Genomic DNA, 57671 nt, shown 5'->3' with positions numbered 1-57671 from the left:
CCATACGGTGCACAGGCACTGTTAGTGGCAGAAGTAGCCGGCATATCACCGGTCAGCATCATCCCATATGCCTTCTATCCTGTCCTGATTGCCGTTTGTGGGTTGATTGCGATTCAATTCGCCCTTCCGAAATTCACTAGGAGATCCGTTGCTGATGGAGATCCGGTCCGTTCTTCTTAATCTTGTTGGAAAAGAGACAAACCGGTCTGGGTTTGTCTCTTTTTGTGTCCGGATTTATCAAAGACCATTTAAAAAGCAGACCCCGCTTTCAGGAATCTGCTCTCTTCTTATAACAAATCATTCACATGATACAGTTTGCCACTTTCAATATCGGTTTTGGTTATGAGGGTCACAAGTGCATCAGCAACCGTGTCCGTGCTGCGCAGCATACCCTCTTCTTTGTAGCGCTGGAACGACTCAACCTCGGCAAAGGCTTCTTTGGATGACGATCGGATTTCCCCCTGCATATCCGTATCCATCACTCCCGGACTGAAAGCGATGATCTGATGACGGCTATGGGTATTAGAGAGCTCAAGGCTCACCGTTTCAGTCAGCATATTGACTCCCGCCTTAGTCGCGCAATACGTACTCCAGCCATAAACAGGACGGCTTCCTGCTCCTGAACTGATGTTGACCATGATCATCTTCGATTCAGAGCCTTTGGCTGCTTTGAGCAATTCATTGGTGGCGATCATAGGTGATAATAGATTAACGTGCACACTTGTTTCCAATGCTTCGTTTTCCACTTCACCCGACGTATTGATCGGTGTCACCACTCCGGCATTTTGGACGACAAATATCGTCTCAGCTTCAGATCCAAATACCTTTGTCCCCACTTCGCGAAAAACCGCTTCTGTTTGTCCTGATTGAGATAGATCACAGGGAAAGAATTCATACGACACTTCTTTTTCCCTTGCAAGCTTTTGTAAGCTGTCATTATCCGAACGGGAAATATTGAGAATGCCGATGCCTTTTTCAATAAAGAGCCTGGCGACGGACTCTCCTAATCCCCTTGTTGCTCCTGTCACGATTGCGTAATCCATTTCGAATCATCTCCTTCTTACCTACTGATTATAAAGGAGAGTTTCCTTTCCTCAAAAAATTAAGCCTCGATTAACAGATTATTTACACATTTTCATTATTAAATGTCCATAAAAAAAGCACACCATCAAGGCATGCTCTCATCAATCAGATGATATTCCGGTATGAGATCGGACAAGGGCACGATTGACGCCTTTTTCTCATAAAGAGGAAGAAATTCTTTTAACATGGTGGCCACCTTCATCCCTGTAACCCCTACATGTCCGATCGCGATGGTTGCATCATCACGATCCAATGCCTTTGAAAGGAGTATTGCCTGCTTCCCGATGTGCTGAATGGTGTAGATGTCATCAAAGAATAATTCGTTTTCAAGGTATGGGACGCCCAGTTCCTTAGCAAGCTTCGGAATGACACTCTTTCCTGTTGTTTTACTATCCAGATAAAATAAACCCCTTTCCTTGCATATGCCGAGAACAATCCTCATCACCCGCTCATCGGCGGTAGCCTTCGAACCCATATGATGATTGACTCCCACTGCATAAGGAACCTCCTCCAGGGCCTGCTCCACTCTCTTTCTGATTTCTTCATCGGATAGTGAGGTCGTGATTGCCCCCGGCCCGAGCCAGCTCGCTTTCCCAGACATCGGTTCCATAGGAAGGTGGACAATGACCTCATGTCCATTTTTATGGGCTTTTTCCGCATCTGCCTTGGTCGTTGGGAGAAATGGCATGACCGCAATTGTCAAAGTGACGGGAAGACTCATAATTTCCTCTGTCCCTTCCATGTCATTTCCTAAATCATCAATCACAATCGCGAGTTCGTTCTGGTGGGCCGAAAGGGGAAGGATGTTTCTTGCTGAAACGGGCATTTGTATAGAAAAAGTCATAAGTAAACAGATAACAAGGGTTCTCATATAGCATCACTCCTTTTTCTTTATGATGTCCATTTTAAGGAGGATATACGAATGAGGTCCGTCCCTCAAAAATCAGCAAAAAAGAAAGCCGGGAAGCGTAAATACGCTTCCCGGCTTGGAATTCAGGAGGGACGGACCTATTGATCCCAGGCTTTGGTGGGGCGGTCTCCCGGGTAGCCGTGAGTTTGGCGATAGGTTTTTCTTTGTGTTGTGAAGTCCCACCAGTTCTTGGTGCTTTCAGGGTGATTAGCGTGGTGGACGACACACCTGAGTGAGTCTTCTACGCACGGGTCCATCCAAACACCGTACTTCTTTTCTAAGTCGATGATAAGGTCTTCTCCCTTCTCTCCCTTTATTTCTTCAAGGGAATAAAATCCAAGATCCTCTACAACATTGTGAGCCATATTAGGTCCAATAGAAGGGATCTGTTGGAAAATGGACATGCCGACTAAGTAACGGGATCTTTCCATCGTAATTTTAAGTGTCTCCCGGAGAATTCCAGGAGATAATTCATGTAGATCCCCAAGTCGTATCTTGGCTCTGCGGAGGGCAGCCCTCTCCTGATCAGTCAATGGAAGTTTCGGACTTTTTCTGTTCACCTTTTTCTCCTCCTTATCCTTTAAAGGTTTGCTGGCGGACAAGTTGGAAGTCTTCCACCGCTGGACGGTTGGTTTTCTTTTTAACTGTTTTTTGTTTCGTCTTGATCGGTTTGTTGTTCACCAGCACTCCGACTTTCGTTTGCTGGATTTCCTTCACTCCCTGAACAATCAGCTGCATGGCGATGATTGCAATCATAAAGGCAACGAGTGGAGCAATGACAATCCAGTACTTGCCAGTCATAAGTGAATTCTTCGTGGAACTGATCAGGCCCGACCATTCAAATGTTCCTGATTTCGGAGGATCCGGGACCAGACCGCCTGTTATGATCGTCCCTCCCAGGAAAAGATGAAATAATCCAAGATGGACGAGGATGAGAAGCGTCTGGATGAATTGCTGCCCCCATATGATGAACATCCGCGGTGCCAGGTGAGGGAATAGATGCGTCCAGAGCAAATGCTTGTTGCTCCCCCCGAGGAGCTTTGCTGACAGGACAAAATCCTGCTTCCCTATTAGTTTCAGTTCATTTCCAATTAACACAGTGGTCAACGGCAGTACAAGGATTGTTAAGACAACGGCTTCGAACACCAGCCTCTCAAAAATCGAGTGATCCCACCCTAACACAGGCAGCCCCCAAAGGACCGGTCTTAATAAGAGATAAGCGATAAGACTTAAAGGGAGAAAATGAATGGAATCCACCACCCGGTCAAGCCAGTTCTTCCTGCTTTCTTTTAAGTGAAAATGATAGGCAATACCAAGATAGAAGCCACCGATCACCCGCAGTGAAGCGACAATCAAAGCAAACAACAGGGTATACTTTGCCCCTACAATAAGCTGATCGAGAATACTGTAACCGAAGAAATCGGATCCGAGGATCATGTCCCCAAATGGTTTATGAGGAGGGGCACTGATGATCCGCCCCTCTTCATTTTTCATAAATTGAATTTGTTTGATTGGCTCTTCTTTCAACGCCGAATATAGGAAACTGACGGCAATCAAGCCAAATATTACACTGAATCCGGCAGCGAACTTGCCATTATGCATATGCTGCCACCACAGCCTGCGGATGGTTGAAAGAAAGCCCCATATCTTCCATTCAGTCCACTTTGTTTTATCCCGTTTATATTTCGTATGATCTTGGCTGCTCTCGTGATTGATCCACAGATAGACACCTTGATACACGACGAAAAAAGGTGTGTAGATCATAATCAATGAGATGGCAATTACCATCGGCCTGAAATCTTGAATGATATAATAAGTAATTCCCCTCATATTGAAAATGGTTTCAATGATGAATAAACTGGACAGCATCCCCCATATGATCAGCTTTCCATGATAGAAAAGACTTGGTGAAATATTTTTCAAAACATGTGAAAAGAGGATCCGTCCCCTCGACATCCCCTTACTCTGGGCAAATTCGATGTGAGGCTTCAGCAACTCTTCTTCCATAATGAAGATGAGGATACGGAAGAAGGAGATCATCGGAATGATGGACAGCGTAATTATCGGGGCAAGATAGATCTTCTCCTCCCCGAACTCCGTGAAATTCATCAGTTCCACTCCGAAATATTTAAATACATAAACAATCATAAGTTGAAGCATGAATGCGAACATTAAATCAGGCACCGTCTCCAAGAGATTTAGTGCTTTCTTAAGAGCCCGCGTGATCGGTCTCGGTAAAAACACAGTCAAGACGGTAAGAATAAAGGCAATAGCAAGCCCTATGCCCAAGGCTCCCCCGATAATTTGCAGAGAATACAGGTATGGTCCCCAAAGCATATCGAGGAAATCGACGGTAATCCCCTTATAGGAATAACTCCAATTGGCCCCATCCATAAAAACAAAGATGAACTTGATAAACTCCTCCAAGTAGCCTACAACATTATATAACCCTCTCTCCCTGAATACTTCGGGAGCAATACTCACGGCTAAAATCCCCATTAGACCGAGAATATAGTAAAAGATGAACCTGATCGGAAACTTGAGATATTTCATGAATAGAATCCCCTTTATTCTCTTTTTCCTCAGTTTAATAGAAATGTTAAATTTTTTCAATTTTATTTCAAGTCTGACAATTCGGTAACAAAAAGAGTGACTCCTCTAAGTCAGAGTCACTCTCCCGGTCTAAGCCAATAACCGGCTCGGCTTTCCTAAATAAAAGCCCTGTCCAATCGTTATCCCGATTTCCCTTGCCACCTGCATATCCTGTTTTGTTTCGATTCCCTCTAAGACAATCAATGTATCATTTCCGTAGAATTGGCTGAAAAAAGAGAGGAACCGCTGTTTCTTTTCATCCTGTGCCAGGTTCATGGCGAAATAGCGGTCAAGCTTGATGATTTCCGGTTCATATTCAATGGATTTCTTAATGGAGGATGTCCCCTGCCCGAAATCATCTATCGCATACCAGACGCCATATTGCTTCAGTTCCTTTAAAGACTCTTTTAACAACGGATTCTGCCAAAGCTCTTCTGCACTGGATTCATTAATTTCAAGCACGAGCCGTCCTTTAATATCAGGGTGGCGATCCATAAGATCGGAAAAATAGGTGTGAAAGCTCGGGTGCAAGATCGTGGTGATATAAATATTGAGAAATAACTTACAGTCCTCAATCCCGTTTCCCGAAAAATGTTCAAGGGCTTTTGAAATGGACAGAGTATCCAGTTTGTACAAGATATTGGCCTTCATGGCCGATTGAAATACACTTTCGGGATTTTCATTATACTTATTTCGCAAAAGACCCTCATAAGCATAGAGGGTTCGATGTTCACCCATATCATATAATGGTTGAAAATCATGGTAGATAAAGTCGTCTTGGAAAATAGTAAAGATGTTCATAGGACCCCTATACTCTCTCTTTAGTTTTGGTCTTGCCTACAAAAAAACCACACAAAAACGCATTATCCGCGTTCGCATGTGGTCGGTTGCGCTACTGGCTCCCCTAAATGTAAGCGCCCATCTATCATTTAGGTTCAAAGCCCCCAGTCGAATGGTCAGCTTATAAAGATATTTGTCTTATAAGAAAAATATACCACATAACTAGTACTTATGGGGTGTATTTTCTAGAAATTATTAGAAAATTCATAAAGAAAGACCTATCTTGATACAAATGGATTACCACTAATCCAGAACCGCCATGGATAATCCCTGGCTTCCCCCGTGTTATCAATCCCTATTCTTTTCCCTGCCGAGATGTTTTCAGGTTGATACCCCTCTGTAATCATGAGCGGCGGTTGTAAATAGCTCCCCCCATAATCCTCCATGGTAATGCCTAGTGCCTTCGTCAACTTTCCCGGCCCATTGGTCCAATTCTTCTTCACATGACCGGGTCGTCTCGCTTCCATAAGCTCTTGTCCATGGAGTGGCTCGACGGCTCTGATGAGGATCGCTTCAGGCTTTTCCCGTTCTCCGCTCACTACGTTGACCAGGCAGTGAGTATGCATGACGTATGTATAAATTCGGCCAGCTTCATGGAACATCACTTCCGTCCGCTTTGTACGCCTGTTTCCGTAACTGTGGGCGGCCCTGTCGATCGGCCCCATGTATGCTTCTGTTTCCACAATATAACCTGAAGCGATTCCTTCCTCCGTTTCTTTCACTAACACACACCCCAACAGTGATTTGGCAAGCTCCAGTGTCGGCTGCTCGTAAAAGGTTGGGGGCATAGGTGTATCTTTCATGATTTCACTTCCTTATCTACATTGTCTAATCTATTTGTACCCTACCACTGCCTATTTAAATCAAGAATCCACGATCGATGTCTAATGTGATGGTCATGGATTCCCCGCTTCGGTATTCTTGATTCCGATTACCCTACGCCTCTGGTCCCATTCAAAAATAATCCTATAGCTCATTGTGGTAGTCTCTCCACTGCTTTAAAATAAATGTATCAATTGGAAAAACAAACCAAAGTGAGGGATTGGAATGAAAAACGCATTTGCCATCATTATTGCATTGCTTGCATTGGGGACGCTCTATGTCATCCTAAATGACAATACATCATTGTTTGCAAAAGAAAGTCAGTCAGGGGATCGGATTGAAGTGACGAATGAAATCAAACATATCGACCTGGACCTGGAAAACAGCGACACAAAAGTCATACCGACTGACAAGAATGAAGTACAGGTCGATATAGAGGGAAAAGGGACGATGACCTTAACCGGGAATGGAGATACGATTGACGTTGTGGTCAAGCATAAATGGTATGAATGGATCGGATTCAATCGCAAATCAAACGTAACGGTTTATATTCCGAAAGGGTATAGGAACAGCGTGGAAATCGATATCGGCTCCGGCAATTTCGTGATGGCTGGAGAATCTGATTCAAAGAAATGGAAACTTGATGAATTGTCGATTGACATGGGATCGGGGAATATGGAGCTTGAAAACGTCGAGACAAAACTGTTCGAACATGATGGATCTTCAGGGGATTTGGTCGTAAACGGCCTCACAACAGAGGATGGAAAAGTGGGAATCAGTTCGGGGGATGTAGAGTTATCGAACTTTGAAGGTCCCCTTGTAGGCGACTTATCCTCAGGTGAATTAACGGTCACCATGGACTCCTTAAAGGGAGACATGACATTCGATGTCAGCTCAGGTGGAGTGAAGCTTGATCTGCCGGAGAAAGCAAGCTTTAAACTGAAGGGGCAGGCAAGCAGCGGGGATATTTCCTGCAATCTTCCATTAAAGAATCAAAAAATAGAAAATGGGGATATTACCGGGGTCGCAGGCTCAGGGCAATATACCATTGATGTTTCAGTATCCAGTGGAAATGTAGATATATATTAATGAAGAGTGCCGGGAACCCCCGGCACTCTTTTAATTATTTATGATGGAATGGGCATTTTCCTTCAATCGGTTCTACATCGTCTCCAATAAAGTACTGCTTCCACTCACGATGCTCCGGGTCCCCGTAATGACTGATATTCGGATGCGTTGGTAAGCCGTCCCATTTTTCGACCCGCTCTCTTACTTTTTCACGGGACATGATACCACCCTTGGAGGTACCCTCCAATCCTTCAAAAATCCTTCTTGGCTGAAATCCGAGTACTAAGCTATTCCCAAGGTCCCTCGTCTTTCGCTGCTTGTAGGCAGGGGCATTCCCAAACACGAAGAAAGGTTCCCCTGCAAAGGAAAAGGCCCACAGATGATGATCCGGATCCTCTGGATAATCCTCTGGCCAATCCTCCTTATCCTCACGATGAAGAAACTGCAGGATTCTCCAGAAATAATCCCTGTAATGAGGGATGGACCTCTCCTCCCTTTCAGGTTCCACAAATAAAAAGAAGCCGTGACGGATCAGGCGTTCACCTTCGGGTACGTCAAACAAGTCGATGAACTCTTGAATCGTTTGGGGGAGATGCTCCCAATTGTCATGACTGATATAGGAATACCGAAGCTCACCCTTCTTCTCACCGGTCATACCGAAGTAGCAAGGGAAAGTGCGGTCAGTAACAACCTCATGAAAATTCTTATATTCTTCTAAAACCCATTGAGGAACAATCTCGGGGTTTGTCATATCTTCTTTTGTCAGCAATAAACTGTTCGTTGTCAATTCTTCCACCTCAAATTTATGTCGATGGTATGCTCTTCCCGAATTGTGACAAGTTAAAACAATTACTGACAAAATAAGCACCACATTGCCATCATTAAAAAAGGTAAAGCGGAATCCGCTTTACCTTTTCTTTAACTCCGCCCCTAATTCCACTCCAAGTGCCACGATCGATTGATTGATCCTCCACACATAATAGAAATGGTGAATAAGATCCACCTGGGACTTATGCCAGCTTGGAGCCTGGGTTTCAATTCTTTCCCGCTCGTGGCTTAAATCCCACATAACGGGAGCACTTCCCTTTTCTTTTAACAATTGCCGGAGCGTCTCGATGTTTTGAGAGATTTTTTCTTCCGTATCTGAAAACGCACTATTGAGTTCCTCTGAAACCGTTGCCGGCACCTTTCGATGGGAGGAAGCAAGCAGGTGCTTTGCGTAATAATTAATGGCCGTTACCACCGTGATCCAGCGCCCGACTCCCGACCTCGTCAAAGATCCGGGTCTTTGCAGAAGGGATTGTGCCTCATCCTTGATCGTTTGGAGCTTCTGATCGAGATCAAATGCCTGATCTGTCAACGCTTTATCTTCCGGGACCGTAAAGGTTTTAATATAGGAAGAAACATATCCTTGAAGATCTCCGAAGAAATCATCAAAGCTATCGGCGACTTTGTCTTTTGTTTTTTTTGGAAATACAAACGCTGAGACAATCAGGGCAATCACAGCTCCTGCAATCGTATCGATGACACGTGCCCCCATGAGCTGAATGCTGATTCCACCGAGGAGGAGGTCATACATAAAGGCGATGAGCATCGTAATGAACAGGCTCATCAATGTATATGAAACAGGGAAAAGATAAAAGGCGAGGAACAAGACCGCAAACAGGAGAACAACCTCAAGCTGTGAATTTCCGGATACAAGGTTTGCGGCTCCGAATCCGATGATGGCCCCGATCACCGTTCCGATCGACCGTTGGAAAGCCTTCATATACGTTCTGCCTACCGTTTCAGTACCAATTTGAACTATAAAGGTCGTGAGCAGAACCCAGTATGGCTGTGCAGGTGCGATCAGCACCCCCACGATAATCGCAAGGGTTCCCGCTACCAGGGCTTGTATCGCTTTACGCGTAGACGGTTTTAAACTCTTGTCCTCTTCAGATTCATCTTCTTTGTCTTCTTCCTCCGGTTCAGCATCGCTCTCTACTGTCGTCTCCTTATACTCTGGCACATTCAGTGATTCCTGAATCGTAATGGCCGCTTCTAAGACATGGTTCGCAATGGACTCGATCCGTCTCAGGAGATATACCCAGCCTTCAGGTTTTTCTTCTTGATTCAGAACCTCTGACAGTACAAGACGCAAGGCCTGGATAGCTTTTTCCGCCTCTTCAAGGGAACGGGGATCATAATCCTGGGCCAGCACCTCGGCGTCACGGAGAGAACGAAGAACCCATACGAGCAGGCGCCTGAGTTCCATGACCTCCAAAGCTTCCAGATCCTTCAGCTTTTTCAAGGAATCAGTGAGAGTCTGAATGAGCATTTCAGTATCAAAGACATATAAGCGAAGTTGTGACGCTTCGATACCGGGCCACAGCTTCTTTAAATCATTCTCATTAATATCACCCGCTACGCTTCTCGCATACTCATTCAGCCTTCTCACATTCCGGTCCAATTGCTTTCTCCGCTTACTGCTCGTATTCGGGTCCTCTATCATCTTCATTAAGATGGTAAACGTCAAGTTGGACTGAATATGAAACGAACGCATACTCCTTCTTAACATATGGGCAGAATCTTTAAAAATGATGAAGTTATAAAGAAACGCGTATACCACCCCGATGACAATCCCGAGATAAAACCATTCCAGATGGGCCACATCCAGCTGCAAGATCGATGATATATAGATCGACATAAATCCTGTCATCCCCATAGAAAAATAGCGGATGGCAAAGCGGGAAAAGTAAAATGCACTATAAATGACACCTACTAATAAAGCATTCACAACGAGACTATATTGGGCAAAGGCAGATCCTAAACTAATTCCGGCTGCCACAGCAACACCAATTAACAGAGTCGTCACCTTTTTCTTCCCCGTCGTGTCATCCATGACCACTAAAATGCCCATCATCCCCACCATACCTGACACAATGGCCGGGGTGATGGAAGGATGGTCGAACTGCTTCAATAAGAAAAGCATCGTAAATACAGCCGAAATCAAGCTGATTGTAGCTTTACCCGCCTGCTGAAATCTTTTTCTGCCGGGATCGGACGCAAGGATCCTCCCCAGCCATATATGTTGTCTATGTAAATGTTTCATCACTCATCAAACCCTTATCTACGCACCGTTTTTCATTCTCTTTTATCGTACCCTTTCCAATAAAAAAGTAACCTGTACTGCAGAAAGCAGCCAGGTTACTCACATTCGCTGGTGCACGAAGAGAACGGAATCTATTTGTATGATTATAAGGGTTTTGGACGGGTTGGTAAAGGGAAGTGCTTTGTGCTAAAGCTGATTGGCACCCCTGACCAACAGATACGTTGCTTTTATTCCTTTTCCCAATCTTGCTTTATATAAGAGGAAAATACTATTTATATAGGAAGACTTTCGATACTTTTTGTTTAATTCCGTAAAAATGTCCTTCTTTCTAGGAAAGAACCAATTGTATACCTCTCTCACACTATGCTGAAATGTGTCATAGCTTAAGAATTGAAAGTCGATGAAATTCCAATAGAGAAACAGTCCACCTTTACTATCCTTCATTTGTCGTTTTACAGGCAGCTTCATCATGTTCTCGAGCATTGGATACTCACCATATACAATGGAAAGAGTACGAACCATCCTCTTCAACGTCCCATCTTTTCTGGCTTGTTGAAATAATTGATGAAGATCTATTCGATTGTTCAAGCCGTAAATCAACTGAATGATATCAAGGTAATATCGTGGAGAATCCAGATTATGCCTCCACCCATGCAGACAAATCATATAAAATGTATGTTGATCGGATAATCTTTTAATGTAGGAATGGCCTCCTAAAGACGTAGCCTCTTTCCAGAAAGGATCCATCTTTAAGTGTGAAGTATTTTCCTTCACAATACCCCAATGAATTTCTACTACAAGTGGAACAGGTGAACCCGGAATTCGTTTACTAAAGGAACAATGGAAATGGTCCGGGATCCATTCTTCCTCCTGTTCGAATCCTAAGGACTTTACAAGTTGCACCGTTTCTTTAATCGTTTCTTTCTTTATAAGGATATCAATATCCGATGTCCCCCTGGCAGCCAGATGACCGAAATACTCCTGGGCGAAATATACTCCCTTTAAAGGAATGGCCTCTATCCCGCCCTTTTCAAGCCCGTTGAGGATTTTGTCTGTTTCACTTTTGATAAGGATATTTTGGAATAGTACCTCATCATATTTTTGCTTTAGGCGTACTTGAAAGAATAGAGGTGTTTTTTCCAGGTCTCCCTTCTCCTTTAACAAATGATAGATCTGGGGGGAGGTGGAGTGGGATTCAATTTCTTCGATTGCCTGGTAGTAGTAAGCTGTGCTCTTGGGCAGGCTTGAAGTTTTTTCATAAAGTGAATGAACGAGAGATTTGACCAATGTGTTTCCCCTCCTGTCACGCGTTTACAGCAGTGATATGTGTTGGTTTTTCATCTGCAAAATACTGGAGTTGATGTAGCCGTTTATATAGACCTTCTTCATTTATTAAGTCTAAATGACTGCCTCTTTGTACAATTTTCCCTTCGTCCATCACTACGATAGAGTCCGCTTCCTGGATGGTGGATAACCGGTGCGCAATCACGATTGTCGTTCGCCCTTTCATTAAAGACCTTAAAGCGTTCTTCACATGATATTCCGTTTCACTATCTAGAGAAGATGTCGCTTCATCCAGTAAAAGAATGGGCGCGTCTTTCAATATAGCTCTGGCAATGGCTAACCGCTGCTTCTGCCCGCCAGATAGCCTTATACCCCTCTCCCCTATTTCTGTTTCAAAACCTTTTGGGAGAGATAGAATAAACTCATATACATTGGCCGACTTTGCAGCACTCACCATATCTTCATGTGACAAACCCGGTCGGGCTAACAACAAATTCTCCTCTATTGTTCCTGCAAAGAGGAATGTTTCCTGAGGTACATGAGCGATGGAACTGCGCAATTGAGCAAGCGTATACTCCTCCCTTGATTTTCTATTTATTAAAATAGTACCTAGTTGAGGTGTATACAACCCCTGCAGAAGATTTAACAACGTACTTTTACCGGCACCACTCGGCCCCACTATAGCCAATGTTTCCCCTCTTGGAACAGCAAGGCTGAACCTGTCAAAAATTTTCTTTTCATCATCATAGCTGAAAGATACATTTTTGAATTCAATAGAGGTTAAACCTTTGAATAGAGGAGTATACTCATGTACGATTGGAGATTCGGCAGGCTCCTCTAAAACGTGTACGACTCTTTCCAAAGCAGAAACAGACCATTGAAACCCGGCCCATTGACTAGCTAATCCCGTTAGTGGATTCACAAGATAGCTGACCAGACTGACAAATGTAAGGAGGGACCCTACACTGATCACTCCCTTTGAAACATAGTAAGCCCCAAGGCACAAGCTAATCAGATAGGTGATAGAACTGACGAGCTGTCCCCCAGAACTGAACCATCCGCTAAGCTTAGCGTTCTCCACCTCCAATTCATATAATTTCTGATTTGCACTGGAATATTTTTTATAGATAAGCTTCTCCAATGTAAATGACCGGATCACCTGAAATCCCTGAAACGTCTCTGTTAAAGTATTGTTTATCTTTCCAATCAAACTGTGTATAAGACGGCTATTATTCCTCAGCAATAAGCCAAAATAAGCGCCTGCGAGTATCGCTAAAGGAGCTACTGAAACACTTATCAGGGAAAGCTTCCAGTGAATTTGAATTAAATAAAGAAACACTGCCATATAGGTGAGTGGAAGTCGGATCAAGTCCATCAGACTACTGCCGACTACCCCGTCCACGCTATTGATATCGTTCGTAAAATGAGAGAGCATGTCTCCAGACCGGCGAGAGGACACCTGCCTTAACGGAAGACGAAGAATGTGATGGAATAAATGGTTTTTCAAGTCTCTTTTTAAGCCATTTGAGGTAATGGTTTCAATCATAATCGAAAAGAAATTGGAAGCAATCCCGATAAGGACAAGTATGATACCAATCGGAATCAATCGTCTTAGCTCAGTGAAGTCACTCTTAACAGCAGCATCCGTCATCCTTCCGAAAAACCAGGCAAAGGCAATGGTCATAAAGATATCAACAAATAATAGCAGAAACATTGCCATATAAGCCTTCCACTGACGAAAAACAAAAGGCTTTAACATCTTAAACGTTCTCTTTAAATCATACAAGTTCATATATTGTCTTGCTAAAGCTGATAATCGATTGGTCCCCGTCTTCATCTGTCTCTCCACCTTTAAAACTAGTAACGCACCGCTTTCCTATTTACATACATTCTCAACATGTGAGTCAATGAGGGGAAACGAAGGATGGCTTCCTTCCATAGAAGCGCGCCCCACGCCGAAGCAGACGAATGAATATTCCTTCTTTTAATGTACATAAGTTTTCCGATTACTTGTTGCGGAAGGATCGGTTCATCAAAACCAAAATTTGTGTCCCCTTTGCACATCAAGTATCTGTCACCATCTATCAGTGTTGTTTTGATATATCGATGTGATATCAACTGCCCCTGTACATTGTGAAACAATATTACATCCCCTTTTTCCAAATCAGGGAGAGCGCAGGTTTCAAATGTGCATATGTCCCCTTCTTTTATGTACGGGTACATGGATGTACCTTTTGCAGGGAGTTCGATCCATCGGTGCTCCCCGATTACTTTCTTGACTACCTCAATTGCATGGGGACTAACTCGCATATTCAACCAATCCGTAATGTTGAAGTTCCATTATAAAATCTCTAATATCATCTATTATCGTTTCGTGCGTTTCTGATATGTTAAAATGCCCAGCCACCGCGGCCGTAATTGAATCGATGGTTTGAGCACTTTCTAATAATGACCAGCAAAAGCCTCCCACTTCATTCACCTTAGTAACGGTATATAGATCTGTATTCAGGATAATCCACTCATTATCAAATTGAGAGGCTTTATATTTTTTTCTTTGGACGTATCTTTCACTCATTACGAAATCAGCTCCCAGAATGTATTGTTCTTTTGAAAATGAAGATCATACACCGGCACATTCCTAACTATTTTCTTCAAAAAGTCCAGTACCTTAACCACCTCATCTTCTTTATAAGGCCAGTAAAACACTTTATCCATCAGCTGCATGAAAGCATCCGATTGCTTCACTTGAGATCGTTCGTTGAATTTAGCCTGGAACAACAAATGAATACTGGATAAAGGGACATGCCCCTTATACCCCACCGTCTCCAGTTCACTTCTGAAAGGTGAATCATAGATACATATAGAATGATCAGTAACTTTTATTAATGTCGCTTCATCTGAAAGAAGTTCCCGTGGGGCTGATAGTTTGGCTGCTGTAGACTTCCCTGCACCTGAATGCCCAGCAAAGATATGAGCTTGGTCGCCTCCCATTACACAAGAAGAATGGAGTAACAATCCCCAGTTATGGTGGAGAATAAATGAACTATAGAGGTTCATTAAAGCATGCTTGAGGGCTAGTTCATCGTAAGCAGAAATCGTTGCATTTCTGAAACAAGCATCAACCTCGATGAAATAATCTTTCCTTAGGTATACAACGTGATTCTTTTTCTTTATTACCTTCACCTCGTAGTCTTCGAAGGGAGTCCCGTACCCATGGTTAATACGTAGATTTAGATCAGGACCATCTACTTGGCCATCAGTAAAAGGGAATCTCTCCAACAGAAAAGGAAGGAATTCATTTGAAACCTGGATGATCTTACAACTGTGGTCTGCAATCTTTATATATAATGAAGACATATGTTTCTCCTTTACATATCAAGTTGGTGATAAAGAGATCAACTTTTTGTACAATTGATCTCTCTAACTTAAAAATTATCTGTTTCTGCCTTTTCCGTTGCCTCCGCCTGGTTTTCCTCCTCCACCACCATGCCACGGTTTGGGTCTTGGACCCGTGTAAGGGTCATTCGGATAATGAGTACCTCCATTACCATGTCCAGGGTGATCTAAATTCCCATGTCCTTTATTCCAGCTCTGGGCCGTTTCGAATTGGATTGGCTGGTGTGCGAGTACTTCAGGTTTAGTGTATGTTTCTTGTCCCATCATCTTTTCACTTCCCTATTGTTATAGAATTCTTTACAAAGAACAGCAATATCTTGCATACTACTATTGTCCTAATTATATTACCAATGTTGTTCTTTTTAAAGAACATTTCGTCCGACATAATTCTACATTCATGGGAGGGCACGTACTTGTTTCTCTAGCAAATTACTGAACATGCTCTTTTTCTCTTGAGCTAATTGATGAAACGAACCTGATTGGACGATTCTGCCTTTATCCAGAACAATCACCTGATCCGCATTTCTGATAGTTGATAGGCGGTGTGCGATGACGATGATGGTCATTTTGCCTTTGAGTCGCTCGATCGCTTCTTGGATTTTGGCTTCGTTTTCGCTGTCGAGGGCACTGGTGGCTTCGTCCAGTATGAGTATCGATGGTTTTTTCAAGATTGCTCTAGCAAGTACAATTCTTTGTCTTTCCCCCCCAGATAAGCGGATGCCCCGGTCACCAATAAGTGTATCCAATCCTTCAGGCAGGTCCATTACAAATTCAGCTGCTGACGAGAATTGTAGTGCTTCCCAAATCTCTTCATCAGTTGCTTCCGGCTGAATCATTTGAAGATTTTCACGTATGCTCGCATTAAAGAGGAATGGATCTTGCGGTACGTAGCTGATTGATTTTCTAAGAGACAGAAGATTTTTAGCGGTAAGTGGATCATTATCAATCAGCACCTCCCCTCTCTCAGGACGATTCAGCCCCATGAGGATATCAATCAATGTGCTTTTTCCGGCTCCGGAAGGTCCTACGATGGCGGACATTTTATTGACGGGAAAGGTTAGGTGAATATCCTTTAAAGCGAATAACGGGTTATTCTTGTGGTAACGAAATGCTATGTCCCTGCAACTGAGGCTCTTCATTATCTTTATTTGCTCATTATCATTTTTTCTAGTTTCACCATTGAATTCTTTTGCTTCTAAACATTCTTTATGAAGATCATTAATCGAGATAAACGCTGGTAGAGTTGATGCAACTTTTTCAATATTTGTTTGTATGCTCGTAAATCTAGGCCACAAACGGGAGAAAATAAGAATGACCAATAGTAGTTGTTCTTTCTGAATCGTAAAAAACGTTAATGAAACGTATAAAAAGATCACAATCAAGCATGCTGAAGAGATTTTATAAAATAATTGAGAAGATGTGGTTAACTTAATATAATTTATTTGCTCATCACTCATTTTCGCGGTTAATCCTTGTATCCAGCGGAAATGAGTTTCTTCTAATAAATTACTTTTCACTTCTTTGATTCCATTAAATTGGTCGGTGACTCCAGATAAATACTCTTGAGCATTTAATGATGTTTGTGAACCGATTTTTTTTGATCGGATAATGAATTTTTTTGAAAAAAAACTAAGAATGAGACCAAACGCTACTACAATGAATGTCATTTCCGCCGACAACCAAAAAGCTAAACCAATTTGTATTCCCGTAAAGATAATATTTGATGTTAGCTGAAGAACTAAGTTAACCCCTCCAATTACACGAGCTAGCTCTGTAGTTAAAGAATTAATTAGATCGGACTTTTTTTCCCTTAAGAAAAAACTCCAGTTTGAATGAAGGATTGATTTATATAAATCAATTCTAATTTGCCTACCGAACGTTTCTTGAATTTCAACATTTTGTATGGCAACTTTTCTGTGTAACAGATGTTGTCCAGCCATTATCAGTAGGAATCCTGTTAGTATAATGATAAGTAATATAGAGGGAGGTAACGCAGAAGTGAATCGAGAAAATAGATCATTAGATTCTATGATAGTATTCATTTCCAGTAAACCGCTTATCTCTAATACAGGAATAAGCAACAAGATCCCTAACCCCTCCAACAGACTGATGATCACCATACCTATCAGATTGATATATAATATTTTCCCAGATATGGATCGTAATTTATTAAGGTAATACCAAACCGAACTCATATTTCCCCCTCCTATTGCAACGCATTTTTCCTTGTTCTTCTCCAAACTGATAAGAATGGTCGTAAAGGAAAGTATAAAAAATGTAGTTTTCGTGGGAGGTACAATGTGTGTAAGTCTTCAGGATAGGGATGTAAAAGACTCAAATAAAACCATACCTTTTGTTGAAATGGTTTAATTTGAAATAAATACTTCTTATGGTACTCAGCAATCTCAACAGGAAGAGGTGTTGAGTGAAGATTTATCGTTTTTTCAAAGTAATAAAGTGTTTGCTGGGCTAAACGGACAGATTGCTGGTATTCAAAAATTCTTTCATCTCCCAAATGTGTATTAGTATTAAATAACTCAGTGCATAAAAGCAGAGTTTTTTTGTATATATGTGTACATTGATAGTCACTTAATATTCCTTCGAGATCTTCCCACTCGATATCCTGTTGTATGAGTAAACGAACGTCTTCTAACCATCTAAGCCTGGACCATCCATGCCTGGCTCCATGAGTAAGTAAAAAGTAAAGGAGATGTTCCCTGCTTAAATACGCAAGGGCATGATGGTTACCGATGGGCTTTTCTCTTCTTGAGGACCATAATTCGTTAAAACCTGGCTCCTTACTCGGCCCTGGATTGAGCCTCCAATGAATTTCAACTTTCACTTTATTCTCTGGATGATAGTAAGTGACATGATGGTGTCTCCATTTCCAGTCACTCAAAACTGTAGTGATATAATCATCTTTTTTATATCCGCTATATTTAAGAAGAGTATCAACTTTGTCAAGATAATCTATATGTATTAGAACATCTAGATCACTGCATGTTCTCAATGAAAGCTCCCCATAAATATCTGTGGCGAGAATGGGTCCTTTTAAGAACAATGCTTTTATACTATTATCACTAAATAACTGGCTTACCTTCACCATTTCTCCACTTAAGTGAAGCATATGAAAAGTATTTTTTTGATAAAGTTGTTTTAGGAGCTCCATTACATGATGCGGAATTAAGGTGATTGGGTATTCAACTAGCTTTATATACACCTGAGGATATACACGATGATGTTTAACAAGTTTAATGAATTTTTCCCAGTCTATTGAAGATGCACAGAATAGTTTTTCCTGTAATGTATCATGTTTAAGAATATCTATAATCAATAGTAGTTCATTTGGTATTCCACTCAAATCAAGCCTCTGTTTGGGAGTCATTTTTTTCACCTTTACCATTTATTTTCTTAGTGAATTTTCCAACTACCGTAAACTTCTCCATCCCCTCTGCTCCAGAAATATACAAAGATCCGCTGCGTAACCATGCATGCGCAATTAATTTATCTTCTTCTCTACCAGTCCCCAGATAAAGAGTGGATTCAATACCTCTACTCCTTAACATTTTCATCCCGGCAATCGCTTTGACTAAGCATTGACTTTCCCAAAAAGTATATTTGCTCATAATCTCAATAGAGCTTTCAACGCTTTTTATTATTTCTATATCCTTTTCTTTAGGAAGATAGGTAGATTCAGTCATAAATTCACCAAGTGAAGGAGCTATCTTTGAAAAAGGAAGATACTTCAAAACTCTCGCCCACCCTAATAACAAATATGCCTCAAGCAGCATTACTCGCTCTCTATGATTTAATGAAATAAATGCTGTCATCTTCTTCAATGTAATCACCTAATATGATTCAGTCATATTTAACCACTTCGATTAACTGTTCAGTCAGAAGATCTTCTAAAAATAAAAGTACCTGCTCTCTACATGTTTCTTCCTCAATTTCATACGTTTCCATTAATGTACCTACTAAGGAATCAATGGAAATTGTACCATTCATCGATTCCCATATTTGTCCTCCAATTTCACCGAAGTTATAATACTTACCATTATGAATACTTAACATCACCATTTCTCCATTCATATTGCTTACAATATTTCCTTTTCTTTGTTGAATTTGATTAGTCGGAGTTAATTTTTTGTGCTTAATCATTTAAATTCCCCCTTCTTCAATTAATGCTAATACTTGTTGAACCAATTGTTTTGGAGTCGCCCCTTGTAAGGGTCTTTTCAGCTGATGTATCTGTATTTGATTAGCTATTTCGGTTGAAAAGTGAAAGTGCCAATCCAATAAACTTAGTCTTTGAATCAGGAAATTACGAAATGTATGTTTATATAAGGTATGTACCTTATTTAAGTTGCTCAGTCGGCAAACTTCTAAATGCCCATCTTTTGTTTTAATTAACTCAATTATTCCTGAGAGAGGTATAGGTACAGCATGAAAATTCTCTTCTACAGGAACTGCATATTTGTTTTCTCGATCAAACAATGGTTTAAATTGATGCGAATCAAACCCAAACACATCCAGGCTATCCTGCCATAATTTCTGTTGGGGGTAGGACGGATTAACGAATGGAATATTCTTTTCTGAAAGAGAAACAGCTATCACATCATCACTTAAAAACTTATATCCTGCTTTAATAAACGCTGTAGTTAAAGTTGATTTCCCTACTCCGGAATCCCCTACAATCCCATATGCCTTTCCATCAATCACGATGGCACTCCCGTGTAATGGAATCATCCCTCTCTGTAGTAAAATAACTCCCATACAAGTTCCCAACAGATAAAGTCTTGTTTTATTTTCATCCCATTCAGATAATGGTGATACGATAACTCTTTTTCCTTCTTGAATTGAAAAGATCGCCAGGTTCATTACCTTAAACACTATCATTTCTTCTGATACTACAATCTTCCCTTCTATTCCCTTTTGATTCCAACACTCTGTTAGATCTCCTAATACAATTTTGACATTGACGTCTTTCATCATGCTTGACTCAATTGGAACCTCGGGTAATCTTATTTCACTGGATATGTGTAATCCAAAGGCTTTATAAACCGTATTATTTATCGTACTAATCATTTTTTTCACTCCAAAGGTATATTTGTAAAAGCCCTTATATTTCAAATACTGATATAAGGGCCAAAGATTAATACAAAAAATAATTAGCTGTAATGTACCGCTTCATCTACATCCGGCTGCACTGCATCTGGAGTTTTGATTCCTGGTCCAGCCATTGTCATATTCACATCTAGAACTTCTAAAACTGGTTTCTCCCACGTTTTTTTCATTTTCCCACCCCCTTTCAAGATGTCTTCTTCATAAATCGATAAAAAATTAAACTGCGCATTAATAGTCTAAAATCTAAATCATAAATTTGTTCTGCCTTTGGTTCGTGTTTATACGTTTCAATCGCACTCTTTATCGCCGAAATATTCATTACATCAGCTACCAAAGAGTCTTTAGTTAATTCCTCAAGTTCTTGAATAAACTCCCTCCAGACTGGCATCATCCTGTGTATACCATCGGCACCTTGAACCCCTCTGGTACGCTGGTTGAGTCTAATGCTATCCGGCAAAATACCCTTTGTGGATCTCCTAATAAGCGATCTACTAAATCCATTTTGTACATATTGCTCCTCTGGAACAGATAAACAAAAGTTCACTACCCTTAAGTCGTTTGTAGGGTCCCGATCCCATACAGCGTGATGGATGGATAATTTAGAACTATAGGTTCCTGTTATATTCCAATAAAACAGCTGTTCAAATTGTTTTTTCTTTATTTCATATGAATCGGTTAGGGTACCTGTTAAATCTATTTCATGCTGATGTAACGTTTCATAGACACTTGTTTTCTTAGCGAAGTCTGAACTGATCATCGAGGGTAATAATTCCTGCTTTTTAGACTTATAAATAGTTGAATACATCTTTTTTGAGACCACAGACAATACTCTGGATTTAGGAACACCAACATTTGCACTATACTCTGATATTTCTTTGTAAAAACGAAGAAATTTAAATTTCCTCATTAAATTTGCTTGATAATCAATCGCAGGTCCCCAAGAAACTGTCCAATTTCCTCTTTGCCCATTCAGCAGAACTCTAATTCCTTGTTCTTGAGCCTTTTCAAACATTCCTTTAAGCCAGAATGTATTTTCAAAATACTTGTAAGGCATTTCAAGAGCATCTAACCAGCCCTCTATTTCGCTAAGGGGGCTCTTTTCTTCGAAGGTGAAATATTGATCGTTGATGTTTCCGTTAAAATTTACGGTTGATTGGATGAGAGGTCTTTCATTTGCAACCCGGCTTTTCGGTGTCCAATCGACAAATCCTTCAATAGGAATATAGCTAAAAGTATGTAACTTCTTTTTTTCTTCCTTAAGAGAATTTGCAGCTAAACACGCCACTGAGCCTGAATCCAAACCTCCACTTAAGTGTGCACCAATCGGATAGTTAGAACGTAACCTTGAATGAATAGCTTTATTAAAAACTTCTATAAATGCTTCTTCGTATTCTTCATTGGATTTTAGATTCAGCTTATCTTTTGCTACTAGAGTTGAATATCGATTTAGTTGCAATTTTCCACCGCACAAAGAAATGGAGTGAGAAGGCGGAATTTGTTTAATTTTTTTATATACAGTGCTTTCAGTATCAACGGTTTCAAAATTCCATGGAATGGCCAGGAACTCTGCCGTCCATTGTTCACTAATTTCATTTTCCACATAGGGAAGCTTAAGCAACGGCTTCATTAATGAGCAAAAGGCAAGCCTATTGGAATCACTATAATAATAGAGGGTACGGGCTCCAGAAAAATCTCTTGCTCCAAATAACTTTTGTCTCTTTTCATCCCAAATCATAAATGAAAAATCCCCAACTAAATACTGCGGACAATCTTCTTGCCACTTATCGTAGGAAAGTAAAATTAATTCACTGTCCGAGATTTCTTTTCCATTACTCTTGTTTATATTTAACTTATTAATAAGCTCATTCCTATTGTCGATTATGGCATCGGCTGTGATTACCAGTTGCCTTTCAGAATCGTATAAAGGATTTTTCTCTCCAACTGATTCTGGGGTAACCCATTGAGTGTGACACCCGAAAAACAGGTTATCCTTATGAAGGATCTGTACATCATCAGCCGGAAAGTGGTTTAAGGCATTCATTACTGTAGATATATAGTCATAAGATAGCGGCTCTCGATTAATATTGTAAATTCCAGCGATTGCACTCATGAAAATCCTCCCCAATCTCTCATTAAATTCTTAATAACGAACATTTTTTTAATAAGGAATAGTCCTTTCTCTTGCTTTCATTCCTTTTCTATTATGTAAATATCTAAATAACAACCACATGAAAACAATACCAATTAAGTCCTTAATGAGGTCACCTACTGAAAAGGTGCGGAATGGAACAAATAACTGATGTATCTCATCAGAGACTGAATATGAAAAGGAGAGGATAATTGCAGCGATTTCTTTACCTCGATTGAGGTTACCAAAAGACAGCTGAAAAAGAACAATGAGTACATATAAAATGCCGAATTCAATTAAATGGAGTGATTCCAATAATATTCCAGCAAATACTATAATTCGTGGATCAAGAGTGAGACCGGTGTAATAGATGATTTCAGGATTAAAATGACTTGATTGGAACCAGATGAGAATCATGTAGCCTAAAATGAGTAATCCTAAAACAATTTTCTTTAGAAAACGGGTCAAATTGAACTCATCCCCCAAACTGGTTATAAATACCTAATTTGTACTATATAAAGAACAATACTACAATCTTATAAAGAACGCAAGGTATATATTGTATTTTTCATCCTTTGTTTTTCATTCCTCCTTGTTTTGAATATTAGTGTCTATTTCTCGTAATTTGAGCTTTGCTTGATACAAAGTATTTCCTTCAATTATATAAGGAGGAGCATTACCGCTATTCACAGTAGATATTCCAATTACGTCATTCATTGCCTTTATAGTGTTGTTTCTAATTATTACTTCTGAATCATTTAACATGTTTTTCCCAGTTACCTGCTTACTAAAGTGTAATAATCCTTTGTTAGCGAATTGGTAATTATTCGCTTGAATCTTGTTGTTTTCCATTAACAGAAATTTAGGAGATTCAAATAACATAGCTTCACTGTTATCTCTGATAAAAAATTCTGAGTTTCTTATGGAAACATCTATCTCTTTGTCATAACCTGAAACATTTATCGTCTTCCCCTTTGTATCCATCGTACATTTATTAAATATATACTTTCCTGAACGACTGACTTGTATTGTGCCTTCCCCATCAATACCTGAGATAAATTCACAATTACGATAAGTGCCTCTTGGAAGGCTGATTCCATATACACCATTGAATCCAATAATTTTAAAGTTATTATAAATGCTCCCATCTTTAATATTTCCAATTAGATTTCTTTGAGCTGCTTCCCCTTTTATTAATATATTATTTAACCTCACTGGTTCTTCGTTCAACACCAATGAATATAAGTTTTTCTTATTATTGTCCATTACTATGTCAGAGCCTTTTACTCCAAAAGGGATTACGCTGCTAATTGTTAATTGAGAGTCTTTAAACTTCATTCCTTCAATAGCTGTATTTGGTCCATAGAACGTCGCAATTGAATCAATCATGGTATTATTTTGGAAGAGAGCGTGATGATGTGCTACTATTTTTGAACCATCAAATAAATTGTTATTTATTTGTGCATTTTTCCGGAATGATTTAGATATTGCTAAACCTATAGACGATTGATTAGAATTAGGCCCAATATAATTGTCTTCTATTATTATATTTTCTCCATCATAAACGATAATATTGTATGATTTATTATTATAGAAAGTATTATCTATTATCTCTATATTCATATTGGGAAAGAATCCAGCTTCAATATCAATACCAGCTTGTGGCGCCGTTCCTTTCATATCATGTATTTTATTCTTGATGATTTGAACATCTTTTGCTCCCCCGACCGTCACTCCCTGCCTTCTATTAAATGCAAACTCCGAGTTCCTGATAATAACATCCCGAGAAATTTGCTTGTTCCAATACTCTAATTTAACTTTAGCCAAGTCAGAAGTATTAAATACTGCATGAAAGTAATTTGCATCTTTAGGTATTTCGATCAGACTCCAATCAAACTCTAGACCCTTTTTACTTGAAATAAAAACACCTTCTTTATTGTAAAAGTAGATGTCAAATTGAACTTTTGGCATGTTTTTTGGTCGAGAGAGCTGAATTGTAGTACTGGTTCTAAAAATATCATCTGTCAAACTGGTTTTGGGATTACTGATAGTTCTGATTTTCGAATGATCATTCACTAATACTCCTTTATCGTTAATACTACCTTTTTCAAAGTCTATTTCTTTCAAGACACTAATTTGCTTCGACTTCCCCCCTATCATTATGCCATCTCCTGTAAAATTAACGCATTTAACATTTTCTATTTGGAGACCTTTAACTCCTTCTGCAAAAATACCATATCCTCCTTCATGAGTTCCTGCAGAATGCGGATGATCTTTATTTGAATAATTGTGAGCATATCTGTCCCCTTTATAAGTACCACCTATCAGTTTCACATTTTGCACGCCAGGACCAATATACATCACTACGTAGCTTTCATATCCATTTTTTTCTTTTTGAAATACAGTATTTTCATCCAGCAAAAGCGTCATGTTACTAACCATATTAATTCTAGAAGATGAATCATCAGGAGGCCCATTTTTAATGAGATATTCTCCTGGTGGTACCTTAACTGTTGAATAACCATTGTTACTAGCCCAAATTAGTGCCTCATTTATACCATCAGTTGTTTCATCAGGATGAGCTCCGTTATTATCAATACTCCATTTATTTAATTCTAATTCATAGATTCCTCCATTTAATTCAAGGTACTCACTATCAGATGGCATCATTGTAATTTTGCCTTCAAAAAAATGAAAGAAGTACAGTAGTGAGAAAAAAAAAGTTATGACAATAGGAAACAATGCAAACTTCTTATTCATCATTAAATAACTCCCTTCAAAGAAACAGGTTTCTCCTAAAAACACACTACTTTACACTGAGAAGTCATCCATTATTGGTTATAAGATTTTTGATTTACCTTCAATATCGAGAATTTCCTTAGAATCTGTAGCAGAATGAGTTTTAGATAAATAAACTCATCATATTTTCTAAATAAGCTAAAAAAGATTAAGTTTGTAAAAACAAAACATAATGCTCCCTTTACTAAGATCGCTGTAATCATTTTTAATGTTATAAAACTATAGATGTATTCTGTAAATAGCAAAGTAACTATAACGGTCAGAAGAAATTTCAAATATCTTGCAAAGTAATATTTAACCTCTTTTTTGAAGACTTCTTTATATATGACATACGGGTCGAACCAAAAATATGTAGCAAGTCTACTTATAATTGTTCCAATTATTACTCCCGCAATACCTATTTGATTTACAAGTATGATTGATACAGCTACATTTATAAAAGCCGCTACTAGAGGTCGATACCTCCCTTTATTAAATAGCCCTGTAGCTTCTCTGAACGTTGTGGAGGCATTCTGCATACCTGTAGTATAGAAATTCAACAGAATGGTTAATACAATATACTTATTAAAAGTAAGTTGTTCGCCTAACCAAACATAAATAATTGGGTTTAGAATATTCCATAACAAAATTGTTATAAGCCCATAAATCCAAAAATTCGCAAAATTTATAACCCGAAAAATAAAATATTTCTTTTCATCCGTCTCTTTTACAACCAAATTTCCCACACTTGCAGTAATAGAGTAAAAGATGTAACTTAATAACGTTGTAAGAGTTGCGAGAACCAGTAAGTAGTTAGAATATATACCTACTGCATGAATCCCAATAAAAAAAGAGATAATAATATTATCTGCTCCATTTATTACAACACCACTTATTTTATAAAGAAATAAAGAATATAAGCTGCTAAAAAAGCTTTCTTTATCTTTCTTTGAGAGTTTTGAATTATTTCTTTTAAAAACCGATGGATATAGTTGATTTGCCTTATGACCAATGTATATATTTTCAATTATTTTCAAACCAATCTGAATACTTAGCATGAGTATATAATTGTGGGTAGTCAATAGTAATATGATTTGTAATAAGTTAGATAATAAAATAAAAACAGTGTGTATTCTAGAGATTATATAATTTCGCTGATCTGCTATAATGACAGATTGCCTATAGATAAAATAGTATGAAGCTACAGCGTTCATTAAAAACAGTAAATATATAATTTCTATATGTTTAATAGCTGGGGGGTCTTTAATTATATAATCAATAAACGGGAAAATAGATAAACCGATAATTAAAACTACCAAGCCTATTATTCTATATGCATTTTTATATAGATTTATTAATGATTGTATTTTCGGTATATTATTTTCAGCTAATGGTTTATAAAGACTATATATCATTGCATTATCAAATCCCAGATTGGTTAATGAGAGCATTAATAAAATACTTGAAAATAGCCCTTCTACGCCAAGATATTCTACACCAAGTGTATAAATCAAGACTGTTCTTACAGCAAAACCCGAGATAACACTTATCATTTGACCAAATAAGCCGAATAACATATTTTTTAACGAATTTTGGATTCTCATTTTTGAAAACCTCTTTAATTTAATGGTTGGGTAATACGAGACTAACTAATTTTTGTTTGATCTTCCTTCTAATAATAGGGAAAAATTTTGTAACTCTATACTTAATCAGTGCATTTCTTTTTTCAACCTTAAAATTATATTTCAAAAACCATTCTAAGAAGCTTTTATCCAATAAGTTATTTTGATTTAACTTCATCCTTTCTTTTGCTAATTCCCACTGCATAATTTTTGAGTCATTAAAAAATTTTACATTTTCAGATAGAAATTCAATTAAATCATTTGACATGTTCTTAGCCGTATTAAATCCAAATTTATTCGGATCTTCTCCCTCTGCAATGATTCCGATGATTGTTCTCAAACATTTCTCACACTTGGAACAGTTTTCTTGGTTTTTAAAACACACCCTTAATTTTGTATATTTATTTCTTAATCTAGCATAGTCAACAACTACTTTTACCTTTTCCTGTCTATTCATTTCGTATCCGTGATGAAATACTTTCCCGCTGGCAAATTTTATCTCATTGTCAATTGTAGGATCTGAAGCACATTTGGCAGCATACCCTCTAAAAAAAGATGATGCGATATATATACATTCAGCCTTAAGTTTATAAGAGATTGGAATGGCTGCTGAAATAATTGCTAAACTATGATGAAGTCCATGCCACCAGGAATCTCCTAGGATTCTCAAAAAATCACTATCTATTTTTTGAGCAAAAATAAAGTTTCCATAATTTGAATCCACAAAGCAATGCTGGAGACTTTGATCTCTTGCAAAGTGGACAACATGTGTTTTATCAGCTTCCCATTCTTCCTTTTGTAGTATTAAATTCTCATGCCATCCATACTCAGTGATTAAAATTGGGTTCAATTCTCTTATCCCTATGTAGGTTGCTAGAGCATCAAGTCCTCCACTAAATAGTTGTACAGCAGCAATTTCTGACTTATAAGTATTATTAACCACTTTCCCCACTTGGATATCCCCTTTAAATTTTGCTTTTGGGAACATATTTGAATAGCCCTGTTTCACTTTATTTAAGCATTCGAAAAATGTTTGATCTAATTCACTTACAATTAATTTTGAATCTGTTATCCAAGCCAACGGTGCAATATTAGCAACAAATGGAATAGTAAGGATACTTATAGGAATATCTGAAACATTGTAGTTGTATTCAAAAAATAAGTGGTGACTTTTGTGAAAATATTTTTGTATCTTTCCTTCAACGCTAAAATAAATATCTACTCTATTATCCTTTACTCTTACATGCTTTAGTTGAATTATATTCACTTTGCCCACCATCTTTCTATTATTTCAACCATTAAATTGACTCATCCATTTTGTAACGCTATCAAAGTCCACATTGACTTCTGTAATTAAAGGAGATTGTATCATCCTTTCCAAGTCACTCATTAAGTCTTTTCGATCAATCGTATTAAGATTATAGGTCTCACTCATTCCATGTGCCCTTTCATCAATTGAAATAATAATGGATCTTTTTTGAAATCGCATAGCATAGATCCCACCATGTAACCTTGTTCCAATATAATCAACGTCTGTTCTTAAAATCTCCTCATAACTTTCTAAAGTAGGAGGGATGATTTTAATATGTTCAATATTTTTAAAACTTTTTAAATAATCAAGATCTTCTGCAGCCTGAATCCAAAAATATACGTCTTTGTAATTGCTTTTTAATATATTTATTAATGCCTGATCATTTGCAGTATCCTGTGAATGATGAGTCAAAGTAAAAATAACTGAATTAGATTTTTCTGTAGGGATGCACTTACAAAACTCAGGAGTTAATGACCATAATGTTGAACAACCGGTATTAATTGCTTTTAAACCAATCCCCTCTAATATCTTCTTTGTTCGTTCATCCCTTACACTGTGAACTAATTCCTTTGATAGAACTTTATTGTATAGCATCTTAGTATACTTATTTACTTTATTCCCCTTACCTGCTCCTACTCCTACTAGGACACTATCTTTTAGTGGTCCATAATTAAACACATTAATATTCCATTGAGGAAAATGTGTCAACATATCTGTGGTAAGTAAATTTGACCCCCCTACAAATTTATATTTTGCATTTTCATATATTTTCACTCTACTGGATCTTCTTGCAACCTGATACCAGTGAAAGGGTGAAACATGGGTTGGTAATGTCAGAACATAAGAAGTCCTGGTTATTCCTTGAAGATGTTGTTTTACACATTTCATGATGATATCGTCACCTTTGTTTAGCGATCCAACTGATGTATCTAAAACTAATACATTTTCCATATAATTTTCCTCCAGCTATGTTAATTAAGTCTTATTTTTAACTCTTTATTCCTAATTACTTCTGAAAAATGTTGTCAGGGGAAACCAATAGTCGTAAAGTTTGCAGAAGTTTCAATCTCAACAGATAAGTAGTACCAAAAATAAGCAACAACAATTATTGATTATTAACCTATTATTCATAAAATTGCATAAAGGTTTTTTAATTCTTCTCTGTTCCCATATTCTTGACCTTGAAGATATTGAATTTGTTGCTCTCTTAAACTTTCGTTTTTGTAGATTTCTTCTATTTTTTCTGCAATATCTTTTGGTGTTAAGCCACATATTGATCCTTCTTTGTTTTTTTCTATCTGACTTGTTGCTGTTGGATAATTTGTAATTATAATGGGTCTAGTAAGAATTTTGGCTTCTGTAACGGTGACCGCTTTTCCTTCATACCTTGAAGGTTGGACAAAAATATCACACTTCTTAATATAGGGGTATGGATTCGTTTTTTTCCCGAGAAGGATAAATTGCTCTTCAAGATTTTGTTCTTTAATTAATTTTCTTAATTCTCCCTCGTATCCCCCATATCCAATTACATACCATTTGAGTTTGTCATAGCCTTTATCATGAAGAATTTTTAACGCTTTAACTGCTAGATCAAATCCCTTAACATAAGAAAGTCTCCCCACAGAAAGGATGTTAAAACTATTGGAGTCAAAATCACTCACTTTCTCAAAGGCCAACTCCTTAATTGCACTGGGATCTGAAATATTCTCACACATAATAATCCTCTCTTTTAACGAAGGATATACTGAAAGAAATGACTTTGTTACATCTTCTGAAATTGAAACAATATTATTAAACTTTTTCCAGCTTTTTAGATCAATCGAATGATTGATTTCGAGCTTGCTGTAGTCGGTATGAATCCAAGCTATTTTATTGGAAGCTCTCACATTTTTCGAAATTATTTCATGTGGCCACGAATAACTTATCACTGCCTCATATTCTTTCTTAAATTTAGGCATGACATAACTAGAAAGCTTGAATGACAGTTGCATCTGGACATAACCATGTCCTTCTTTAAAACTTCTCTTTTTAGATTGAAGGACTGAAATCACTTTACTTACTACCCTTATTATTGAGGTGCTAATATGTTTTTCCTTTACACATTTTTTAATGGGCTTTCTAAACACTGACATTTTAGGATTTTCAGGTAAAATATTCACTTCTATAGGAATATCCTTCATCAGTTCCCCTGTGTGTTCATAAATAAATAAATCCACATTATATTTTTCATAATCAAAATTTTTCAGCATATTAATTAAACTTCTTTCAATGCCACCAATTTCCATACTATACACTGCGATAAAGATATCTTTTTTCATAAAATACCTCGCGTTTTATCTTGTTTAAAAAATGGTTTAATAATTTGATCTCGTTTATCAAAATAAAGTGTATTTGCTGGCACATGACCTTTTACAACACTCCCTGCAGCTATTACAGCATTATCACCGATAACCGAATTCTTCACTATTACTACATTTGATCCAATCCATACATTTTCCCCAATAACAACTTCGCCCTTTATTAAGTGGGTATCGGAAATATTTTTAAAATTATGATCATGGTCATTTATGCAAACGTTCGGTCCAATTTTGGTATATTCTCCAATTGAGATTTTTTTCACACAATTAATATTGCAATTATCATTAATAAACACCTTATCTCCTATTGTTAAAACACCATCAAAATCGACTCTTATACTCGCATTCTTTCTAATAAAAACAAACTTCCCCAAATGAATTTTAGATGCTTTATTAAAAATTTCTATTCTACTATTAGATTGCAAGGAAAAGAGTGTAGATTTTATATTTTTAAAATAAATGAACTTAAAAACCATTCCCCTTATCCCCCCCGCTAAATGAGCTACATTCATCAAAAAAGTGATATATAATCCTCTGATTTTTATTTCAGTTAATAAGGTCCTAAAAATTTTATTTACCATCAGACCCCTCCTTTAATGAAAAACTCCACTGAATCATCTTCCTACATTTAGAGATATTATGTCCTCCAATTACTTTTGCAAGTGATTGTTTTATATTACTTTTTATTCTTGTATTAATAGGTAGCCAACTTTTATAAAAATGATGCATCGCATACGTATCTTCATCTTCAAAATTTCTGCAATTAATGTAATCATAAGGAGAGAAATATGACTGTGGATAAAAAGCTCCCACGCCCTCTATAATTTGAAGATCCCCATCACGATTTAGACCTAATTTTTCAAGTATATTTGTAACAATCGCTACATTTGTTAAGTCATCAAAACTTCCATCTTCTTTAATGAAATGCTTCTTATTATAAGAATCCAGAAACATTTTTATTAAATGGTTTCCCTTTGCAGCACCTATAGTACTTGTGGCAATAAAGTTTCCTTGCTCAAATCCCCAGAAAGATTCATGGTACAATAAATCGTTGAATGATTTAAATACTTCTACATCTGTATCTAAGTATATCCCCCCAAAGTGGTACAGCGCATACACTCTTACATAATCACTGACAAATGCATATTTTCCAGAATCATAAGCTTGTTTTACATATACATTTTGAGTAATGTTAAAATTGCTTTCATTCCATTCAATTATTTCGTAATCATGTAAGTGCTTTTCCCAACTATCCAAACATCTTTTTACTATGTCCGGCTTTTCCTTTCCTCCAAACCAGCAATAGTGAATCGTTTTAGGTATGTTATTGCTAACCAGAACATTCTCCTCCTCCCAACATATTATTTCTCTTCCACCTTATGATTCTGCCACTTTATAAATTCAATCACCGCTTTATATTGTTGTAATTGCTCTTTCTCAATCCCTGAATCCTTCAACTCATTTATAAAATCCAGCCACTCGCTCTCAAGCAGTTCCCTATTTTCTTCAGGTGAATTGAATTGAAGAATAGTTGTTAAATCCACGTCTAATACAGTCGAAATTTTCTCTATGACTTGAATAGAGGGATTCTTATTTAAGTTCCTCTCTAAATTACTCAGATAGGATTTAGATACATTTGCCCGATCTGCAAGTTCGGATAAAGTGAGTCCTCTGCGTTTTCGAATACTACCTATATTTGAACCTATCATTCATCATTACCTCATATTTTTTGACATCATATTATATCCTGCCTTGCGTACACACCTTCAATCGTATTCATTACACACTCAACAATTCTCATTTGTTCTTCTTCCGTCATACTTGACCCGGATGGAAGACAAATACCTCTGGAAAACAGTTGCTGAGCGACATCTTCATCTTCACTATGAGAGAAGTAAGTTGCCGCCTTAAATAACGGCTGCATATGGAGAGGTTTCCATACTGGACGTGCTTCAATATTTTCTTTTGCCATTGCTTCTATTAACTGAGATGGTGTTATTCCTGTTTCTATCTCATCAATGGTAAAGGTTGTAAGCCATCTGTTTGTCATACTGTTTTCCAATTCCGGCATGAATGAGATCCCCGGGATATGAGATAAGGATTGCTGGTAACGTTCAAAAATGAGCCTTCTGGCTTTTACCCTTTCATCGATTACCTCCAATTGGGCCCTCCCAACACCGGCTAAGATATTACTCAGTCTGTAATTGTGACCTACCTGGCTATGCTGATAATATGGGGCAGGGTCTCTTGCCTGGGTAGCGAGAAACCGAGCTTTCTGCAAGGACTCAATATCGTTGGAAACCAGCATCCCCCCGCCGGATGTTGTGATAATTTTATTACCGTTAAATGAATAGACTCCGAAATGTCCAAATGTCCCGCTGGGTTTTCCCTTATAAGTGGAGCCCAGTGACTCGGCTGCATCTTCTACAACGGGGACCTGATAATGTTCACAGAGAGTAAGAAGTTCATCCATTTTCGCACTTTGACCATATAAGTTCACAATGATGACGGCTTTTGGAAGCTTTCCTTGAAAGGCAGCGTCTTGTAATCCCCGTTGTAGCGCCTGGGGAGACATATTCCATGAATCGTAGTCCGAGTCTATAAAAACCGGATCTGCCCCTTGATATAGAATGGGATTCGCACTTGCCACAAATGTCAGTGTTGAACAGAAAACAGTATCCCCCCGGGTGACTCCCAATAAAGAAAGAGCCAAGTGGATGGCAGATGTTCCCGAATTAACGGCCACCGCTTCACTGGCTCCTACGTATGAGGCTAACTCTTGTTCAAATGCGTCCACATTCGGACCTAATGGGGCAATCCAATTGGTCCTGAAGGCTTCCTTAATATATTCTTGTTCCCTTCCACTCATATGAGGAGGAGAAAGGTAGATTCTCGGCTTCTTCATCTAACAACCACCTTTTCTCTACATGATATCTTTCACTACTCCAAGGCTCCTATTGATGATCCTGGCTGGTGTCCCCACTGCCTTACTATGAGCAGGGACAGATCGAATGACCGTCGCCCCGGCTCCAATGATCGACCACTCCCCGATTTTCACACCAGGAATGATTGTAGCACCAGCCCCTATATGTACACCTTCGTCGATCGTTACGTTTCCTGTTAATGTGGCATGAGGGGAAATATGTGAGTAATCCCCTACTGAATTATCATGTTCAATGACGGCTCCGGTGTTGATGATACAGTGATCATGGACGTGGGCATCTGCATTGATCACAGCTTTTGGCATTACAACTGTTCCATATCCAACTGCTGCCGTATTGCTTACTACTGCAGTAGGATCGATGACGGTTAAATACTGCTTACCAGGAAGCTTTAACTTACTTACCATATGCTTTCTAACCATATTACTGCCAATTGCTACGACCACTTTCATCTCTTTATCCAGTATTTTATGGATGGAAGTCAATGGAGCATACACAATCCCGTCAATGATTTGCTCGCTTTCATATTTGTCATCTACTATGGCATGAACACTGTACCCCTGCCTTATCACCATCTCCTGAACGACTTTACTATGCCCACCATTTCCTATCATTACGACCTTCATATCAGACCACTTCTTTCGACCCTTTGAACTTTTCCATCGTTACATGATTCTGGCCGGTGACTCCCTCTTTTTTGATCACTTTGATGAAGGTTTTGGCAAGAATTTTCATATCGAGAGAGAAACTTTGATTCTTGACGTACCAAACATCCAATAAGAATTTTTCTTCCCATGAGATTGCATTCCTCCCGTTCACCTGAGCCCATCCGGTTATTCCGGGCTTCGCGTGATGCCGAATGTATTGTTCTTCAGAATAAAGTGGCAGATACTCCATTAACAATGGCCTTGGACCCACTAAACTCATATCACCCTTCAACACATTGTATAACTGGGGAAATTCATCAAGACTATATTTTCTAAGAAATCTTCCAAGAGGAGTCAATCTCAGTTCATCCGCTATACCATCACCATTTAACATGGTTCTGAATTTATATAGTTTGAATGGTTTCCCGTAAAGCCCCGGCCGTTGCTGACAAAACAATAGAGGTGACCCCATTTTTATCTTAATGCCTAACATAATTGGAACCATTAACGGGATCAAGACCAAAAGTAAAATCGATGAAATACTAATATCAATCATTCGTTTGATCATTTGAAATCACTTCCTTGATGATCAGGTATCGATCTCATTTGTAGTACAGAGGGCGATGATGTTTTCTTTTATTTCGTTTAGAAATTCCCTTGTATTCACTTCTTCTGATTGAATACCCTTTTGATACATTGTTTTTAAAAGCTCCTGAAGATCTTGGACTGTTAGGTTTTCAGTAATATTCATATTTCTTCTCCTTACATTGAACATAAAAAAAGCAGCTGCTATGAGTAGCACCTGTACCTAGTTCTTCACTAATATTTTGGATGGTTTCTCGTAACCAAACGGATTATGTTGCTGCCATCTCCAGGAATCCTTACACATCTCATTGATCCCTTTGGCTGCTCCCCAGTTTAGCTTTTCTTTCGCTTTTGATGTATCAGCATAACAAACGGCTACATCTCCCGGCCGCTTCTCCACTACCGTATATGGAATGGTATTCCCAGTTGCTCTTTCGTATGCGGACAAGACTTCAAGAACGCTGTATCCTTTACCGGTGCCTAAATTATATGCATCGATTCCGCTAGTAGTAAGCAGTCTTTCCAGAGCTTTGACATGACCAAAGGCCAGGTCGACCACATGAATATAATCTCTTACCCCGGTGCCGTCTACTGTTGGGTAATCATCACCAAATACTTGGAGTTTTTCCAGTTTCCCAATCGCCACTTGAGAAATATATGGCATGAGGTTATTGGGAATTCCATTAGGATCCTCACCAATCCGCCCACTTTCATGAGCCCCTACAGGGTTGAAATAACGAAGCAGGGCAATGCTCCATTCACGGTCAGAATCATAAAGGTCCTGCAATAACTCTTCAATCATCTGCTTTGTACGACCGTATGGGTTTGTTGCCTTTAAAGGGGTATCCTCTGTAATCGGTACCGTATTCGTCGCCCCATATACAGTGGCAGATGAACTGAATACGAGTTTATTCACATGGAACTTTTTCATGACTTCACAGAGGGTGATGGTGCTGTTCATATTATTTTCATAATATTTAAGTGGAAAATGAACCGACTCCCCAACCGCCTTGGAGCCGGCAAAATGAATCACCGCCTCAATCCCGTTATCTGTAAATACCTTTTCCAGACCTTCCCGGTTTTGCAAATCAAGACAGTAAGTTCGAAAGTATTTTCTTGTTATTTCAGACACCCTTTTGAGCGCTTCCGGCTTACTGTTTGAGAAATTGTCCACAACGACAATGTCATGGCCAGCATTCAATAGTTCAATGCATGTGTGGCTTCCGATATAACCTGCCCCGCCAGTAATTAAGATCGTCATAAATTCTCTCCTCTTTCAAAAATTATTCAAACAACCTTTTTATTTGTTTTTACAACACTTTGATCAGTCGAAAACTTATTTCCTAGTCTGTTCTTTACTTTCACCCTCATTGGTTCTTCATAAAAATGATACATAATTGATGACAAGATAATAGATAATAGTAGGCAAATAACTATCAACAAATTTTGGTTAATCTGTGGCTTCCATAAAAAGAAAATATATGAAAGAACTAAATTATGAATCATATAGAAGGAAAAGCTAATTTCTCCAAGATATATTAAAACCTTATTAGAAAGCAGACGTGACAAAAACCCTTTCTGAAACGCAAAAGTAATTATAAGTAATCCCATAAAAGGAATAAACACCATTCCATAACGTAAATTCTGAAGAACATTTGGTGAGAGTATTATTATTAGAATCAATAAACTTAAAGTGATGACTTCAACAGTTGTAAAAATGCCTTTAGGTACATTCATTGTTAAGTTCTTAGTTCGTAAAAATATGAATCCCAACAATATACCAATTATGAACTCCAAACTTCTTGTTACTGGGAAGTAATAGGCAAACCATCTTGAAAAATTGTTAGTTGGCGGTAATAAGATTAATGTAGTAAGTAATAATAGACTAAATCCAGCAATAACTACTCCAAGTACTAACTTTTTAGTCCTAAACTTGTAGCCACACATTATAACTAAAGGTAGAATTATATAAAAAAACATCTCGTTTGATAGACTCCAGGACACTCCATTGAATGAAATGTTACCGAACGGAATCCAACTATGGATTAAAGTTATATTCGTAATGGCTTGGAACACATATAATATAGGTTCATGCTTTAATGGAATAAAAAAATAGTAAGGTACTGCTAAGAAAAAAGTTAACAAATGGATGGGGTATATTTTAGAAAATCTTGCTATATAAAACTTCCCAACCAATTTTTTGTCTAAGTGAATTAACTTATTACTGTAGTTATAGGTCAATATGAAGCCTGAAAGTATAAAAAAAAAGCTAACGCCTATATATCCTGTTTGAAATTCTGACCAAATTCCTACATGAAATAAGTACACCATTAATGCAGCAATAAACCTAAAGGAGGTTAATGAATCTAGTCTAGTCAATTTTCCAGTATTAGAACTTTTCATTTTAATCAGTGCCTTCCTTTAGTCTAAAAGTTGATGTAATCGCTTTGATAAACTGTCCCAAATGATATTACACACTCATAATAAAAATAAATCAGGTAAAACACTATAACTCCAAGGTATATGATCCTTTGATCCTTTTTCCCAAATAACTTGATTACCCACGATATTAGTATGACTTGATAAAGCCCAAAATAAATATTGAACCTTGCAAATATCCAATTCTGAGTTGAGATGATTAAGAAGACTGAACCTAATAGAGCTAGATTAACTACATAATCACCTTTAGGATATAATTCACTTAATCTCTCCCTACCTATATAAGCTATTATCACCGGTATAGAGTGTACTATTACTCTAAGTATATTGGCTCCACCCTCTGTGAAATTGTCATATCCCCCATACTGAGTATTATCAATTGCCTTAAATAACAACTCGGAAAATTGATTATATCCGACTACTATTAGGACTGATATAAGCAACAAGACAAGAGTTGTTTTTGTCCACGCTTTCCTTCTTACTAAAAAATATATTGGAATTAGTACTAAAGCACTTTGATGAAATGTAGATGCTAAAATAACTAAAGATATATACTTTAACCAGTTCCCATCAAAAATATACTTTGTTGCTATGAAGATAATTCCAGCTGCTAAGAATTGTCTCATTCCGTTCATGGAAGTTAAATAAAGGCCCCCGGTAATATATACAAATAGACTTAATTCAAGCATTCTAGAATATCTATATAACACTATTACAATAAAAAGGTTAGTAAGTAATGCTGTAAATAATATGAGTATTTGGGGATCAGTAGATACATATTTTTTTAAAAGTAACTGAAGTATATAAAAACCAAAATCCTTTTGGCTAAAAGCACCTTCCCAAGAAAACTGGGTTATTACATAGGAGTGCATATAAAAATAAGTATCTGCCATATTTATACGTAATCCGGATACTAAGACTAAAGTTATGATTGTTAAGATTACTAAAAGCTTATTGGGTTGCGTATTAAAATAGACACCATTAACTGGTGCAGCTGAATATCGTGCAAATAAGGCGAACAGAAAAACCACTAAAAGATTTAACCACAATACCGTCATAAGTAGAATCCTTTCACTTTTACAACCCTGATATGGTTCTTGTATTTCTTAAAATAAATACATATAAAACAAATCCAAAAGGAAGAGCAACCAGAGTCAACGACTTATTCGGGGAATCTATAATAAATTTGCTATTATGACTCAATAAACTACTAGATACATAATGAATCGCTTGCCTATATTTGTATTTCCAGTTGGCAAAGGGTAATGTCATTAATTCTTTTCGAAAAAACGCAAATCCTTTAGGGTTTCTTTTATATTGGTGTAGCATGTTTAATGAAGACCCATCCTCAAGGTATTCTACATAACAGAGAACTTCATTCATTAGCAACAACTTGTACTCTTTATCGATCATAAAATATTTATAAGTCAATCCCACATATTTCTCTTCGTCAAATATGGGGTAAGAATACCTTTTTGTTAACTCAGAGCGGTATACAAGTTTTTTATCCCCTTTAACTCCATATTTCTGGTATAGGTCAAACAGAGTTGCGCTTTTCAAGTTAGAAGGTAATAAAGTTCCTAATATGTTGTTATTACTGGTAGCATCTAAGCCAACAAAACCACTTACCTCTTTGCTTCCATTTTCAGCCCAGAAAGTAGTGATTTTCTCAACTGCAGTATCAGGCATGTAGTCATCTGAATCAATGCATACATTCAATTCAGTATTTATATTTTCATATGCGGTATTATGTGCCCCGTGCATACCTTGATTCTCTTGGTAAATATATCTGATTGATATTTTGTTTTCTTTGCTCCATTTTTCTACTAGATGCTTTGTATTATCAGTAGATCCATCATCGATTACCATCCATAAAAAATCTTTGCATGATTGCCTTGTTAAACTTTCATAACACCTGTGAAGAATATATCCCCTATTAAATGTGGGCGTGAATACAGTTAAAGTGGGCACATGATCAGCCTCCTATTTCTTGTTCCATTGAAGCCTTTTTCATATAATAGTCCGTTAGCCAATTGGACATGGTTGTAGTATCGTATCCTTTTTCGATCAGGACTTTTGAAGTGTCTTCATGTATGTAAGAAGAAGATAATATTCTATTTGCCCATGTTTGTGGTGAACTTACTAAACTCTCAAATGTTAAATTGCCTGTAACATTTGTTTCTGCCGTTATTGAATCGGAAACGATGCAGGTTAAACCAGCCGCCTGTGCTTCCACCAATACTACTGGTAAACCCTCAAATAAAGAAGGAAATACAAATACATCCATTGCTTGCATGAGATTTGAAATATCTTCTCTAACTCCAAGAAATTTCACATTTGACAGTAACCCCAGATCTTCGACTTTTTTCTTAATTGAATTCTGCAAATGACCATCTCCAACTAAAACCAAGATTGAGTCAGGCTTACTCATAGTTACCGCTTTAAAGATATCAATTAGGAAATCATGGTTTTTTTGCTTATTAAACCTTCCGATATGCCCAATTACGAGTTGATTTTCTTCTACCCCAATCTCTTCTCTTATTTTTTTCCTTGTCATTTTGTCGTATTTGAAATCTTTAGTATTAACAGCATTATTTAACACTATAATATTTTTATGTTTTTTTCGATTACTTCCAAAAAGCCATTTACCTGCTTCCTTTGAACAGGCGAGATAACTAGTTGGAATATTGCGCATTGATAGACGTGCATAGATGCGAAAGGGTAATTTATAATCTATGCCCAGATCGCTCAAGTGACTATGAGCAATTCTACAAGGAACCCCAGCCTTTTTAGCAGCTTTTAACACAAAACTGCTATTCTCATTTATGTGTGAATGAACAATTAAATAATGTTTATTCTTCGCAAAAAAACAATCCAGCATTTTAAAATACCTTCTATAGCTGCCTGGCTTTATTTGTGGCATTACATATATCTTTCCTCCAAGAGCTTTAATTTCTCGGTCATAGTGTCCTTCTTCCTCACGATGAACCATAAAATCAAACTGAACCTTTGTCCGATCCAGTTGTCTATAATAATTCATGAGCATTGTTTCTAGCCCACCACGATTCATAATTGTAACCACTTGGAGAATACGCATTGGCTCCAATTGTCTTCCCTCCTTATCTGATAGTCTTCCTTAAAATATCAATACTGATTAACATAAAATAAAAAGCTGAAGCAAATCTAAGTTTTGCACACAAATAAAATGCCCTCCAAACAATTGAAAAATGATTTAATTCGAATTGTTGGAACGAACGCTTAATCCTATAATCCTCTAATAATATTTTTATGTCCTTTATTTTCTTATGCGGGGAAAATTTCTTACCTCCACTGAGAGAATTAAGTCCAAGGCCTAAAAGGTTAAGGCAGATTCGATTATTTAGGGCTAAATAATACTCTTCACCCATTTTCTTATTTTCCAGGAAGGTTTCGATTATTTTATATAAATGAAACCATTGATCAACCAATTCAGGTTTATATCCTGAAGTAACAGATGTAACGTTTGCCCGCCAGTAGTGATATAAAGGAGAATTAATAAAAGTAAAAGAATCTGAATAGTAGATTGCTTGAATATTAAATAAGGAATCCTCATTCGTGCCTATTTGCTTAAGATCCACGAATTGAAGATGATTTGCTTGGATAATTTCGGTACGATATAGTTTTGACCAAACTGTTCCCCAAGCATCCAATAGTTCAGGATTTCCTATTTCTTTATTCAAAGGACCAATAATTCTTCTCATGACGTACTTTTTCACTTCATCATTTTTGTAAGTGATTATTTGAGGGGAATTAAATATTTTTTCTTTTGAATGAGTCCCAAATTCACGCATATAAGAGCACATCACAACATCTGATTGACTACTCATTGCTGTTCGGTACATCGTTTCGTACATCACATAGTCCACCCAATCATCAGGATCAACGAAACCAACGAATTCACCGATCGCAGCATGTATTCCTGCATTTCGAGCAGATGAAACTCCGCCATTTTTCTTATTGATGACTTTTATTCGACTGTCTTTACTAGCATATTCATTTAGGATCTTCATTGTGGTATCTGTAGATCCGTCGTTGACCGCTATTATCTCGATATCGATTAAGCTTTGAGATATAAGGCTATTTAGACAGCGGGTTAAGTAATTTTCCATATTATAAATAGGCACGATAATACTTACTTTTGGTTTCATTACTATCCTCCACCATAAATCTTAAATAAATCTCACTTAGCTCTTTCGTTATTTGATCAAGAGAGAAATTTTTCACCATCAATCTACTTTCCTGTTTCAGCTGCTGATACATTTCTCTTGAACGCCAAATGTCTTTTAACTTATTAGAGAAGCCCATGTAATCATTTGGACTTATTAAATAACCATTTCTGTTCTCATCAATTAACTCCCGGTGCCCACGATTCAAACTTGCCACCACCGGCAACCCACAAGCCATCGCTTCCATTATATTCACCGGAAGTCCTTCACGCAGACTTGATGCAACCGCCACATCACACATTGGAAGAAGTTCGGGTATATCCTTTCGAAATCCCAAAAAATGAACCATGTGATCAACTTCTAATCTTTTTGCCAGGTCCCTGCAATGATTTTGCAACGCTCCTTCTCCAGCAAGCAACAACTTGGCATGTGGGACCTCTTCTTTGATATGTGCTAACGCTTTAATCAGCATTTGTTGGTTTTTGTTCTCGTTGAATTCGGCAGCATAAAATAATAAAAAGTCATCTGGTTGATATCCAAATGACTTCTTTCTTTCTGCTTTATCCTTTTCAGAAATGGGTTGGAAGGTTTCGGTGTTCACTCCCACTCCATGCACATGTTCAATAGAGGGAATATTGAATCGGTGTTTGGCCAAGGTATAGTCTTCTTTGTTAATCGTAATAAGGCAATCTGTAAACCGTGACAGCAATTTTTCAATGGGATAATAAAGCATCCAGTTTTGAATGGGCGCACCCTCGCAAAAATGAAACCCATGTGCTGTATAGATTACCTTTGTACCATACTTTCTTGCCCCACGTGCTGCCAATCGAGCCAGCACTCCTCCCATAGGCGTGTGACAATGAATCAGCTTATAACGTTGGTGTTCAATTATATCTTTTAGCTCTCGATAGGCCTTTATGTTAGTCAGAGAGAACGGTGATCTTTGAATCGGAATCGTAAACTTCCTATCCACATAAGGAAGCTCGATTTCACCACTTGCCGCTACATGGACCTCCCAGCCTTGTTCCTTGAACCATTTCATATAAGGTAAATGGAAAGCTTTAAAGTGGTAGTCGACGGTTGCGCAAAACAGGATTGAATGAACCATTCCCCTCACCTCATTCCACTTTCTTAGCTACTTCCCGGTTCATGACGTTTGAGAGGTAATCCAACAACTCGGCTTTCAAATCGTCACGCTGTAAAGCGAATTCAATCGTCGTTTGGATAAAGCCCATTTTCTCCCCCACATCATAACGGGTCCCTTCAAAGTCATAGGCGTATACCGCTTCGTGATTATTCAGTTCGGCAATGGCGTCCGTCAGCTGAATCTCTCCTCCCGCTCCCGGTGGCTGATTTTCAAGCACATCGAATATTCGCGGACTTAGGATATATCGCCCCATGATGGCCAAATTCGAAGGGGCTTCTTCTCTAGCCGGTTTTTCCACTAGCCCGTTCACTCCATAGAACCGGTCACCGATTTGATGAGAATCAACAATTCCGTAACGGGATACTTCTTCTTTGTTTATTGTTTGAACTCCCAGAATAGAAGATTGATATCGGTTGTATTGCTGGATCATTTGTTTGAGGCATGGGGTCTCAGCCCTTACGATGTCATCGCCAAGTAAGACGGCGAATGGTTCCTCTCCCACAAATTTGCGGGCACACCAGATGGCATGGCCTAATCCTTTTGGTTCCTTTTGACGGATATAGTGGATGTCTACAAGTTTCGAAGACTTCTGAACTTCAGATAATAGTTCGAATTTGCCTTTATCCAGTAGATTTTGTTCGAGTTCGAATGAATGATCGAAATGATCCTCGATGGCTCTTTTTCCCTTTCCTGTGACGATGATGATATCTTCAATCCCCGACTCAATGGCTTCTTCGATTATATATTGAATCGTTGGCTTGTCGACAATCGGCAGCATTTCCTTTGGCATGGCCTTTGTAGCTGGAAGAAACCTTGTTCCAAGTCCAGCGGCAGGGATGATTGCTTTTCTGACTTTCATTGATTTATCACTCCTATTAGCTTGATATCGACATGACTGGCTTCGGTTTAATGATTTCTTTTGTATTGGCTAACGCAACTAATTTTTCTCTTAATGTATCTCGATCCATATCATTAAAGGTTTCGATGATTTCATCGATTTCTTCTAAATAAAGATGTGCGGTTTTCCCTATATAGATGTTCGGATAGATTTGCTCTTCGTGGATCTCTTCATCCTTCAGAAGTTCCTCGTATAGCTTCTCCCCGGGTCTCATTCCTGTAAACTTCAGTCCTACTTCCTCGATGGAATGCCCTGAGAGTTTAATCAGATTTTTTGCCAAATCCACTATTTTCACCGGTTCCCCCATGTCCAATACGAAGATTTCCCCGCCTTGAGCGAGCGCCCCTGCTTGAATAACAAGTCTTGATGCTTCAGGGATGGTCATGAAGTATCTGACCATATCGGGATGAGTGACCGTAACCGGTCCACCTTTTTCAATCTGTTTCTTGAATAAAGGAATGACGCTGCCCCTGCTGCCTAATACATTTCCAAATCGGACGGCGACAAAACGTGTTGAACTCGTTTGATCCATGCTCTGAATGACCATTTCAGACAATCGTTTCGTGGCACCCATGACACTTGTCGGATTCACCGCCTTGTCGGAGGAGATCATGACCAAAGTTTTGACTCCGCTCCAGCTTGCCGCTTTCGCAATATTTGTTGTACCGATAAGATTGTTCTTGACCGCTTCTTCCGGATTCCGCTCCATGAGAGGTACATGCTTATGGGCAGCTGCATGATAGACGACATCCGGAGTGTATTCATTCATCACTTGAATCATCTTCTTCTCATCCTGTAAATCAGCAATGACAGGGATGAACTCAATTCTCTTTCCGGCAAATGATTCTTTCAGCTCCATCTCAATGGAATAAATGCTGTTTTCACCATGTCCGAGGAGGATTAATTGTTTCGGATTGAATTGGGAAATCTGGCGAGAGATTTCAGAACCTATAGAGCCCCCTGCACCTGATACAAGCACCACTTTGTTTGTGACATATTCAGAGATGCTGGACATATCGATTTCCACTGTATCCCTGCCTAATAAGTCCTCCACCTGTACATCCCTGAATTGATTGACGGATATTTTCCCAGTGATCAAATCCTCCAGCATCGGAAGGGTTTGCGTCTTCGCTTTCGTTTTCAAGCATTCCTGGAAGATGGTATTCAACTCTTGTTTGTTAAGAGAAGGAATGGCAATAATGATGTGTTCAATATCATATTGAGCTACCACTTTTTCAATTCGATCCACGCCTCCGACGACCGGGATGCCTAATATGTCCAATTTCTGCTTTCTAATATTGTCATCAATGAATGCAACAGGGACCAGATCCCCGTCGTTCTTTAGCAGCTGTCTCGTGACCATTGTGCCGGCTGCTCCGGCTCCCACCACCAACGTCCGTTTTCGATTATCCACCATGGATATAAAGGTGTCCCGATAGACTCTCCATACAAACCTTGAACCTCCAATGAGCATCAAGTGAAGCATCCAGGTAACGGCAAGAAGTCTAAATTGAATTTCCTGCAGTGCTAATTGTTGAACCATCGCTCCTGATAGCACCGAATAACTCACTACTTTAAAAATAATTAATAATTCCCCTATGCTTGCATATTCCCACGCTTTCTTATAAAGCTTGTGCTTCATTGAAAAGATTTGGTGACTGATGAGCATTGTAATAGAACTGATGACGACCGGAAGGGTTATGACTTGGATGGTGGAGCCGGTCAGCATTTTGCTGACGAATACAGCGGTCAGGACGATAAGCGAATCAACTAGAATGAATAGAGATAATCTCTGCCGGTAGGTCATGCTATGCCTCCTTTCCTTCTTCAAGTACTTTCAATCTTTTATAAATATCGTAGTCTAATAGCCTTCTTATTTCTTTCAGCTGTTCTTTCGAGGCATCCTGCTTTATATACCTGATCGCTTTCTTAATTGATTTAGGCTGTTCATCTAATAGAATCATATCTTCATACCATCTCCTTTTATTAAATAATGTCCTTATGTACGCTATCTTCCGAAAAAAGATCTCCTACATAAAAACATTAAAATGTGGGCATCTAACCCATCCTCACACCACACCATCGACGACTTAGCGTCTAAGGTTTATTCAACCCACAGCATGACCGAGTACCTCCATGGATAACGGTAAGGAGACATCACCGAGAAAATATTCAAATTTAACGCACGTTTAATTCTTAATAACGAACATAAGAATTAAAATTTTTTATCCTTCATTTAAAATGGCTCCAACAATCTTGGCATGGGCCAGTTCCAGCACTTTTTTCGTTTCAATCGCCAGTTCGATCTCTGTTTTCCCTTTATTCAGTACCAGTACCACTCCATCGCATTGATTGGCTATGACTCTCGTTTCTGTGGACTTTATCGCAGAGGGAGCATCAATCAGCACAACATCATATAACTCAGCCAGCCTCTTAAGAAGTTCCTTCATTCCCCTCGTTTCTAATAATTCAGCAGGGTTAAAGGAATGAGAACCGCTTGTCAATACTTCCAGTCGACTGACCTCTGTTTGATAGAGTGCATCCTCTAACGCCGTGTGACCGGTTAATACATTGGTCAGTCCCTTCTCATTCGGAATTTTAAAGATCGAATGGATGATCGGCTCCCTCAAGTTGGCATCAATGACGAGTATTTTCTCTTTCTGTTGCGCCATGGAAACCGCTAAGTTCGCGACCATGGTTGATTTCCCTTCCCCATCCTTGGGAGATGTAACGAGAAAGATTTTGTTCTCACTTTTATTGATGAATTTCATATTCGTCCTGATTTCGCGAAACTGTTCAGAAATAATCGATTCTGGATGAGAATATGTGACGAGATGCCTGCGTTTCATCTTACTTATTTGTTTCTTTCTATTTAATGCCAACTGTGTCACCCCTTAACTCCATTTCAGGTTGAGATTTCCGCTTTAAGACAAATTTCTTCTTATTCATATTAGACACCCTGCCAAGCACGGTAATATCCAAGTACTCTTCGATATCCTTATTCGTTTTAATCGTCTGATCCAGTGAATCCAATAAGAATGCTAGTCCGATAGCTGTAATCATTCCTAAGATACAAGCGATGATTGTAATCCGATTACCGGATGGATTGATCGGATATGGATTTTCTTTTGCTTCGGATAATAATTGAACCTCTTTGAAATCTAATATTGTAGCGATTTCACTCTTGAAAAGTTTGGCTGTCGAATTCACAATCGCCATGGCTACTTTAGGGTCGGCATCAACGGCTGAAATTTTTATGACTTGTGAATCGTCTATTTGAGCCACTGTAATTTGATTGGCGATTCCTTCCGGTGACCGTGAAAGATTCAATTCATCCCTGACCTTCTCCATAACGATTGGATCCTTTATCATAACCATTAACGTATTCATATTTCCGCTGTCTGAGCCGATGATCACCCGTCGGGAAGATTCATAAAGGTTCGTTTGTGTATAAGAATTGTATACATAACCCGCAACCGTGGTGATGAATGTAATAATAATAATAAGCCACACCCGTTTTTTGATGACCTCATAATACTCTCTTAAATTTATTTCTCTTGCGACATTGTTCACAATATAATTTGATTGTTTTGTACTTCCCATGGAAACCACCTTTATTGGAGTTATTTTAGAAACAAGTATGAGAGAATACCTAATTCATTATAACGAACAACCAGAGCAAAAAAAGAATCCTTCCTGGAAAACTCATTTAAGATTTTATAATTCGAGCTAATTCCCCTTTTTATTTTTCTTCCAATCTATTCCTCTTTCATTTTAGTTCTGTATAAAGAACATGTCAACTATTATTTTCAGAAAATACTAATTCCTTGGGTACCAAGTAGCAGTTCGAAGTATAACTAACTGTATTTATATGCTACTTTAGATATAACTAGTACTTGTTTTACTTATACAAAATAAAAACCGGTCAGCCCAAACGGACCAACCGGTTTTTTCTATTCAATCTTTACTCAACCGTAACCGACTTCGCCAGGTTACGCGGCTTATCTACATCGCAATCGCGGTGCAGGGCAGCATAGTAAGAGATTAATTGTAATGGGATGACAGAGATAAGAGGTGTTAACAATGGGTTAACCTCCGGGATGACGAAGCGATCTTCTTCATCTTCTAAGCCTTTCATGGAAATGATACAAGGGTTGGCTCCACGAGCGACTACCTCTTTCACATTTCCTCTGATGCCTAGGTTTACTTCTTCCTGTGTTGCAAGGGCAACGATCGGTGTACCTTCTTCGATAAGGGCGATCGTACCGTGTTTAAGTTCTCCTCCGGCAAATCCTTCAGCCTGGATGTAAGAGATTTCTTTCAGCTTCAGGGCGCCTTCAAGACCTACATAGAAGTCCAGTGAACGGCCGATGAAGAAACAATTGCGAGTAGTAGCAAGATATTCGCGTGCGATATCTTCAAACTCTTCTTTCGTGTCGCAAAGTGCTTCCATGGCAGTAGCCACGATACCCAGTTCTTGAACAAGATCAAAGTCCTCGTTGTTTCCACATGCCTGGCCGGCAACGTGTGCAAGGATCGCAAGCACTGCAAGCTGAGCTGTGTACGCTTTCGTTGAAGCAACAGCGATCTCAGGTCCTGCATGAAGAAGCAATGTATAATCCGCTTCACGTGACAGGGTAGAACCCCCTACGTTTGTGATCGTCAATGATTTATGTCCAAGCTCTTTGATCTGGACAAGTACGGCACGACTGTCTGCCGTTTCACCACTTTGAGAGATGAAGATGAACAATGGTTTCGCAGAAAGTAAAGGCATGTTGTAGCTGAATTCGCTTGCTACATGAACTTCTACAGGGATTCCTGCGCTCTTCTCGATGAATTGCTTTCCTACAAGACCAGCGTGGTAGCTCGTTCCACATGCAATGATGTAAACACGATCCGCTTCTTTCATCGCGCCGACGATCGGCTCATCGATGTGAAGCTCGTTGTTCTCGTTTTGGTAAGCCTGGATGATTTTACGCATCACTAGTGGCTGCTCATCGATTTCTTTCAGCATGTAGTGAGGGTATGTTCCTTTTTCAATATCACTGGCATCGATCTCAGCCGTGTAAGGAGCACGTTCCATTACTTCACCGATTAGGTTTTGAATTTCTACCTTTTCTTTCGTTACGATGACCATTTCTTTATCCATCAGCTCAACGTATTGATCCGTTACTTGAATCATCGCCATCGCATCACTTGCCACTACGTTGAAGTCTTCTCCAAGACCGACAAGAAGTGGACTTTTGTTTTTCGCTACATAGATGGTTTCATCGTTTTCAGAATCTAAAAGGGCAATCGCATAAGAACCTTTTAGAAGCATCAGCGTTTGACGGAACGCTTCCTCTACTGTATTTCCTTCTCCCACGATCTTTTCAATCAGCTGTACGATGACTTCAGTATCCGTGTCACTCTTGAACGTTACGTCTGTCAGGTATTCGCGTTTAAGCTGGGAGTAGTTTTCGATTACTCCGTTATGAACGATCGTGAATCGGCCTGAATTGCTTTGATGAGGGTGAGCATTCACCTGGCTTGGTACACCGTGGGTAGCCCAGCGAGTGTGACCGATTCCTGTGTTGCTTGATACACTGTCATCGACGATACCGCGAAGGTCGGCAATACGACCCTTCTCTTTGAAGACATGGATGCCTTCATCGTTTTGAACGGCGATGCCTGCAGAGTCATACCCGCGGTACTCAAGCTTCTCAAGACCTTTTAAAAGAATTTCCTTTGTATCTGAACTTCCAATATATCCAACAATTCCACACATAATTAATATATCCTCCCTGAACATGCAAGGGGGCAAGAACTCTTTTGGGGACAACTTGCCCCCTTATCTCTGTTTGTCATTAGTATTTTAGGTCACTTTTTCCTTCCCTTTGTGCATTAAGTTGCCTTAACGTTTTAAGGACGGAACTTTCGGTTCGGTGACATATACGAACCGGGAGGCATCCGCCGAATGCTCGATAAACCTCCACCTCGTCAACTGAACGATCCTTGTCGTATCCATCGCTCAGCCCTGGCGCTTTATTTACATCTGTTACCCACTATCCACCTTTCCTTCTTGACTCACATTCCCATTTTATTTGAAAAACGAAAACAAAATCATCATACACCAGCGGGTTTCCCTTCGTCAATATAAATCTGACAACATCAAGAAGTTGTTATCTCTTTGTCATCTTCCCGACACAGTACAGTGATAAACCCTTTCAAAAGGACCCTACTAATTAAATATGCACAAGAGGTACGTATTGACCCCTTGTGCATGAAAAATCAACTATTCGTTCAGACCCATTTCCTGGTCGACGACCTGTACGATTTGATTCACATATTGCTCACAAAGTTCTTCCGTAGGTGCTTCTGCCATTACACGCACCAATGGCTCTGTTCCGGAAGGACGTACAAGAATACGGCCATTTCCGTTCATTTCTTCTTCCACCTTTTGAATGACGTTTTTCACCGTTTCGTTATCCGTGACATGGTGCTTATCCGTCACTCGTACATTCACAAGCTTCTGAGGGAATTTCTGCATCTCACCGGCAAGTTCGGATAGTGATTTACCCGTCACCTTCATAATATTCACCAGCTGAATTCCCGTTAAAAGGCCGTCCCCTGTCGTATTGTAATCGAGGAAGATAATATGGCCAGACTGCTCACCGCCGAGTGTATAGCCGTTTTTCTTCATTTCTTCTACAACGTAGCGATCTCCTACGGCTGTCTGGATGCTTTGGATACCATTCTCTTCAAGTCCTTTATGGAACCCCAGATTACTCATTACAGTAGATACGACGGTAGACTGTTTTAATTGCCCTTGTGATTTCAAGTACTTACCGCAGATGTACATGATCTGATCGCCGTCGACGATCTGTCCGTGCTCATCAATGGCGATGATTCGATCTCCATCTCCATCAAAGGCTAGACCCAGATCCGCTCCTTTTTCTTTCACCATTTCAGCCAATGTTTCCGGGTGAGTGGACCCGACACCTTCATTGATGTTCAATCCATTTGGAGATGCTCCCATTGTGGAAATATCGGCATCCAGATCAGCAAACAGGTGAGTGGCAAGAGCGGATGTAGCACCGTGTGCACAATCTAACGCAATATGTAAACCATCGAAATCTTCGTCTACTGATTGTTTTAAATACTGCAGATATTTCTGACCGCCTTCAAAATAGTCGCTTACCTGTCCAAGGTCCGCGCCGGTCGGACGGGGAAGCCCGTCAACGGTTTGGTCCAACAGATCTTCAATTTCACTTTCCTGGTCATCGGAAAGCTTGAAGCCATCCGGGCCGAAGAATTTAATTCCGTTATCGGCTACCGGGTTATGAGAAGCGGAAATCATGACCCCTGCCTGAGCTCCCAACGCTTTCGTTAAATAAGCGACACCAGGAGTTGAAATCACGCCTAAGCGCATCACTTCAGCACCTATTGAAAGAAGTCCCGCTACAAGAGCCCCTTCCAGCATATGTCCGGAAATCCGGGTATCCCGTCCAATCAATATTTTGGGACGTGTAGCATCCTTTGTCAGAACGTATCCACCAAATCGACCGAGCTTAAATGCTAATTCCGGTGTCAACTCGGTATTCGCTACACCTCTTACTCCATCCGTTCCAAAATACTTACCCATTGTCATTCTCTCCTTTTTACAGCTCTTATGCTGATGTGTTCTTTTCTTTGATTTCTACTTTTACCTTTTTTTGCGATAGGGTCCATTCAACATTCTCCGGCCCATCCGCTTCTATTTCTACCTCATGTTCTCCGGGTTCGAGCCCTGAAAGATCGAGAGCGAGAGAGAAATCTTCTTTCTTAACATTACTCACTTCTTCGTTCTCACCTTTCAGTGCCACATCCACTACACCGTTTTCAGGTTCCATGATGGTGTACTCATAATCGTCAGCCAATCCTTCAGGTTTGAGTTCGATTCCAGATAAGCTCTTTTCCTCGGTAGTGTTCACATCAACTGTGACTTTCACTTCCTCGGGAGCCACTTTATTCAATCCATCCTGAAGGGCGAGTGGTACAGTAATGGTCGAATCCTTCGTGATCTTGGAAAGATCGACTTCTGCCAGGAGTTCTTCCACTGTGTCGAGTACATCCTGCCTTCCAAAGACCGTTGCCTCTTTAGGTTCTACTGAAATCGACTCAAGGGTAGTACCCTTCGGAAGACTTCCCTTTTGTTTAATGGTGACTGGTACGGCCTTACTCGGATTCACAACTGACACGGTCACATCCACCACTTCAGGGTCTATCTGGACGTCCAATTTGTTGTATTCTCGGTCAAGTACCTGCACCCTGGCTTCCCTTGTCACATTTTCATTGATCTCTTCATCTACATCGAGTGTGGCAATGACGTAGGCAACCCGCTCTACTTCATTCTTTGAACCTGTCACCTTCACGGATTTCGGATCCACGGCAAGACCTTCTGCCTCATATCCATTCGATAGAATACTCTCATTGAATTTAGGTTCAATGGTGAATTCTTCCGTGACCTTTTCCTGGACGGAAATATTGGCGAAATCAGGGTCGATCTTTACATCCAATTTATCAGATATGTTCTGAACCTGGATATCCACCCGGTGTTCCCCTATTCCGATATCATTTAAATCAACATATACTTGAAAGTCTTTCAGGGTTTTCGTCTGTTGGACAATCGCTTTTGATCCTTCCACGGTCACATTCACCGTATCCGGCAAGCCTGACACTTCCAAGTTCTCCCTATCGTAGAACACTTCAAGCGGGACATCCTGGATCGTTTCAATCGCATTCTGGGACGTACCGTTACTATTATTAGCCGTCTTCTGAATATCGTCAAAGTTCACGGATAGATAAAGAATGAAGGCTAACATGAGTCCGACGATACGCATGAACCAACGGCTTTCCATGAATTTATCCATTTTCTTTCTTCCCCCTAAAGCTCCATTTTGTCGAGGAAGCATTCGTCTTATCGCCAATGAGCTCTAACGTAAGAATTTCCCTGAAGCGCTCCAGAGAGAGGTCGCGATGCAACTCTCCATTCTTCGTAATAGAGATAGCTCCCGTTTCTTCCGACACAACAATGGTGATGCTGTCTGTCACTTCACTGACACCAAGTGCGGCCCTGTGCCTCGTCCCCAGTTCCTTAGAGATGAAAGGACTTTCTGACAACGGAAGATAGCACGCAGCGGCTGCGATTTGATTCTTCTGCACAATCACCGCTCCATCATGGAGTGGTGTATTCGGGATGAAGATATTAATGAGCAGCTGGGACGAAATTTTCGCATCAAGGGGTATACCTGTTTCAATATAATCACTCATCCCCGTTTCCCTCTCAAGAGTAAGGAGGGCCCCGATCCGGCGCTTTGCCATATAGCTTACGGCTTTTGTCATGGATTCAATCATCTGCTCCTGCTCTTCTTCCTCCTGCATTCCTGTCCTTGAGAACAAGCGTCCCCGGCCAAGCTGTTCGAGGGCCCTGCGGAGTTCAGGCTGGAAGATGATGATGATCGCAAGGAATCCCCACGTGAGGGCTTGTTCCATCATCCACCCCAGTGTATCGAGACCAAAGATACTACTCAGGCCCCTTACAATGATGATGACAAAAATACCTTTTAATAATTGTACTGCTTTCGTTCCTTTTATCAGCATGATCAGTTTATAGATTACAAACCATACAACGAGTATATCTACTATATCAGAGACATAATCCAGCGCGGAGTAATCCGAAAAAATATCGATAAACGGCATATTACATCCTCCAATAGCTTAATCGAAAGCGTAAGCCGCCATGTGTGGCTTCTCCATTTTCGTAACGTTCCTATTATAGCATATTTTATCACTATCAAATGAAAGACACCCACGGCTTCATGATTCTTTCTTTTCTCTTCATGAACTCACGTTTATACATAAAAAAAACTGACACGAACATCATAAGTGTCAGCCCTTTAGGGACGGACCTTACATTCCATCCCCTCTATTTTATCCTACTTTTCTTCAAGTTGCGAATTTCCCCAATCCAACGTGTCTTTAGCCCCTTTTTTGATCTGGTACCAAAGCCACTCAAACGCCTCATCGATTTCATGGATCTCTCCTGTCACACTGCCTGCAGAAGCCAAATATTGCTTACCGTTGATGACGGTCACGTTCCCTGTGACTTTTCCTTCTATTTTCACATCTCCGTTACGGACGGTCAAGTCACCCTTGACGACTTCCCCCTCAGGTACGACAACCGTATGATCCTGAACGACTAATTTAGTATTTTTCGTAAATGAGAAGTCCTCATCATTCCAGGAGGTAAGGAAACTTCCTGTCATAAAGAAAAGGAACAGGGCCGCAGCCGTAAGTAGCGGGTGGTGACGGAACCATCTTTGTACCCCTACCTTCTTCTTCTCTTTCGGTAACCCCGCCATGACTTTATCTGTAAAGTCTGCAGAAGCACTGATATGAGATGTGCTTTGTACAAACGCAATCGCTTTTTTCAGCTCATGGAAATGATGCTGACACTCACTGCATTCCTGCAAATGATGTTTCAGCGTTTCTTCTTTTTCCCTATTTAAGTCTCCATCTAAATAATCGTGCATATAGTCGATGATTTCTTCAGGACAAGGCTTCATGTTCACTCACCCTCTCTACAGTGATCGTAATTGTTTTCTGAGAGCTTCCCGCCCTCTATGTACTCTCGTTTTAACCGTTCCTAACGGTAAATCCAGGATGTCGCTGATTTCTTGAAGCGGGAGCTCTTCAATGTATTTTAAAACGATGACCGAGCGATATTTCTCCGGTAACTTGGAAATTTCTTTTTGTATGGTCTCCTGCAACTCCATATTCTCCACTTCATCTTCAGGGAGCTGAACATCAGCAGCCACCTGTGAGTACATCGTCAATCCTTCCGTTCCTGCCACCTCTGCATCCAGGAAGTAATCCGGTTTCTTCTTACGGATCCGGTCGATACACAGATTCGTCGCAATCCTGAACAGCCAGGTCGAAAACTTTCTCTTTTGATTAAATGTCTCTATATTTACGTATGCCCTAATAAATGCCTCTTGCGCGATATCCTCTGCTTCATGACGATTCCCAAGCATCCGGAAGCAAATTTGGAATACTTTATCTTTATAAAGCTCGACCAATTCTGCAAAGGCATTTTGATCACCTTTCAATACTTGTTTTATCCGTTTGTTCACTAACGCTTCCATTTCACAACCTCCGCTCTATGCGGCTATATTTATATACGTAGTACCCTATCAAAAGGTTTCAATTATTTTATATTATTATCCTAACAAATTTTCAGGGAAATGTGTTTACATTTATTAGAAAAGGGGTATAAAGGAACTACTATTTCTATTGCGGGAGGATCTCGAAATGAGGAGAAGAATGAATGATTTATTATTTCAAATTGAAGACTGCCGTCGCCAAATGGTCGAACTAGCATTAAAGTCTTCCTTTGCCGATGAGCAAGTAGTTGATTTGAGTACTCGTCTTGACGATCTGTTAAATCAATATCAAGTGGTCAAGCACCATTGAAGGAAAATAGATGAAGGCTGGAATCCATAGAGGGTTCCAGCCTTTTTTGAATTTACTTATAGTAACTTTTCTCCAAAAAGAGATCCCATTAATGCAACAGCAACCGTAGCCGTTTTATTCTTTTCATCCAGGATAGGATTTACCTCAACGAATTCAGCAGAAGTGATCAATCCGGATTCCTCAAGCATCTCCATCGCCAGATGACTCTCCCGGTAGCTGATCCCCCCAAGGACAGGTGTGCCTACTCCTGGGGCATCACTTGGATCCAACCCATCTAAATCAAGTGATAGATGAACCCCATCCGTTCTTCCCTTCAAGTAATCAATGGACTCTTCCATAACCCTTGTCATACCCAGGCGGTCGATTTCATGCATCGTATACACTTTGATGCCTTTTTCCTTAATTAACTCTCTTTCTCCTTCATCTAAAGAACGCGCTCCGATGATGACAATGTTCTCAGGTTTGATCTTTGGAGAACTTTGCCCGATACCCGTTAACTCCTCGTGGCCGATCCCAAGGCTCACTGCAAGCGGCATCCCATGGATATTTCCGGACGGAGATGTATCTCCCGTATTTAAATCACCGTGGGCGTCATACCAAATCACCCCTAAATTCTCATAATGAGGGGAAACACCTGCCAATGTTCCAATCGCAATGCTGTGATCACCGCCAAAGATCAATGGGAAATCCCCGCTGCCAATGACCTCATTCACCTTACCGGCAAGTGTTTCACTCGCTTCAGCAACCGCTTTCAAATTTCGTAAATTTGTATCAGGATTATTATGTACACGCTCAGCTTGACCAATCTCTATATCACCCAGGTCTTTAATGTCATATCCGAGATTCTCAAGTCTCTCAACAATACCTGCATAACGAATGGCACTCGGTCCCATGTCCACACCTCTACGCATTTGACCTAAATCCATCGGTACACCAATAATTGAAATATTTCTTTTCATCAAAAATTCCCCCTATTCTAAATTTACGTCCTGTCCCTATTGTATCCCTAGTGGGACCGATGACTCAACCGGACAGGATTGTGCATATATATGCGTGGACAGAGGGGTTTTTGATGATTGGGTGTGTAAGAATATTAGTTAAACAAAAAAACCTCAAATCTCCTAAAAGATTCGAGGTCCAGTCATGTCGTATGTATGATGATTTTTTCGCTTCGTTCGTTAGCGGATAAAGATTTCTGCATTTGCAAAATATCTTTGGTGGAGCCTAGCGGGATCGAACCGCTGACCTCCTGCGTGCAAAGCAGGCGCTCTCCCAGCTGAGCTAAGGCCCCATATAGAGAAATTCTCACACCAAGAGATGTGAGAAAATGTGTGATGAGCCATGAAGGATTCGAACCTTCGACCCTCTGATTAAAAGTCAGATGCTCTACCAACTGAGCTAATGGCTCGTAATGGCTGGGCTAGCTGGATTCGAACCAACGCATGTCGCAGTCAAAGTGCGATGCCTTACCGCTTGGCTATAGCCCAATAATTACGTGAATGGCATAAAAAAGGGACATTTATAGGATGTCCATTTTACACTGAAATATACAAAATGGTGGAGGGGGGCAGATTCGAACTGCCGAACCCGAAGGAGCGGATTTACAGTCCGCCGCGTTTAGCCACTTCGCTACCCCTCCAGCTATAAAACAATGGTGCCGGCAAGAGGACTTGAACCCCCAACCTACTGATTACAAGTCAGTTGCTCTACCAGTTGAGCTACACCGGCATATATAAACTTGTGATGAATACTGCGTAATGAAAGCATTTCATGGAAAGATATTTTGCTAACGCAAAATCCAATGAAGTTTATTTTACTTTCGTAAAAAAACCTGGTGGAGGATGACGGGATCGAACCGCCGACCCTCTGCTTGTAAGGCAGATGCTCTCCCAGCTGAGCTAATCCTCCGTTATGTATATATATATTTTCTTTTTCCTTCAAAAAGAAAATGGTGACCCATACGGGATTCGAACCCGTGTTACCGCCGTGAAAGGGCGGTGTCTTAACCGCTTGACCAATGGGCCGGTTTGTTAAAAAAATAAAAGCTTCCAACCGGGCTCGAACCGGTGACCTCTTCCTTACCATGGAAGCACTCTACCTGCTGAGCTATGGAAGCAATGGCTCCGCAGGCAAGATTCGAACTTGCGACCGATCGGTTAACAGCCGATAGCTCTACCACTGAGCTACTGCGGAATGATTTGGCCTGGCGACGTCCTACTCTCACAGGGGGAGATCCCCCAACTACCATCGGCGCTGAAGAGCTTAACTTCCGTGTTCGGCATGGGAACGGGTGTGACCTCTTCGCCATTATCACCAGACATATTGCTTACAATGACAAATATTATTATATAATATTTTCAGTAAAAATCAAGGTATAAATGAAAATTCATTCCCTGAAAACTAGATAAAGAATTGATGTCAAGAAAGCCGAATATCGACCAATGTTGTATCTACTATTACAAGTAGACAGTAATCCAGCTCCGGCGGCTAGAGACTCGAGGTCATTTCAGTTCAATCAGCTGAGGGGAAAAAGCACCCTCTTCTGATTGCCCAGAAATGCTTGTCGTCTCTGTTCAAGCCGCCTCCGCTTTATAATGTGGTTAAGTCCTCGATCGATTAGTATCAGTCAACTCCACATGTCGCCATGCTTCCATCTCTGACCTATCTACCTAGTCATCTTCTAGGGATCTTACTCACTTACGTGATGGGAAATCTCATCTCGAGGGGGGCTTCATGCTTAGATGCTTTCAGCACTTATCCCTTCCGCACATAGCTACCCAGCGATGCCTTTGGCAAGACAACTGGTACACCAGCGGTGCGTCCATCCCGGTCCTCTCGTACTAAGGACAGCTCCTCTCAAATTTCCTGCGCCCACGACGGATAGGGACCGAACTGTCTCACGACGTTC

56 protein-coding genes, 9 tRNA genes, 2 rRNA genes and 1 riboswitch (2 of these 68 running past the window's edge) are annotated in these 57671 nt (G+C 39.5%); of the genes, 3 read left to right on the top strand and 64 right to left on the bottom strand.

The features are described 5' to 3' along the window. On the top strand, window positions 1–180 hold the 3' portion of the coding sequence (locus tag AC0VXY_RS01290) for a Na+/H+ antiporter NhaC family protein (RefSeq protein ID WP_475526654.1). It extends 1140 nt beyond the left edge of the window; the window shows 180 of its 1320 coding nt (coding positions 1141–1320); its start codon lies beyond the left edge, outside the window; the stop codon is at window positions 178–180. A 107-nt stretch (window positions 181–287) separates the two neighbouring features. Here AC0VXY_RS01290 and AC0VXY_RS01285 read toward each other — a convergent pair whose 3' ends face one another. The 6 genes from AC0VXY_RS01285 to AC0VXY_RS01260 all read right to left on the bottom strand — a co-directional run bounded on the left by AC0VXY_RS01285 (window position 288) and on the right by AC0VXY_RS01260 (window position 6228). Continuing rightward, window positions 288–1043, bottom strand: a complete 756-nt coding sequence (locus tag AC0VXY_RS01285; protein WP_435994070.1) for a (S)-benzoin forming benzil reductase — start codon at window positions 1041–1043, stop codon at window positions 288–290. Between the two features lie 125 nt (window positions 1044–1168). After that, window positions 1169–1954 carry a divergent polysaccharide deacetylase family protein gene (locus AC0VXY_RS01280; RefSeq protein ID WP_475526653.1) on the bottom strand — a complete coding sequence of 262 codons (786 nt, stop codon included), beginning with the start codon at window positions 1952–1954 and terminating at the stop codon, window positions 1169–1171. A 137-nt stretch (window positions 1955–2091) separates the two neighbouring features. Further along, complete coding sequence (locus AC0VXY_RS01275; RefSeq protein ID WP_435994074.1) at window positions 2092–2553, bottom strand: helix-hairpin-helix domain-containing protein; 462 nt, start codon at window positions 2551–2553, stop codon at window positions 2092–2094. A 13-nt stretch (window positions 2554–2566) separates the two neighbouring features. Next, window positions 2567–4546, bottom strand: a complete 1980-nt coding sequence (locus AC0VXY_RS01270) for an ABC transporter permease subunit (RefSeq protein ID WP_475526652.1) — start codon at window positions 4544–4546, stop codon at window positions 2567–2569. A 129-nt stretch (window positions 4547–4675) separates the two neighbouring features. Continuing rightward, a complete protein-coding gene (locus tag AC0VXY_RS01265; RefSeq protein WP_435994078.1) occupies window positions 4676–5386 on the bottom strand; it encodes an EAL domain-containing protein in 711 nt (236 codons plus the stop codon). A 71-nt stretch (window positions 5387–5457) separates the two neighbouring features. Continuing rightward, a riboswitch (cyclic di-GMP riboswitch) is annotated at window positions 5458–5538 on the bottom strand. A 105-nt stretch (window positions 5539–5643) separates the two neighbouring features. After that, window positions 5644–6228 carry a DNA-3-methyladenine glycosylase gene (locus AC0VXY_RS01260; RefSeq protein ID WP_435994080.1) on the bottom strand — a complete coding sequence of 195 codons (585 nt, stop codon included), beginning with the start codon at window positions 6226–6228 and terminating at the stop codon, window positions 5644–5646. Window positions 6229–6472: 244 nt separating this feature from the next. Between AC0VXY_RS01260 and AC0VXY_RS01255 the strand changes: the two genes are divergently transcribed. Continuing rightward, on the top strand, window positions 6473–7336 hold the full coding sequence (locus AC0VXY_RS01255) for a DUF4097 family beta strand repeat-containing protein (protein WP_475526651.1): 864 nt from the start codon (window positions 6473–6475) through the stop codon (window positions 7334–7336). A gap of 34 nt (window positions 7337–7370) precedes the next feature. Here the strand turns inward: AC0VXY_RS01255 and AC0VXY_RS01250 are convergent, their stop codons facing one another. From AC0VXY_RS01250 to sigW, 46 genes are all read right to left on the bottom strand, one after another. Next, entirely contained in the window at window positions 7371–8066 is a 696-nt protein-coding gene (locus AC0VXY_RS01250; RefSeq protein ID WP_475527789.1) for a YqcI/YcgG family protein, read from the bottom strand. Window positions 8067–8222: 156 nt separating this feature from the next. After that, window positions 8223–10406 carry an FUSC family protein gene (locus AC0VXY_RS01245; RefSeq protein WP_475527788.1) on the bottom strand — a complete coding sequence of 728 codons (2184 nt, stop codon included), beginning with the start codon at window positions 10404–10406 and terminating at the stop codon, window positions 8223–8225. A 186-nt stretch (window positions 10407–10592) separates the two neighbouring features. Further along, window positions 10593–11693 (bottom strand): nucleotidyltransferase domain-containing protein, encoded by a 1101-nt coding sequence (locus AC0VXY_RS01240; RefSeq protein ID WP_435994086.1) that lies wholly within the window; start codon window positions 11691–11693, stop codon window positions 10593–10595. 16 nt (window positions 11694–11709) lie between these two features. After that, window positions 11710–13527 (bottom strand): ABC transporter ATP-binding protein, encoded by a 1818-nt coding sequence (locus AC0VXY_RS01235; protein ID WP_475526650.1) that lies wholly within the window; start codon window positions 13525–13527, stop codon window positions 11710–11712. A 20-nt stretch (window positions 13528–13547) separates the two neighbouring features. Continuing rightward, window positions 13548–14000: a signal peptidase I gene (locus AC0VXY_RS01230; RefSeq protein WP_475527787.1), complete on the bottom strand. Its 453-nt coding sequence runs from the start codon at window positions 13998–14000 to the stop codon at window positions 13548–13550. Continuing rightward, window positions 13990–14265, bottom strand: a complete 276-nt coding sequence (locus AC0VXY_RS01225; protein WP_475526649.1) for a PqqD family protein — start codon at window positions 14263–14265, stop codon at window positions 13990–13992. Before AC0VXY_RS01225 ends, AC0VXY_RS01230 begins: the two co-directional genes overlap by 11 nt. Continuing rightward, entirely contained in the window at window positions 14265–15047 is a 783-nt protein-coding gene (locus AC0VXY_RS01220; RefSeq protein WP_475526648.1) for a hypothetical protein, read from the bottom strand. The genes AC0VXY_RS01225 and AC0VXY_RS01220 overlap by 1 nt, the downstream gene beginning before the upstream one ends. Window positions 15048–15122: 75 nt before the next feature. Beyond that, a complete protein-coding gene (locus AC0VXY_RS01215; protein ID WP_475526647.1) occupies window positions 15123–15353 on the bottom strand; it encodes a hypothetical protein in 231 nt (76 codons plus the stop codon). Between the two features lie 128 nt (window positions 15354–15481). Next, window positions 15482–17281 carry an ABC transporter ATP-binding protein gene (locus AC0VXY_RS01210; RefSeq protein WP_475526646.1) on the bottom strand — a complete coding sequence of 600 codons (1800 nt, stop codon included), beginning with the start codon at window positions 17279–17281 and terminating at the stop codon, window positions 15482–15484. 11 nt (window positions 17282–17292) lie between these two features. Beyond that, window positions 17293–18489 (bottom strand): nucleotidyltransferase domain-containing protein, encoded by a 1197-nt coding sequence (locus AC0VXY_RS01205; RefSeq protein WP_475526645.1) that lies wholly within the window; start codon window positions 18487–18489, stop codon window positions 17293–17295. Then, entirely contained in the window at window positions 18449–18916 is a 468-nt protein-coding gene (locus tag AC0VXY_RS01200) for a lasso peptide biosynthesis B2 protein (RefSeq protein ID WP_475527786.1), read from the bottom strand. Before AC0VXY_RS01200 ends, AC0VXY_RS01205 begins: the two co-directional genes overlap by 41 nt. Window positions 18917–18944: 28 nt before the next feature. After that, on the bottom strand, window positions 18945–19244 hold the full coding sequence (locus AC0VXY_RS01195) for a lasso peptide biosynthesis PqqD family chaperone (protein WP_475526644.1): 300 nt from the start codon (window positions 19242–19244) through the stop codon (window positions 18945–18947). After that, entirely contained in the window at window positions 19245–20171 is a 927-nt protein-coding gene (locus AC0VXY_RS01190; protein WP_475526643.1) for an aldolase, read from the bottom strand. It abuts the gene before it with no gap. A gap of 83 nt (window positions 20172–20254) precedes the next feature. Then, a complete protein-coding gene (locus AC0VXY_RS01185; RefSeq protein WP_475526642.1) occupies window positions 20255–20380 on the bottom strand; it encodes a paeninodin family lasso peptide in 126 nt (41 codons plus the stop codon). 14 nt (window positions 20381–20394) lie between these two features. After that, entirely contained in the window at window positions 20395–22320 is a 1926-nt protein-coding gene (locus tag AC0VXY_RS01180) for an asparagine synthase-related protein (RefSeq protein ID WP_475526641.1), read from the bottom strand. A 48-nt stretch (window positions 22321–22368) separates the two neighbouring features. Further along, window positions 22369–22806 (bottom strand): VanZ family protein, encoded by a 438-nt coding sequence (locus AC0VXY_RS01175; RefSeq protein ID WP_475526640.1) that lies wholly within the window; start codon window positions 22804–22806, stop codon window positions 22369–22371. Between the two features lie 114 nt (window positions 22807–22920). Beyond that, window positions 22921–25101, bottom strand: coding sequence for a right-handed parallel beta-helix repeat-containing protein (locus AC0VXY_RS01170; RefSeq protein WP_475526639.1), 2181 nt, complete (start codon window positions 25099–25101; stop codon window positions 22921–22923). A 68-nt stretch (window positions 25102–25169) separates the two neighbouring features. After that, window positions 25170–26720: a lipopolysaccharide biosynthesis protein gene (locus AC0VXY_RS01165; RefSeq protein WP_475526638.1), complete on the bottom strand. Its 1551-nt coding sequence runs from the start codon at window positions 26718–26720 to the stop codon at window positions 25170–25172. A 19-nt stretch (window positions 26721–26739) separates the two neighbouring features. After that, complete coding sequence (locus AC0VXY_RS01160) at window positions 26740–28005, bottom strand: peptidase (RefSeq protein WP_475526637.1); 1266 nt, start codon at window positions 28003–28005, stop codon at window positions 26740–26742. Window positions 28006–28029: 24 nt separating this feature from the next. After that, on the bottom strand, window positions 28030–29001 hold the full coding sequence (locus tag AC0VXY_RS01155; protein WP_475526636.1) for a polysaccharide pyruvyl transferase family protein: 972 nt from the start codon (window positions 28999–29001) through the stop codon (window positions 28030–28032). A 176-nt stretch (window positions 29002–29177) separates the two neighbouring features. Beyond that, window positions 29178–30368 carry a glycosyltransferase gene (locus AC0VXY_RS01150; protein ID WP_475526635.1) on the bottom strand — a complete coding sequence of 397 codons (1191 nt, stop codon included), beginning with the start codon at window positions 30366–30368 and terminating at the stop codon, window positions 29178–29180. Beyond that, window positions 30365–30988, bottom strand: coding sequence for an acyltransferase (locus AC0VXY_RS01145; protein ID WP_475526634.1), 624 nt, complete (start codon window positions 30986–30988; stop codon window positions 30365–30367). Before AC0VXY_RS01145 ends, AC0VXY_RS01150 begins: the two co-directional genes overlap by 4 nt. Beyond that, window positions 30978–31745, bottom strand: a complete 768-nt coding sequence (locus tag AC0VXY_RS01140) for a glycosyltransferase family 32 protein (RefSeq protein WP_475527785.1) — start codon at window positions 31743–31745, stop codon at window positions 30978–30980. The genes AC0VXY_RS01145 and AC0VXY_RS01140 overlap by 11 nt, the downstream gene beginning before the upstream one ends. A 23-nt stretch (window positions 31746–31768) precedes the next feature. Beyond that, window positions 31769–32116: a helix-turn-helix domain-containing protein gene (locus AC0VXY_RS01135; protein ID WP_435994136.1), complete on the bottom strand. Its 348-nt coding sequence runs from the start codon at window positions 32114–32116 to the stop codon at window positions 31769–31771. Between the two features lie 26 nt (window positions 32117–32142). Then, window positions 32143–33312 carry an aminotransferase class I/II-fold pyridoxal phosphate-dependent enzyme gene (locus AC0VXY_RS01130; RefSeq protein WP_475526633.1) on the bottom strand — a complete coding sequence of 390 codons (1170 nt, stop codon included), beginning with the start codon at window positions 33310–33312 and terminating at the stop codon, window positions 32143–32145. An 18-nt stretch (window positions 33313–33330) separates the two neighbouring features. Further along, window positions 33331–33975: an acetyltransferase gene (locus tag AC0VXY_RS01125; RefSeq protein ID WP_475526632.1), complete on the bottom strand. Its 645-nt coding sequence runs from the start codon at window positions 33973–33975 to the stop codon at window positions 33331–33333. Between the two features lies 1 nt (window position 33976). Further along, complete coding sequence (locus tag AC0VXY_RS01120) at window positions 33977–34561, bottom strand: sugar transferase (protein WP_475527784.1); 585 nt, start codon at window positions 34559–34561, stop codon at window positions 33977–33979. Between the two features lie 24 nt (window positions 34562–34585). Next, window positions 34586–34747, bottom strand: a complete 162-nt coding sequence (locus AC0VXY_RS01115) for a YwzD family small protein (RefSeq protein WP_435994142.1) — start codon at window positions 34745–34747, stop codon at window positions 34586–34588. Window positions 34748–34804: 57 nt separating this feature from the next. Then, window positions 34805–35842 carry a UDP-glucose 4-epimerase GalE gene (gene galE, locus AC0VXY_RS01110; RefSeq protein ID WP_475526630.1) on the bottom strand — a complete coding sequence of 346 codons (1038 nt, stop codon included), beginning with the start codon at window positions 35840–35842 and terminating at the stop codon, window positions 34805–34807. A 26-nt stretch (window positions 35843–35868) separates the two neighbouring features. Next, on the bottom strand, window positions 35869–36984 hold the full coding sequence (locus AC0VXY_RS01105; RefSeq protein ID WP_475526629.1) for an acyltransferase family protein: 1116 nt from the start codon (window positions 36982–36984) through the stop codon (window positions 35869–35871). 23 nt (window positions 36985–37007) lie between these two features. Continuing rightward, window positions 37008–38078: an EpsG family protein gene (locus tag AC0VXY_RS01100; RefSeq protein WP_475526628.1), complete on the bottom strand. Its 1071-nt coding sequence runs from the start codon at window positions 38076–38078 to the stop codon at window positions 37008–37010. 19 nt (window positions 38079–38097) lie between these two features. Beyond that, complete coding sequence (locus AC0VXY_RS01095; protein ID WP_475526627.1) at window positions 38098–38991, bottom strand: glycosyltransferase family A protein; 894 nt, start codon at window positions 38989–38991, stop codon at window positions 38098–38100. Window positions 38992–38995: 4 nt separating this feature from the next. Beyond that, complete coding sequence (locus AC0VXY_RS01090) at window positions 38996–40117, bottom strand: glycosyltransferase family 1 protein (protein WP_475527783.1); 1122 nt, start codon at window positions 40115–40117, stop codon at window positions 38996–38998. Between the two features lie 22 nt (window positions 40118–40139). Next, entirely contained in the window at window positions 40140–41207 is a 1068-nt protein-coding gene (locus tag AC0VXY_RS01085; protein ID WP_475526626.1) for a glycosyltransferase family 2 protein, read from the bottom strand. Further along, window positions 41170–42333, bottom strand: a complete 1164-nt coding sequence (locus tag AC0VXY_RS01080) for a glycosyltransferase family 4 protein (RefSeq protein ID WP_475526625.1) — start codon at window positions 42331–42333, stop codon at window positions 41170–41172. The genes AC0VXY_RS01085 and AC0VXY_RS01080 overlap by 38 nt, the downstream gene beginning before the upstream one ends. A gap of 10 nt (window positions 42334–42343) precedes the next feature. Continuing rightward, entirely contained in the window at window positions 42344–43231 is an 888-nt protein-coding gene (gene galU, locus AC0VXY_RS01075) for a UTP--glucose-1-phosphate uridylyltransferase GalU (RefSeq protein ID WP_475526624.1), read from the bottom strand. A gap of 16 nt (window positions 43232–43247) precedes the next feature. After that, complete coding sequence (locus AC0VXY_RS01070; protein ID WP_475526623.1) at window positions 43248–45077, bottom strand: polysaccharide biosynthesis protein; 1830 nt, start codon at window positions 45075–45077, stop codon at window positions 43248–43250. Between the two features lies 1 nt (window position 45078). Continuing rightward, window positions 45079–45234 carry a hypothetical protein gene (locus AC0VXY_RS01065; RefSeq protein WP_435994158.1) on the bottom strand — a complete coding sequence of 52 codons (156 nt, stop codon included), beginning with the start codon at window positions 45232–45234 and terminating at the stop codon, window positions 45079–45081. A 261-nt stretch (window positions 45235–45495) separates the two neighbouring features. After that, complete coding sequence (locus tag AC0VXY_RS01060) at window positions 45496–46152, bottom strand: CpsD/CapB family tyrosine-protein kinase (protein WP_435994160.1); 657 nt, start codon at window positions 46150–46152, stop codon at window positions 45496–45498. Further along, window positions 46139–46873: a YveK family protein gene (locus tag AC0VXY_RS01055; protein ID WP_435994162.1), complete on the bottom strand. Its 735-nt coding sequence runs from the start codon at window positions 46871–46873 to the stop codon at window positions 46139–46141. Before AC0VXY_RS01055 ends, AC0VXY_RS01060 begins: the two co-directional genes overlap by 14 nt. A 361-nt stretch (window positions 46874–47234) precedes the next feature. Then, window positions 47235–49037 carry a glutamine--fructose-6-phosphate transaminase (isomerizing) gene (glmS, locus tag AC0VXY_RS01050; protein WP_435994164.1) on the bottom strand — a complete coding sequence of 601 codons (1803 nt, stop codon included), beginning with the start codon at window positions 49035–49037 and terminating at the stop codon, window positions 47235–47237. Window positions 49038–49544: 507 nt separating this feature from the next. Then, complete coding sequence (gene glmM / locus AC0VXY_RS01045) at window positions 49545–50894, bottom strand: phosphoglucosamine mutase (protein ID WP_475526622.1); 1350 nt, start codon at window positions 50892–50894, stop codon at window positions 49545–49547. 25 nt (window positions 50895–50919) lie between these two features. Continuing rightward, entirely contained in the window at window positions 50920–52161 is a 1242-nt protein-coding gene (locus tag AC0VXY_RS01040) for a CdaR family protein (protein ID WP_435994168.1), read from the bottom strand. Beyond that, on the bottom strand, window positions 52154–52990 hold the full coding sequence (cdaA, locus tag AC0VXY_RS01035) for a diadenylate cyclase CdaA (RefSeq protein WP_060674761.1): 837 nt from the start codon (window positions 52988–52990) through the stop codon (window positions 52154–52156). Before cdaA ends, AC0VXY_RS01040 begins: the two co-directional genes overlap by 8 nt. 236 nt (window positions 52991–53226) lie before the next feature. Beyond that, window positions 53227–53856 carry an anti-sigma factor family protein gene (locus AC0VXY_RS01030; RefSeq protein WP_435994170.1) on the bottom strand — a complete coding sequence of 210 codons (630 nt, stop codon included), beginning with the start codon at window positions 53854–53856 and terminating at the stop codon, window positions 53227–53229. Between the two features lie 15 nt (window positions 53857–53871). After that, the gene (gene sigW / locus AC0VXY_RS01025) at window positions 53872–54435 is read right to left on the bottom strand and encodes an RNA polymerase sigma factor SigW (RefSeq protein ID WP_098438494.1); all 564 of its coding nucleotides are present in this window, start codon (window positions 54433–54435) and stop codon (window positions 53872–53874) included. Window positions 54436–54613: 178 nt separating this feature from the next. Between sigW and AC0VXY_RS01020 the strand changes: the two genes are divergently transcribed. Continuing rightward, window positions 54614–54763 carry an aspartyl-phosphate phosphatase Spo0E family protein gene (locus AC0VXY_RS01020; RefSeq protein WP_257141040.1) on the top strand — a complete coding sequence of 50 codons (150 nt, stop codon included), beginning with the start codon at window positions 54614–54616 and terminating at the stop codon, window positions 54761–54763. A gap of 56 nt (window positions 54764–54819) precedes the next feature. On the opposite strand, the gene rocF is transcribed toward AC0VXY_RS01020, so the two are convergent. The 12 genes from rocF to AC0VXY_RS00960 form a co-directional block, all read right to left on the bottom strand. Then, window positions 54820–55722, bottom strand: a complete 903-nt coding sequence (gene rocF, locus AC0VXY_RS01015; RefSeq protein ID WP_475526620.1) for an arginase — start codon at window positions 55720–55722, stop codon at window positions 54820–54822. Between the two features lie 256 nt (window positions 55723–55978). Further along, window positions 55979–56054, bottom strand: a tRNA-Ala gene (locus AC0VXY_RS01010). 44 nt (window positions 56055–56098) lie between these two features. Then, window positions 56099–56171: transfer RNA gene (locus AC0VXY_RS01005), tRNA-Lys, on the bottom strand. Window positions 56172–56175: 4 nt separating this feature from the next. Further along, window positions 56176–56250, bottom strand: a tRNA-Gln gene (locus AC0VXY_RS01000). Between the two features lie 68 nt (window positions 56251–56318). After that, window positions 56319–56402, bottom strand: a tRNA-Tyr gene (locus AC0VXY_RS00995). Between the two features lie 13 nt (window positions 56403–56415). After that, window positions 56416–56491, bottom strand: a tRNA-Thr gene (locus tag AC0VXY_RS00990). Window positions 56492–56595: 104 nt separating this feature from the next. Further along, window positions 56596–56671: transfer RNA gene (locus AC0VXY_RS00985), tRNA-Val, on the bottom strand. A 41-nt stretch (window positions 56672–56712) separates the two neighbouring features. Further along, window positions 56713–56787 (bottom strand) — tRNA-Glu (locus AC0VXY_RS00980). A gap of 19 nt (window positions 56788–56806) precedes the next feature. After that, window positions 56807–56879, bottom strand: a tRNA-Thr gene (locus tag AC0VXY_RS00975). A 2-nt stretch (window positions 56880–56881) separates the two neighbouring features. Continuing rightward, window positions 56882–56956 (bottom strand) — tRNA-Asn (locus tag AC0VXY_RS00970). Between the two features lie 8 nt (window positions 56957–56964). Continuing rightward, window positions 56965–57081, bottom strand: a 5S ribosomal RNA gene (rrf, locus tag AC0VXY_RS00965). A 278-nt stretch (window positions 57082–57359) separates the two neighbouring features. Further along, window positions 57360–57671, bottom strand: a 23S ribosomal RNA gene (locus AC0VXY_RS00960) (it continues 2625 nt past the right edge of the window).

The organism is Rossellomorea sp. QJM3NY_18 (genome assembly GCF_056173145.1).
The sequence above is the reverse complement of the archived record's forward strand: the minus strand, read 5'-3'. Positions and strand labels throughout refer to the sequence as shown.

Excerpts from the sequence above, each read along its gene's own strand:
- AC0VXY_RS01220 (WP_475526648.1), bottom strand. The coding sequence starts at position 15,047 with ATGTCTTCATTATATATAAAGATTGCAGACCACAGTTGTAAGATCATC.
- glmS (WP_435994164.1), bottom strand. The coding sequence starts at position 49,037 with ATGTGTGGAATTGTTGGATATATTGGAAGTTCAGATACAAAGGAAATT.
- AC0VXY_RS01030 (WP_435994170.1), bottom strand. The coding sequence starts at position 53,856 with ATGAAGCCTTGTCCTGAAGAAATCATCGACTATATGCACGATTATTTA.
- AC0VXY_RS01235 (WP_475526650.1), bottom strand. The coding sequence starts at position 13,527 with ATGAAGACGGGGACCAATCGATTATCAGCTTTAGCAAGACAATATATG.
- AC0VXY_RS01225 (WP_475526649.1), bottom strand. The coding sequence starts at position 14,265 with ATGAGTGAAAGATACGTCCAAAGAAAAAAATATAAAGCCTCTCAATTT.
- AC0VXY_RS01195 (WP_475526644.1), bottom strand. The coding sequence starts at position 19,244 with ATGATTAAGCACAAAAAATTAACTCCGACTAATCAAATTCAACAAAGA.
- AC0VXY_RS01150 (WP_475526635.1), bottom strand. The coding sequence starts at position 30,368 with ATGAAAAAAGATATCTTTATCGCAGTGTATAGTATGGAAATTGGTGGC.
- AC0VXY_RS01190 (WP_475526643.1), bottom strand. The coding sequence starts at position 20,171 with ATGATTAGTACGATAAATAATACGGTTTATAAAGCCTTTGGATTACAC.
- galE (WP_475526630.1), bottom strand. The coding sequence starts at position 35,842 with ATGACGATCTTAATTACTGGCGGGGCAGGTTATATCGGAAGCCACACA.
- AC0VXY_RS01170 (WP_475526639.1), bottom strand. The coding sequence starts at position 25,101 with ATGATGAATAAGAAGTTTGCATTGTTTCCTATTGTCATAACTTTTTTT.
- AC0VXY_RS01265 (WP_435994078.1), bottom strand. The coding sequence starts at position 5,386 with ATGAACATCTTTACTATTTTCCAAGACGACTTTATCTACCATGATTTT.
- AC0VXY_RS01105 (WP_475526629.1), bottom strand. The coding sequence starts at position 36,984 with ATGAAAAGTTCTAATACTGGAAAATTGACTAGACTAGATTCATTAACC.
- AC0VXY_RS01230 (WP_475527787.1), bottom strand. The coding sequence starts at position 14,000 with ATGCGAGTTAGTCCCCATGCAATTGAGGTAGTCAAGAAAGTAATCGGG.
- AC0VXY_RS01270 (WP_475526652.1), bottom strand. The coding sequence starts at position 4,546 with ATGAAATATCTCAAGTTTCCGATCAGGTTCATCTTTTACTATATTCTC.
- AC0VXY_RS01155 (WP_475526636.1), bottom strand. The coding sequence starts at position 29,001 with ATGGAAAATGTATTAGTTTTAGATACATCAGTTGGATCGCTAAACAAA.
- AC0VXY_RS01205 (WP_475526645.1), bottom strand. The coding sequence starts at position 18,489 with ATGGTAAAGGTGAAAAAAATGACTCCCAAACAGAGGCTTGATTTGAGT.
- AC0VXY_RS01255 (WP_475526651.1), top strand. The coding sequence starts at position 6,473 with ATGAAAAACGCATTTGCCATCATTATTGCATTGCTTGCATTGGGGACG.
- AC0VXY_RS01210 (WP_475526646.1), bottom strand. The coding sequence starts at position 17,281 with ATGAGTTCGGTTTGGTATTACCTTAATAAATTACGATCCATATCTGGG.
- AC0VXY_RS01065 (WP_435994158.1), bottom strand. The coding sequence starts at position 45,234 with ATGATTCTATTAGATGAACAGCCTAAATCAATTAAGAAAGCGATCAGG.
- rocF (WP_475526620.1), bottom strand. The coding sequence starts at position 55,722 with ATGAAAAGAAATATTTCAATTATTGGTGTACCGATGGATTTAGGTCAA.
- AC0VXY_RS01115 (WP_435994142.1), bottom strand. The coding sequence starts at position 34,747 with ATGAATATTACTGAAAACCTAACAGTCCAAGATCTTCAGGAGCTTTTA.
- AC0VXY_RS01200 (WP_475527786.1), bottom strand. The coding sequence starts at position 18,916 with ATGACAGCATTTATTTCATTAAATCATAGAGAGCGAGTAATGCTGCTT.
- glmM (WP_475526622.1), bottom strand. The coding sequence starts at position 50,894 with ATGGGTAAGTATTTTGGAACGGATGGAGTAAGAGGTGTAGCGAATACC.
- AC0VXY_RS01125 (WP_475526632.1), bottom strand. The coding sequence starts at position 33,975 with ATGAAGGTCGTAATGATAGGAAATGGTGGGCATAGTAAAGTCGTTCAG.
- AC0VXY_RS01260 (WP_435994080.1), bottom strand. The coding sequence starts at position 6,228 with ATGAAAGATACACCTATGCCCCCAACCTTTTACGAGCAGCCGACACTG.
- AC0VXY_RS01185 (WP_475526642.1), bottom strand. The coding sequence starts at position 20,380 with ATGAAAAAAACGTGGGAGAAACCAGTTTTAGAAGTTCTAGATGTGAAT.
- AC0VXY_RS01215 (WP_475526647.1), bottom strand. The coding sequence starts at position 15,353 with ATGATGGGACAAGAAACATACACTAAACCTGAAGTACTCGCACACCAG.
- AC0VXY_RS01080 (WP_475526625.1), bottom strand. The coding sequence starts at position 42,333 with ATGGTTCATTCAATCCTGTTTTGCGCAACCGTCGACTACCACTTTAAA.
- AC0VXY_RS01100 (WP_475526628.1), bottom strand. The coding sequence starts at position 38,078 with ATGACGGTATTGTGGTTAAATCTTTTAGTGGTTTTTCTGTTCGCCTTA.
- AC0VXY_RS01250 (WP_475527789.1), bottom strand. The coding sequence starts at position 8,066 with ATGACAAACCCCGAGATTGTTCCTCAATGGGTTTTAGAAGAATATAAG.
- AC0VXY_RS01180 (WP_475526641.1), bottom strand. The coding sequence starts at position 22,320 with ATGAGTGCAATCGCTGGAATTTACAATATTAATCGAGAGCCGCTATCT.
- AC0VXY_RS01040 (WP_435994168.1), bottom strand. The coding sequence starts at position 52,161 with ATGGATAAATTCATGGAAAGCCGTTGGTTCATGCGTATCGTCGGACTC.
- AC0VXY_RS01020 (WP_257141040.1), top strand. The coding sequence starts at position 54,614 with ATGAATGATTTATTATTTCAAATTGAAGACTGCCGTCGCCAAATGGTC.
- AC0VXY_RS01130 (WP_475526633.1), bottom strand. The coding sequence starts at position 33,312 with ATGAAGAAGCCGAGAATCTACCTTTCTCCTCCTCATATGAGTGGAAGG.
- AC0VXY_RS01145 (WP_475526634.1), bottom strand. The coding sequence starts at position 30,988 with ATGGTAAATAAAATTTTTAGGACCTTATTAACTGAAATAAAAATCAGA.
- AC0VXY_RS01285 (WP_435994070.1), bottom strand. The coding sequence starts at position 1,043 with ATGGATTACGCAATCGTGACAGGAGCAACAAGGGGATTAGGAGAGTCC.
- cdaA (WP_060674761.1), bottom strand. The coding sequence starts at position 52,990 with ATGCCGTTTATCGATATTTTTTCGGATTACTCCGCGCTGGATTATGTC.
- AC0VXY_RS01165 (WP_475526638.1), bottom strand. The coding sequence starts at position 26,720 with ATGAGAATCCAAAATTCGTTAAAAAATATGTTATTCGGCTTATTTGGT.
- AC0VXY_RS01055 (WP_435994162.1), bottom strand. The coding sequence starts at position 46,873 with ATGGGAAGTACAAAACAATCAAATTATATTGTGAACAATGTCGCAAGA.
- AC0VXY_RS01280 (WP_475526653.1), bottom strand. The coding sequence starts at position 1,954 with ATGAGAACCCTTGTTATCTGTTTACTTATGACTTTTTCTATACAAATG.
- sigW (WP_098438494.1), bottom strand. The coding sequence starts at position 54,435 with ATGGAAGCGTTAGTGAACAAACGGATAAAACAAGTATTGAAAGGTGAT.
- AC0VXY_RS01135 (WP_435994136.1), bottom strand. The coding sequence starts at position 32,116 with ATGATAGGTTCAAATATAGGTAGTATTCGAAAACGCAGAGGACTCACT.
- AC0VXY_RS01070 (WP_475526623.1), bottom strand. The coding sequence starts at position 45,077 with ATGACCTACCGGCAGAGATTATCTCTATTCATTCTAGTTGATTCGCTT.
- galU (WP_475526624.1), bottom strand. The coding sequence starts at position 43,231 with ATGAAAGTCAGAAAAGCAATCATCCCTGCCGCTGGACTTGGAACAAGG.
- AC0VXY_RS01245 (WP_475527788.1), bottom strand. The coding sequence starts at position 10,406 with ATGAAACATTTACATAGACAACATATATGGCTGGGGAGGATCCTTGCG.
- AC0VXY_RS01090 (WP_475527783.1), bottom strand. The coding sequence starts at position 40,117 with ATGCGTATTCTCCAAGTGGTTACAATTATGAATCGTGGTGGGCTAGAA.
- AC0VXY_RS01085 (WP_475526626.1), bottom strand. The coding sequence starts at position 41,207 with ATGAAACCAAAAGTAAGTATTATCGTGCCTATTTATAATATGGAAAAT.